The 57671-nt window shown below is 29.4% G+C and carries 47 protein-coding genes, 1 tRNA gene and 2 rRNA genes (1 of these 50 running past the window's edge); 28 read left to right on the top strand and 22 right to left on the bottom strand.

From position 1 onward, the window contains the following. Both EPJ72_RS04655 and EPJ72_RS04650 read left to right on the top strand, forming a co-directional pair. On the top strand, positions 1-2101 hold the 3' portion of the coding sequence (locus tag EPJ72_RS04655) for a chromosome segregation SMC family protein (protein WP_147731056.1). 758 nt of this gene lie to the left of the window's left edge; the window shows 2101 of its 2859 coding nt (coding positions 759-2859); its start codon lies beyond the left edge, outside the window; the stop codon is at positions 2099-2101. Between the two features lie 522 nt (positions 2102-2623). Then, on the top strand, positions 2624-4354 hold the full coding sequence (locus tag EPJ72_RS04650) for an RNB domain-containing ribonuclease (RefSeq protein ID WP_147731055.1): 1731 nt from the start codon (positions 2624-2626) through the stop codon (positions 4352-4354). Between the two features lie 467 nt (positions 4355-4821). On the opposite strand, the gene EPJ72_RS04645 is transcribed toward EPJ72_RS04650, so the two are convergent. Next, positions 4822-5676: an Rpn family recombination-promoting nuclease/putative transposase gene (locus EPJ72_RS04645; protein ID WP_147731054.1), complete on the bottom strand. Its 855-nt coding sequence runs from the start codon at positions 5674-5676 to the stop codon at positions 4822-4824. 733 nt (positions 5677-6409) lie between these two features. Here EPJ72_RS04645 and EPJ72_RS04640 point away from each other — a divergent pair. Both EPJ72_RS04640 and EPJ72_RS04635 read left to right on the top strand, forming a co-directional pair. Beyond that, the gene (locus tag EPJ72_RS04640) at positions 6410-7510 is read left to right on the top strand and encodes a cell surface protein (RefSeq protein ID WP_147731053.1); all 1101 of its coding nucleotides are present in this window, start codon (positions 6410-6412) and stop codon (positions 7508-7510) included. A gap of 291 nt (positions 7511-7801) precedes the next feature. After that, positions 7802-8392 (top strand): hypothetical protein, encoded by a 591-nt coding sequence (locus tag EPJ72_RS04635; RefSeq protein ID WP_147731052.1) that lies wholly within the window; start codon positions 7802-7804, stop codon positions 8390-8392. A gap of 645 nt (positions 8393-9037) precedes the next feature. On the opposite strand, the gene EPJ72_RS13350 is transcribed toward EPJ72_RS04635, so the two are convergent. The 6 genes from EPJ72_RS13350 to EPJ72_RS04605 form a co-directional block, all read right to left on the bottom strand. Then, positions 9038-9448: a hypothetical protein gene (locus EPJ72_RS13350; RefSeq protein ID WP_242004914.1), complete on the bottom strand. Its 411-nt coding sequence runs from the start codon at positions 9446-9448 to the stop codon at positions 9038-9040. Positions 9449-9472: 24 nt separating this feature from the next. After that, positions 9473-10429 carry an Rpn family recombination-promoting nuclease/putative transposase gene (locus tag EPJ72_RS04625; protein WP_147731051.1) on the bottom strand — a complete coding sequence of 319 codons (957 nt, stop codon included), beginning with the start codon at positions 10427-10429 and terminating at the stop codon, positions 9473-9475. A gap of 64 nt (positions 10430-10493) precedes the next feature. Next, positions 10494-11777, bottom strand: a complete 1284-nt coding sequence (locus tag EPJ72_RS04620) for an adenylosuccinate synthase (RefSeq protein WP_147731050.1) — start codon at positions 11775-11777, stop codon at positions 10494-10496. 278 nt (positions 11778-12055) lie between these two features. Continuing rightward, positions 12056-14590 carry an endopeptidase La gene (lon, locus tag EPJ72_RS04615; RefSeq protein ID WP_147731049.1) on the bottom strand — a complete coding sequence of 845 codons (2535 nt, stop codon included), beginning with the start codon at positions 14588-14590 and terminating at the stop codon, positions 12056-12058. A gap of 230 nt (positions 14591-14820) precedes the next feature. After that, a complete protein-coding gene (locus EPJ72_RS04610) occupies positions 14821-15954 on the bottom strand; it encodes a pyridoxal phosphate-dependent aminotransferase (protein WP_147731048.1) in 1134 nt (377 codons plus the stop codon). A 98-nt stretch (positions 15955-16052) separates the two neighbouring features. Next, the gene (locus tag EPJ72_RS04605) at positions 16053-18539 is read right to left on the bottom strand and encodes a Crp/Fnr family transcriptional regulator (RefSeq protein ID WP_147731047.1); all 2487 of its coding nucleotides are present in this window, start codon (positions 18537-18539) and stop codon (positions 16053-16055) included. A gap of 521 nt (positions 18540-19060) precedes the next feature. On the opposite strand from EPJ72_RS04605, the gene EPJ72_RS04600 reads away from it, so the two are divergent. From EPJ72_RS04600 to EPJ72_RS04590, 3 genes are all read left to right on the top strand, one after another. Continuing rightward, a 23S ribosomal RNA gene (locus tag EPJ72_RS04600) occupies positions 19061-22048 on the top strand. 118 nt (positions 22049-22166) lie between these two features. Further along, a 5S ribosomal RNA gene (gene rrf / locus EPJ72_RS04595) occupies positions 22167-22283 on the top strand. Positions 22284-22361: 78 nt separating this feature from the next. After that, positions 22362-22592 (top strand): hypothetical protein, encoded by a 231-nt coding sequence (locus EPJ72_RS04590; protein WP_147731046.1) that lies wholly within the window; start codon positions 22362-22364, stop codon positions 22590-22592. A 163-nt stretch (positions 22593-22755) separates the two neighbouring features. Here EPJ72_RS04590 and EPJ72_RS04585 read toward each other — a convergent pair whose 3' ends face one another. Continuing rightward, entirely contained in the window at positions 22756-23745 is a 990-nt protein-coding gene (locus EPJ72_RS04585) for a LacI family DNA-binding transcriptional regulator (protein ID WP_147731045.1), read from the bottom strand. A gap of 170 nt (positions 23746-23915) precedes the next feature. On the opposite strand from EPJ72_RS04585, the gene EPJ72_RS04580 reads away from it, so the two are divergent. From EPJ72_RS04580 to EPJ72_RS04565, 4 genes are all read left to right on the top strand, one after another. After that, the gene (locus EPJ72_RS04580; protein ID WP_147731044.1) at positions 23916-25337 is read left to right on the top strand and encodes a PTS transporter subunit EIIC; all 1422 of its coding nucleotides are present in this window, start codon (positions 23916-23918) and stop codon (positions 25335-25337) included. 180 nt (positions 25338-25517) lie between these two features. Then, entirely contained in the window at positions 25518-26987 is a 1470-nt protein-coding gene (locus EPJ72_RS04575; protein ID WP_147731043.1) for a glycoside hydrolase family 32 protein, read from the top strand. Between the two features lie 218 nt (positions 26988-27205). Next, a complete protein-coding gene (fliS, locus tag EPJ72_RS04570; RefSeq protein WP_147731042.1) occupies positions 27206-27727 on the top strand; it encodes a flagellar export chaperone FliS in 522 nt (173 codons plus the stop codon). Positions 27728-27729: 2 nt separating this feature from the next. After that, the gene (locus tag EPJ72_RS04565; RefSeq protein WP_199749264.1) at positions 27730-28470 is read left to right on the top strand and encodes a protein kinase; all 741 of its coding nucleotides are present in this window, start codon (positions 27730-27732) and stop codon (positions 28468-28470) included. Positions 28471-28697: 227 nt separating this feature from the next. Here EPJ72_RS04565 and EPJ72_RS04560 read toward each other — a convergent pair whose 3' ends face one another. The 4 genes from EPJ72_RS04560 to rpsF form a co-directional block, all read right to left on the bottom strand. After that, the gene (locus tag EPJ72_RS04560; protein ID WP_147731040.1) at positions 28698-29525 is read right to left on the bottom strand and encodes a thioredoxin fold domain-containing protein; all 828 of its coding nucleotides are present in this window, start codon (positions 29523-29525) and stop codon (positions 28698-28700) included. Between the two features lie 108 nt (positions 29526-29633). Continuing rightward, positions 29634-29960, bottom strand: a complete 327-nt coding sequence (rpsR, locus tag EPJ72_RS13610; protein WP_147731039.1) for a 30S ribosomal protein S18 — start codon at positions 29958-29960, stop codon at positions 29634-29636. Positions 29961-29984: 24 nt separating this feature from the next. Then, on the bottom strand, positions 29985-30422 hold the full coding sequence (locus tag EPJ72_RS04550) for a single-stranded DNA-binding protein (protein WP_147731038.1): 438 nt from the start codon (positions 30420-30422) through the stop codon (positions 29985-29987). Positions 30423-30445: 23 nt separating this feature from the next. Beyond that, positions 30446-30778 carry a 30S ribosomal protein S6 gene (gene rpsF, locus EPJ72_RS04545; RefSeq protein ID WP_147731037.1) on the bottom strand — a complete coding sequence of 111 codons (333 nt, stop codon included), beginning with the start codon at positions 30776-30778 and terminating at the stop codon, positions 30446-30448. A 215-nt stretch (positions 30779-30993) separates the two neighbouring features. On the opposite strand from rpsF, the gene EPJ72_RS04540 reads away from it, so the two are divergent. Both EPJ72_RS04540 and EPJ72_RS04535 read left to right on the top strand, forming a co-directional pair. Further along, positions 30994-32112, top strand: a complete 1119-nt coding sequence (locus EPJ72_RS04540) for a DegT/DnrJ/EryC1/StrS family aminotransferase (RefSeq protein WP_147731036.1) — start codon at positions 30994-30996, stop codon at positions 32110-32112. Positions 32113-32130: 18 nt separating this feature from the next. Next, the gene (locus EPJ72_RS04535) at positions 32131-32607 is read left to right on the top strand and encodes a hypothetical protein (protein WP_242004913.1); all 477 of its coding nucleotides are present in this window, start codon (positions 32131-32133) and stop codon (positions 32605-32607) included. Here the strand turns inward: EPJ72_RS04535 and EPJ72_RS13340 are convergent. The 9 genes from EPJ72_RS13340 to EPJ72_RS04500 all read right to left on the bottom strand — a co-directional run bounded on the left by EPJ72_RS13340 (position 32594) and on the right by EPJ72_RS04500 (position 39475). Then, positions 32594-33148, bottom strand: coding sequence for a carbon-nitrogen hydrolase family protein (locus EPJ72_RS13340; RefSeq protein ID WP_439897259.1), 555 nt, complete (start codon positions 33146-33148; stop codon positions 32594-32596). The two genes, EPJ72_RS04535 and EPJ72_RS13340, sit on opposite strands and share 14 nt — an antisense overlap. Further along, complete coding sequence (locus EPJ72_RS13335) at positions 33148-33312, bottom strand: hypothetical protein (RefSeq protein WP_242004912.1); 165 nt, start codon at positions 33310-33312, stop codon at positions 33148-33150. The genes EPJ72_RS13340 and EPJ72_RS13335 overlap by 1 nt, the downstream gene beginning before the upstream one ends. A gap of 123 nt (positions 33313-33435) precedes the next feature. After that, a complete protein-coding gene (ispE, locus tag EPJ72_RS04525) occupies positions 33436-34293 on the bottom strand; it encodes a 4-(cytidine 5'-diphospho)-2-C-methyl-D-erythritol kinase (protein WP_147731035.1) in 858 nt (285 codons plus the stop codon). 391 nt (positions 34294-34684) lie between these two features. After that, positions 34685-35566, bottom strand: a complete 882-nt coding sequence (locus EPJ72_RS04520; protein ID WP_147731034.1) for a cation diffusion facilitator family transporter — start codon at positions 35564-35566, stop codon at positions 34685-34687. 83 nt (positions 35567-35649) lie between these two features. Beyond that, on the bottom strand, positions 35650-36294 hold the full coding sequence (gene trmB, locus EPJ72_RS04515; protein WP_147731033.1) for a tRNA (guanosine(46)-N7)-methyltransferase TrmB: 645 nt from the start codon (positions 36292-36294) through the stop codon (positions 35650-35652). Positions 36295-36426: 132 nt separating this feature from the next. Further along, entirely contained in the window at positions 36427-37203 is a 777-nt protein-coding gene (locus EPJ72_RS04510) for a glycosyltransferase family 10 domain-containing protein (protein ID WP_242004911.1), read from the bottom strand. Continuing rightward, entirely contained in the window at positions 37190-37522 is a 333-nt protein-coding gene (locus tag EPJ72_RS13330; RefSeq protein WP_242004910.1) for a hypothetical protein, read from the bottom strand. Before EPJ72_RS13330 ends, EPJ72_RS04510 begins: the two co-directional genes overlap by 14 nt. A 4-nt stretch (positions 37523-37526) precedes the next feature. Further along, complete coding sequence (gene gmd, locus EPJ72_RS04505; protein ID WP_147731032.1) at positions 37527-38528, bottom strand: GDP-mannose 4,6-dehydratase; 1002 nt, start codon at positions 38526-38528, stop codon at positions 37527-37529. A gap of 14 nt (positions 38529-38542) precedes the next feature. Further along, entirely contained in the window at positions 38543-39475 is a 933-nt protein-coding gene (locus EPJ72_RS04500) for a GDP-L-fucose synthase family protein (protein ID WP_147731031.1), read from the bottom strand. A 477-nt stretch (positions 39476-39952) separates the two neighbouring features. On the opposite strand from EPJ72_RS04500, the gene EPJ72_RS04495 reads away from it, so the two are divergent. From EPJ72_RS04495 to EPJ72_RS04430, 14 genes are all read left to right on the top strand, one after another. Further along, positions 39953-40888, top strand: a complete 936-nt coding sequence (locus EPJ72_RS04495) for a DDE-type integrase/transposase/recombinase (protein ID WP_147731030.1) — start codon at positions 39953-39955, stop codon at positions 40886-40888. A gap of 198 nt (positions 40889-41086) precedes the next feature. After that, positions 41087-41263, top strand: coding sequence for a 50S ribosomal protein L33 (gene rpmG, locus EPJ72_RS04490; protein ID WP_147731029.1), 177 nt, complete (start codon positions 41087-41089; stop codon positions 41261-41263). Between the two features lie 14 nt (positions 41264-41277). Then, positions 41278-41350 (top strand) — tRNA-Trp (locus EPJ72_RS04485). A 41-nt stretch (positions 41351-41391) separates the two neighbouring features. Next, entirely contained in the window at positions 41392-41712 is a 321-nt protein-coding gene (gene secE, locus EPJ72_RS04480; RefSeq protein WP_147731028.1) for a preprotein translocase subunit SecE, read from the top strand. A 3-nt stretch (positions 41713-41715) separates the two neighbouring features. Next, positions 41716-42291, top strand: a complete 576-nt coding sequence (nusG, locus tag EPJ72_RS04475) for a transcription termination/antitermination protein NusG (protein ID WP_147731027.1) — start codon at positions 41716-41718, stop codon at positions 42289-42291. Between the two features lie 18 nt (positions 42292-42309). Further along, the gene (gene rplK / locus EPJ72_RS04470) at positions 42310-42732 is read left to right on the top strand and encodes a 50S ribosomal protein L11 (RefSeq protein WP_013244493.1); all 423 of its coding nucleotides are present in this window, start codon (positions 42310-42312) and stop codon (positions 42730-42732) included. 73 nt (positions 42733-42805) lie between these two features. Beyond that, the gene (rplA, locus tag EPJ72_RS04465; RefSeq protein WP_147731026.1) at positions 42806-43507 is read left to right on the top strand and encodes a 50S ribosomal protein L1; all 702 of its coding nucleotides are present in this window, start codon (positions 42806-42808) and stop codon (positions 43505-43507) included. A 101-nt stretch (positions 43508-43608) separates the two neighbouring features. Further along, positions 43609-44133 (top strand): 50S ribosomal protein L10, encoded by a 525-nt coding sequence (gene rplJ / locus EPJ72_RS04460; RefSeq protein ID WP_147731025.1) that lies wholly within the window; start codon positions 43609-43611, stop codon positions 44131-44133. 58 nt (positions 44134-44191) lie between these two features. Further along, on the top strand, positions 44192-44581 hold the full coding sequence (gene rplL / locus EPJ72_RS04455) for a 50S ribosomal protein L7/L12 (RefSeq protein WP_014932352.1): 390 nt from the start codon (positions 44192-44194) through the stop codon (positions 44579-44581). Positions 44582-44712: 131 nt separating this feature from the next. Beyond that, positions 44713-48234, top strand: coding sequence for a DNA-directed RNA polymerase subunit beta (gene rpoB, locus EPJ72_RS04450; RefSeq protein WP_147731024.1), 3522 nt, complete (start codon positions 44713-44715; stop codon positions 48232-48234). A gap of 14 nt (positions 48235-48248) precedes the next feature. Further along, the gene (gene rpoC, locus EPJ72_RS04445) at positions 48249-52451 is read left to right on the top strand and encodes a DNA-directed RNA polymerase subunit beta' (RefSeq protein ID WP_147731023.1); all 4203 of its coding nucleotides are present in this window, start codon (positions 48249-48251) and stop codon (positions 52449-52451) included. Between the two features lie 711 nt (positions 52452-53162). Beyond that, positions 53163-53594: a TM2 domain-containing protein gene (locus tag EPJ72_RS04440; protein WP_147731022.1), complete on the top strand. Its 432-nt coding sequence runs from the start codon at positions 53163-53165 to the stop codon at positions 53592-53594. 38 nt (positions 53595-53632) lie between these two features. Continuing rightward, positions 53633-54109: a hypothetical protein gene (locus tag EPJ72_RS04435; protein ID WP_147731021.1), complete on the top strand. Its 477-nt coding sequence runs from the start codon at positions 53633-53635 to the stop codon at positions 54107-54109. 112 nt (positions 54110-54221) lie between these two features. After that, positions 54222-55154, top strand: coding sequence for a hypothetical protein (locus tag EPJ72_RS04430; RefSeq protein ID WP_147731020.1), 933 nt, complete (start codon positions 54222-54224; stop codon positions 55152-55154). A gap of 122 nt (positions 55155-55276) precedes the next feature. Here the strand turns inward: EPJ72_RS04430 and aroF are convergent, their stop codons facing one another. Beyond that, a complete protein-coding gene (gene aroF, locus EPJ72_RS04425) occupies positions 55277-56320 on the bottom strand; it encodes a 3-deoxy-7-phosphoheptulonate synthase (protein ID WP_147731019.1) in 1044 nt (347 codons plus the stop codon). Positions 56321-56687: 367 nt separating this feature from the next. Between aroF and EPJ72_RS04420 the strand changes: the two genes are divergently transcribed. After that, positions 56688-57206 (top strand): transposase, encoded by a 519-nt coding sequence (locus EPJ72_RS04420; RefSeq protein ID WP_147731018.1) that lies wholly within the window; start codon positions 56688-56690, stop codon positions 57204-57206. Positions 57207-57671 lie beyond the last annotated feature (465 nt).

Genomic DNA, 57671 nt, shown 5'->3' with positions numbered 1-57671 from the left:
AGAGCTTAACAATAAAAAGCAGGAACTTGAAAAGAACCTATTAGATTTGGACAAACAAAAACAGCAGGAACTATTGAAATTTGAAGAGACGAGAACTTTATCTATAGAGCTTGATAAACAAGTGTCATTAATAGAAACAGAGCTTAGCCATATAGAAAAAATGTCTAGCCAATTAAAAATACAATTAGAAAATAAGTTTAAAGAAAAAGAAGAAACTATTAATAGAAAAAATACTTTAGCTAAAAGAATAGAAGAAGATAAAAATCAAATATTAGAATTAGATAAAGACATAAAAAATATATTAGAAAATATTGAATTAGCATTAAAAGAACAAGAGGTAGAAGAGAGCAATATTGCAAGCGAGCAAAATAAAATAGCTAGCTGTAATGATGAAATAGCAATACTCACACAAAACAATCAAAACAATACTTTAAAAATAGCCGATGCGAGAGAAAGACAGCTTGAAGTGATAAATAAAATAATTACCGAGATTGATGAAAAGAAAAAAGACATAATGGGTAATAGTTTTTATCAGAATATAGGAAAGCATGAGGCAGATATTGATATAGGTTTTAATAACTTACTTGGCTCTATTAACACCAAAATGAACACAATAAAAGAGTTTGAAGAAGATGGTGTTTTGGATAATCTTAATGAACTTAGTTTTAATTCTTTATCATCATTTGTAAGAAACTTAAAAGAGATGCTTGATACAGAGAAAAGAGATGCTTTACTTTTGCAAGATATTTTTAAAGAATACACTAAAATAAAAGACCCATTTGTTGATTTGCTGTTTGATAAAGAGGGTACTTATATGCAAAAAGAGGCTATAGATAAAGAGATAGCTTCTTTGGAATCTTCTATTCAGAGCAATATTGAAAGAATAGAAGAGCTTAATAATGAAATAAAAAAAGCAACAGAAAATATTAATTTGTCAAACTCTAATCTTACTACACTCACAATAGCAAAAGCAAAATATGAAACAAATAAAAAAGCATCTGAAGATAGAAAAGAAATGATAATAAAAAGCATTGCCATTGTAGAAGAAGAGTTTGCAACATTAAATGATAAGATACAAAAACAAGAAGAAGATTATAAATTATTAGATAAAGAGCTTAAAGACAATATAAACAATTTTAAAGAATTAGAAAAGAAAAAAACAAAAATGGAGAGTGAAGCAAGATTAAAAGCTAGTGAAATTAAAAAAGCTGAATCTGCTTTATCTAACTTTGATGTTAATCATTCTAAACATATAAAAAAGTTAAACGAAACAAATGAGAATATTACAAGAATAAGCGAGAGAATTAATCAGACAAAAGACAAGATAAATGATATATATAATAATTTCTATGAAACTAATGCCATTAATTTGAAAGAGTATGAAGCTGTTACTGAAGGATTAATTGATGAAGAAGTTTTTAGAAATAAACTAAACACTATTAATGACAAGATTAAGAATTTAGGTCATATTAATGAGATGGCACTTGATGAATATCAAGAAGCAAAAAATAGATTTGAGTTTTTAAGCAAGCAAAAAGAGGATTTAGAAAAATCAAAAGAAGAGATATTAAAAATAATCGCTGATGCCAACAAAAAGGCAGGAGAAGATTTTCTTAAAACATTTAACGAAATAAACAAAAAATTCTCTGAGACATTTAAAATCTTATTTGGCGGCGGTAATGCCGGCTTAAAAATACAAAACGAAGAAGATTTATTAAACAGTCCTATTGATATATTCGCACAGCCGCCGGGCAAGAAAATGGAAAACATAGTGTCATATTCTGGCGGTGAGCTTACTATGACAGGACTTGCTTTGGTATTTGCTATATTTTTGTATAGACCTAGTCCATTTTGTATACTCGATGAGGTGGATGCTGCTTTAGACGGTGCGAACATTATAAGATACAAGAATATGGTTAAGGGCTTATCAGATAAAACTCAATTTTTAATTATCACGCATGATGAGGTATCTGCCACTATAGCCGATGCTTATTATGGAATTACAGCTGAAGAGAAGGGCGTATCTAAGATATTTACAGTGAAGGTTGATAAAGACGGTGCTGTAAACGGCAGCGAAGAGAAGTTAGTTACAAACGAATAAATATAGTGAAATTGTAAGTTTATAATTTTTGATTGTATTTTTTATGTTAATAGGCTTACTATATTTTACTAGAAACATATAATCTATAACTATATATAAAATATAATATTATTATTTAGTATTGTTTTTTTACTCGCACTTTTTGCAACTTTTTGCTGCGGGAAAAAGTTGAATAAAATAAAAACCTATATGACAAAATATAGTTGTTTAGATATATACTAAATTCTTAAGTTTGTTAAAAGTTATATTTTGTAAATTTAAAATATTTGTGGGGACTAGCCCCCACACCCCAGTTCTTTTGCGACCGAAGGAAGTACCTTTAGGTATTGCCACAAAGAACCAAAAAGACTGCATTTTTTATGCTAAAATGCAGGTATTATTTTATAGTTAATACATATTCCAATATATAGAGTAAAATATTTGCTGATACTATCATCCGCTAATATTCAAAATTATAAAAATAATTTTTGACAAAATGCAATCACTTTAGTATAATTTATTATTATTTTTTAGAGAGTATTTATGAAAACCATAGAAGAACTTATAGCAAAATTGTCTAAAAATCAAATGGACTATAATGTATTTATAAAATTTAATGCCAAAACTCCATTAGAAAAAACTTCTCTTACTAATTTAATAAGAAAAGCAATCAGCGATGGATATATACAAAAAACTGACAGTAATTTACTTAAAGTAACTAAAGCTGGGCATTTATTCATAAACCCAAATAGTGCCAACAAAGAAGCTGTAAAAACCACAGTTCATGCCAAAAAAATAAATATTAATATAGATAATGCTAAATTAGATTCAGAGATAATAGCAGATGCTTATAATATTAAATTAAACTTTTCTGATGAATTATTGAAACTAGCAGATAATATTAATAACAATGCTAATTTTAATGATACTACTGACAGAGTTGATTTTAGAAATCTAAAAACTGTTACAATAGACTCAGAGCATTCAAAAGACTTAGATGATGCTTTTAGTATAGAGAAAACAGAAGATAATTATAAAGTGTATGTTCATATTTCTGATGTCAGCCATTTTATAGAGGCTGATTCTCCTCTTGACATAGAAGCAAAAAAAAGAGGGAACTCCACTTACTTAATAGATAAAGTATATAACATGTTTCCAGAGATTCTTTCAAATGGAATAATTTCGCTCAATGAAAAAGTTGATAGATTTACTTTGACTTTGATTTGCGTTATTGATAAAGATGGGAATATTTTGGAAAGCGATGTAGTTAAAAGCATTATAAACTCAGACAAAAAATTATCTTACAATTATACAGAAGATATTATAAACAAAAAAGCTAATGATGAAGATTGGCTTATTGAGCTTATAAACAATACTTTGGAAGTAAAAAATATATTGCATAAAAAAAGAAGCAAGGGTGTAGAATTTGAGAATGATGATATTAATATAGTATTAGATGATAATGGAGTTCCTATAGAGTTTTATGCAGAAGAGAAAAAAGAGTCTATGCTTATAATAGAGTCTTTAATGCTTTTGGCTAATAGTGAAATAGCAAAAAAGTTAAAAGATTATGAGGGTATAATATACCGCTATCATGGCGCACCTGATAATTATAGATTTAATAATTTTAAAATATTAGCACATAATAAAGGCTATGAATTAAAAAAGTTAGATGAAAATAATTATGATTTAATCGACTTTTTAGAAAATATAAAAGGAAAGTCAGAAGAGAAACTTCTTACAGGTGTTTTAATGCGTTCTATGACTCCATCATCATATAGTGTAGTTCATAAAAGTCATTTTGGTTTGGGTTTTGATTATTATACTTACTTTACTTCACCTATAAGAAGGTATGTTGATTTAATAATACATAGAATTGTAAAAGATTATATTATAGATAAAAAAACATATGCTAATGATGATAACAAATATAAGACGATAGCAGATGAATGTACTTTGCTTGACAGAACATCAAAAAAGGCAGAGAGGAATTTAAGACAAATAAAAGCGGCAAGGTATATGAAAGACAGGCTTGGAGATGAATATTACGGCTTTATTAGTTTGCTTTCAAGAAACGGCATTACAGTTGAGATAGAGGGGCTTGATATAGAAGGTTTTATTGAGGCAACTTATGTTGGTGCTAATTATAGATTTTATGAGGATATGCAAAGTATTTATATTGATAAAGTAAAGATGTATGAGCTTGGGGACAGGGTTAAGATTTTTGTTGTAAAAGCGAATATAGAAACAGGAAAGATATATTTTTCTCTTTAAATAATTATAAAAAATTAATAATGAAAAAAGAATATAGTTTCTTTCTTCATTATTAAATATTTATTAATTCTAATATTCTATTACTTTAGCACCGCCTGCTACTCCGCCGACTATTAGTATTTTTTTCATTAAATAATCTCCCATTTTTATTTTTTGTATGTACATAGTATAGGTATATTATAAATAAAGTCAAATTTATTTTTTACTTTTTATTATTTTTTTAATAAAATATTTTAGAGATTTTTAATTTTATGCTGATGTATTTTTTTAATATTATGCTGACTTTTAATTTATAAATTATATTATAAAGTTTGAGTTTCATTTTTTAGTAATAGATAGTAAAGGAAGATTATGAAAAAAATTATAAAATACTTAATATTTAGATACCTATTAATAGCATAATGTGTAAGGGTATATTCAATATCATTACCGCTATTTCCCGCATAAATTGAAATGGAATATATGTTTTATAACTTTTCTATTTCTTCTATTTCTTCTATTGTTAGCCCAGTTAACTCACTTATAAGTTCAAAATTCATTCCTTTAGATTTCATTCCTTTAGCAATTAGTATATCTCTTTTTCTCATTCCTTCATTAAAGCCAATTTCTCTTTCTCTATTCAATGTGTCTCTATGAAAGTATTCATCTGTTTCCTTTCTTCTGTAAGCATCAAGCAAAGGATTATCGGATATAAAAGACTTACATCTTTTTTCAACTTCCTCAAATATTGTGTTTTCTTTTATTAAATTAGACATGCTTTCTACCCCCGTTAGAAATTTATACCAACTATTTAAACTATTTCCAAATGTTTTATTTATATTAAACTTTGGCAATTCCAAAAAATGCAATTGACAATGATCAGTAAGTATTTTATTATGTTTTAATTCTTTAAGAACATAACAGGTATGACAATCTTCTATACCATCAAATAAAATAAAGTCTAAAATATTAATGCTTATAACAGGAGCGAGTTTATTATAACTTTCTCCTTTATTTAAAATTAAACTATATCCATTAGCCCAGTAAAATAAAACTCTATTAGTAAAAGATTCATTGCCTTGAATTTGAATCTCTATCATAACTACTTCACCCGTTTCCGTAGTGCATTTAATGTCCACTATAGACTCTTTACTATTCAAATATTTCTGTAGATTAAAAGGATTAAGTATTTCAACTTTCACAAAAGTTTTGAAGTCTAAGTCAAGCATAGTGGAATTTATAAAGTTTAATACTATATCTTCATTTCCCAAATTAGAAAATAAATAACGAACGAAACAGTCGTTTTTCTTGTTTAGAGTGTCTACGGTTATTATTTCTTTCATATTTATATTATACTAAATTCATAATTCTTTGTCAAAGTTATAATGATAATACAATAAAATAAATGAAGAAAAAACTGAGAATAGATTTTAGGTATTAATTGGTAATTATATACTAAGTACACCCAATTTGTTAATCTAATGAATATAAATTACATCATATCATAACAAGGGGCTTAAGCCCCTTGTTCCTTTGGGAAAACCCCTTATTTTTTTATATGTATTTAGTTGTTATGTATTATGTTAATTTATAAAAATCTAAAAAAATATTTTACAAAATGCATTTTTTGCTGCTGCTTTATAGACAAATCAAGAGTTTTATTTGAAATTTATCAAAAATGGTAATTATATACTAAGTACACCCAATTTGTTAATCTAATGAATATAAATTACATCATATCATAACAAACAAGGGGCTTAAGCCCCTTGTTGTTAGATATGGGAGCAACCCCCTTATTTTTTATATTTTTATATATCAATTAAATTGTTTTATATTATGTTAATTTGTGAAATTTAAAAAAATATTTTACAAAATGCATTTTTTGCTGTTACTTTATAGACAAATTGGTGGTTTTACCCTAAATTTATCAAAAATAGTATTGACATTTTAAAAAAATTCTATATATTTAAAGCTATGAGTAATTAGTTCTCTTAAGTGAGAACATTTTTATTTATTTTTTATTTAGGAGTTAATGCCCTAAAGGGTATAACTATAAAAAAATTTAGGAGAAAAAAAATGAAAAAGGTTTTATTAACCGCTATGGCTTTATTGACTATAGCAAGTACTTCAGTTTTTGGTATGTACGGCAAAGGCAATGCTTGGATTAACTTCCTTACAGATGGTAATCAATTCAGAGCAAGAATGGATCAATTAGGTTTTGTTCTTGGAAACGGTACAATTAAAGGTACATTCGGTTTTAAAGCAGACAGAGGATATTTAGGTGCTATTCTTGATGCAAATAACAATGGTACTACTACTACTACAGATTTTAAACCTACACTTTCTGCCGGTATAGGTTATACTTCTGATGTTATAGGTGTCGGTGTCGGCTATAACTTTACTTATATTAATGAAAATTTACAAGTGCATACTCCAGTATTAACTCTTAATGCTCTAAATAATAGTATAAGATTTGTTGCTCCTATACAGGTAGCTGTAACTGATAAATTAGGTGGTGCTACTGGTGCTAAATATACAGGCGTAGCTTTCAATGATATTCAATTCAGATATTATACAGGAATAGATGCTTTCAATGCTGTAAGATTATTTGTTTACTATAGAAATAATTCAAAAGAATATACAGCTACAGGTATTAAAGAAGTTTCTGAAGCTTTCGGCATACAAGCAAGATTCTTTTTCTTAAATACTCAAGTAGGCGATGTTAACATTAACCCATATATTAGAGTAGAATATCACACAGCTTTAAAAGGTGCTACTCGTAAACAATACACTGCTGAAGCTGAAGTTCTAGGTATACCAGATACTCTAAAACAATCTGATATATATGATGTAAGTCCATATGAGTTTTCAATTAGACCTGTTTTATCTTTAGCTGCTAATAGTGATTATGTCAGCTTATATTTTGAGCCTTCTTTAGGCTACACTCTAGCTGGTTCTAAAACTAAAGTTGCTGCTAACCAAGAAATGAGTCATGCATTAACTTGGGGAGCTTATGCTGAGCTTTATATCACTCCTGTTAAAGATTTGGAATGGTATTTTGAGATGGATGTAAACGGTAATGTTACTGGTCAAACTGCTGCAAAAGCTAATGAAAATTTAGCTCCAGTATATTTTGAAACTTCTACTGGTATTACTTGGTATTTACCTGCTCTATAATAGAGTGTTAAAAGCTTAAAAAAACAAGGGGGGGTTATTGCCTCCCTTTTTTATTTATTTTATAAAAGAGATAGGAATAACAAGGGGCTTCGTGTCTGCGTCCCTTTGGGAAATCCCCTTGTTCCTTTGCATCATATCATAACAAACAAGGGGCTTAAGCCCCTTGTTATTAAGCCCCTTGTTTAATATTTAGTAAATGGGTTTATTTTATATATAGATACCAAATTCCCTTGTTGCTGTATTTGAAAATTTATGTTATAACAAAAAACAAACAAAGCAGTTTAAAGATATATGGAAAATATAAAAATCTTATTTAAGACTATAATAATATTGATGATAATAGTATTGGGCGGTTGTAATGAAACTTCGCCTACAAGACCCAATAACGGCAATAATAATAAACCTATTGCATATTCTGAAGTTCAAATATATTTCAGGCTCAAAGGCAAATCTGAGAAACTAAATGAAAAAACAAATGTTTATGGTTTTGCCAGCACTGCTATAAATCTTTCTAAAATATATTATCCTCAAATTATTGAAGTACAAGTAGGAGAAGGCAGCGAAGGGATTGATAGTTATAATGGCGATTCAGATACTAGTGATAAAAATTATGATCCTATATTGGGATGGGCTTCTGATAAATTAGGCAAAGAGTTAAAACTTACGCCTTATGTAACTTTCCCTATTATGTTATCCAAAAAAAGCAGTTTTACATTTTATTTATGCTTAAGAGAGAAAAGCAGAGTAAACTTTTTTAGAAAAGATGTTACTTTAAATATACCCGATAACCCTCAAAAGAAAAAGAATGTTTATTTTACGATAGACTTGAATGTTGATGTAATCCCATATAAATATACAGCTAAGTTTGAGAAGTTTGAATAAATTTTTAAGCAATTATATGATTTATAAAAATAAATGAACATGATAATAAAGATTTTTCTATATATTTAAGAATCAAATTATCCATAATATTAGATTCTAAATTATCTAATAATTTTCTATCAACTTTTTTGTCGCGTACGAGCTGTACCACTACTCGCCTAGCTGTGCACTCCCTACGGTCGGCGGCTTGCCGCACGGTAATACTCTGTTTTAATCATAACCTTCTACGCGTGCGGAGGAATGCTTTTTTATTCACAATTATTTTTTCTCTGAAGTATTCGCCATATAAGTTTTCCGCACGGTAATGCTATGCTTCAATTATAGCTTCTTATACGTGCGGAGGAGTACCTTTTAATATACAATTAAATTATAAAATTTATAATAAAATGCAGTCCTTTTGATTCTTTTATACCAATAAAAGAAGTGGGGTGCGGGGCAAAGCCCCGCAAATAAAAAACTAAAAAAATATTTTTAATAAAATTAAAAGTTTTAAAATATGTAATAAGTCTTTTTATTCAACTTTTTCCCGCATTACGCGGTGCGGACTTCGTCAAAGTTGCAAAAAGTGCAAGTGTTCTGGCTTTATAAATGTTCTATCTTCATATATAAAAAATATCTATATTTTTAAAAACAAAAATTGATAAATCAAAGATTCTTTATTTCCTCTTCATTTAATCCTGTTAGCTCCATTATTGTGCTTGCGTCCATTCCCTTATCTTTCATCGCTTTTGCTATTATTAATGTGCTGTATTTTTTGCCTTTCTCTATGCCTTGTTCTATACCTTTCTCTATGCCTTTCTCTATGCCTTGCTCTATACCTTGTTCTATGCCTTGCTCTATACCTTGTTCTATACCTTTCTCTATGCCTTGTTCTATACCTTGTTCTATACCTTGTTCTATACCTTTTTCCCATTCTCTATGTAGTGTTTCTCTTTGGAAATATTCTTCTGCTTCTTTTATCTTATATACATCAAGAAGCGGATTTTCTGATATAAATGATTTGCATTTCTTATCTACTTCATCAAATATTGTATTTTCTTTTATTAGGTTTGACATATTTTATACAACTCTATTATATAATTAAAGGTTATTTATTTCCTCTTCATTTAAGCCTGTTAGCTCAGCTATAGTTTTTGTATCCATTCCCTTATCTTTCATCGCTTTTGCTATTATCAATGTGCTGTATTTTTTACCTTCTTCTCTGCCTTCTTCTCTGCCTTCTTCTCTGCCTTCTTCTCTGCCTTCTTCTCTGCCTTCTTCTCTGCCTTCTTCTCTGCCTTCTTCTCTGCCTTCTTCTCTGCCTTGTTCTATACCTTTCTCCCATTCTCTATGTAGTGTTTCTCTTTGAAAATATTCTTCTGCTTCCTTTATCTTATATACATCAAGAAGCGGATTTTCTGATATAAATGATTTGCATTTCTTATCTACTTCATCAAATATTGTATTTTCTTTTATTAGGTTTGACATTCTCTCTCCTCCAATAAAAAATTTGTACCAACTATTTAAATCTTTATTTAGTTGTTTATCATAATTAAATTTCGGCAATTCCAAAAAATGAAATTGACAATGATCTGTAAGTATTTTATTATGTTTTAATTCTTTTAATATATAGCAGCTGTAGCAATCTTCTATACCATCAAATAAAACAAAGTCTAAAATATTTATGCTTATCACAGGAAGAAGCTTATTATAATCATCACCTTTATTTAAATTTAAACTATAATTGCTTGCCCAATAAAATAATGTTCTTTTAATAAAAGTTTCATTGCCTTGTAATTGTATCTCTATTATAACAACTTCTCCAGTATCAGCTGTGCATTTTATATCTACTACGCTTTCTTTTGAATTAAGATATTTCTGCAAATTAAATGGGTTCAGTATCTCTAAAGTTTCAAAAGTTTTGAAGTTCAAATTATCCATAACAGCATTAATAAAATTTAATACTATTTTCTCGTTGCCGAGATTTGAAAAAAGATATCTTACAAAACAGTCATTTTTTTTATTTAATGTATCTGCAGTGATTTTAAACTCATTCATAAATATATTATAGCAAAATAGAAGCTAAAAGTCAAAAGCACTATAAAATAACTTTAATATTCAATTAAAAAATATCTTTAATAATTATAGTCTCATCTCTTCCGGCTCCAACAGACACTATAGATATTTCTGTGTCAATTACTTCGCTTAACCTTTTTAAGTATTTTTTAGCATTTTCTGGAAGCTTATCATATTCTCTAATATTTGCAGTGCTTGTTTTCCAGCCGTCAAACTCTTCGTATACAGGTTCAACTTTTGAAAGTATATCCAAGTCAGCAGGATAATCTTCTAATATTTCGCCGTTGTATCTGTAGGCAACGCATATTTTTAGTTTATCCAATTCGTCTAATATATCAAGTCTAGTAATAGCTACAGAATCAAGCCCATTAACATAAGAAGCATATTTTATCACACAAGCATCAAGCCATCCGCACCTTCTTGGCCTTCCTGTAACAGTGCCGTATTCACCGCCTTTATCTCTTATAAACTGCCCAACATCATCAAAAAGCTCTGAAGGGAAAGGTCCCTCTCCAACTCTAGTAGAATAAGCCTTAACAACCCCTATAACATTATCTATCTTTCTAGGTCCGACACCAGAACCAGTACAAGCACCGCCCGCAGCAGGGTATGATGATGTTACAAATGGGTAAGTTCCATGGTCTAAGTCAAGCATTGTAGCCTGAGCACCTTCAAATAATATATTCTTCTTTTCTTTTATTGCCTTATTTAATATTGTAGTAGTGTCGGCAACATAAGGTCTTAATCTTTCTGCATATTCTAAATACTCTTTTAATAATTCTTCATAATTAATTCCTTCGTGGTTATAAAGCTTTTTAAGAAGTTTATTTTTAAGCTCAACATTAAACTTTAATTTTTTAGCAAATGTTTCTTTATTCATTAAGTCAACTATTCTTATGCCTAAACGGCTTGCTTTATCCATATAACAAGGGCCTATTCCGTTTTTTGTAGTGCCGAGTTTATTTTCTCCCAAATCCTCTTCCTGAAGTTCATCTAATATTTTATGATAAGGCATAAGAACATGAGCTCTGTTAGATATTTTTAAATTAGACATATTAACTTTTTTCTCTATAAGGCCGTCAATCTCGCTTAAAAAAACCTTAGGCTCTATTACAACGCCATTACCTATAATGCATACTTTATCTTTATGAAGTATTCCAGAAGGAAGAAGTCTTAATTTATATTTGATATTATCAACAACAACGGTGTGTCCTGCATTACTTCCGCCCTGAGAACGAACTACATACTGAGCCTTATTAGCAAGATAATCAACAATTTTTCCCTTGCCTTCATCACCCCACTGTGTACCTACAATAATAACTGAAGCCATAAATATTTCCTCCTAGTAAAAATATCTGTAATTTTTTTTTATAAAAAACACACGAAAAACATTATATAAAAAAATTAACACAATTTCAAGCACTAAAAATCAATAAAGTTTTTATTTATTTTTTGTTTTAATTATTTTGATTTTTTTGATTTAACAGAATTTTTATTTATATGCATACTATCTATATTAATTTTTAAAATATCAATAATCCTTTAATAATAATAAAAAAGACTCAAACTTTTAAGTTTAAGCCTTTTATATTATAAATATTTTAATTATTATTTTTTTGTTTTTTTGGATTTACTTGATGCTTTATCAGTTTTTTTATTATAGTTATTTAATTTAAACATAAAGTTAAACACCTCTTCTACATCTTTTACAGGGTGGAAAATAAGAGAGCTTTTAACTTTATCAGGTATTTCATCTAAATCTCTTTTATTTTCAAAAGGTATTATAATATGCTTAATAAAACCTAATCTCTTAGCTGCTATAGTCTTTTCTTTAAGCCCTCCAATAGGAAGAACTTTTCCATTGAGAGAAAGCTCTCCTGTCATAGCAGTATCATTTCTAATAACTTTATTCATAGCAAGCGATAATAAAGCAGTAGCTAAAGTAATACCAGCAGAAGGACCGTCTTTTGGAGTAGCACCTTCTGGTATGTGCAGGTGTATTACAGCGTCATTAAAGTAATTCTCATCAACGCCGTAATTTTTAGCAACACTTTTTACATAGCTGTAGGCAATCTGCACACTCTCTGTCATCACCTCTCCAAGCTGTCCTGTTATGTTTATAGTGCCTGCATCTTTTTTCTCTTGTACTTTAATAGATTCTATAGTTAAAGTAGCTCCGCCCATAGAAGTCCAAGCTAAACCTATTGCATTTCCCGGCTTTAAATCTTTTTCTGTAAAGTCTTCTGTAAATATTGGCTTTTTTAAATACTTTTCTAAATCTTTAGAATCTATTGTTATATTATAATTTTCTTTATTGTTTGATACTACATCGGCTGCAATTTTTCTGCATATTTTCTCTATCATTCTCTCGAAGTTACGAACTCCCGCCTCTCTAGCATAACCATTAACTATATCTGCTATTGCTTTGTTTGTAAACTTAATATTTTTAGCAATTAAACCATGTGCCTTTAATTGTCTTGGTATTATATATTTCGCAGCAATTTTTAACTTCTCTTCCATGATGTAGCCTGATAGCCTAATTACTTCCATTCTATCAAGCAAAGGTCTTGGAATAGTGTCTAATGTATTTGCTGTTGTAATAAACAAAATATTAGATAAATCAAAAGGCAAATCAAGATAATGATCTCTAAAAGAAGAGTTCTGTTCTGGGTCTAACACTTCAAGTAATGCACTAGAAGGGTCGCCCTGAAAACTCGCACCCAATTTATCTATTTCATCAAGCATTAAAACAGGATTTTTAGATTTAACAATTTTTAGAGCCTCAATTATTTTACCGGGCATAGCACCAATATATGTTCTTCTGTGCCCTTTAATTTCTGCCTCATCTCTCATACCGCCTAATGAAAATCTAAAGAAAGGCCTATCTAATGCCTCTGCAATGCTTTTTCCTATAGATGTTTTACCAACTCCCGGAGGACCTACAAAACATAGTATTGAAGATTTTTTCTCTGGGTTTAGTTTTCTCACTGCCAAAAACTCATATATTCTCTCTTTTACATCTTCCAAACCATAATGATCTCTGTCTAATATTTTTTTGCTTTTTGTTATGTCTTCTCTCTCTTTATTTTCTTTGTTCCAAGGCAATGCAAATAGTGTATCAAGATAATTTTTTGAAACAGTATACTCTGGAGAATGTGTATCTATTGTTGAAATCTTTTCTATTTCTTGCTCCATTCTCTCTCTTACTTCATCTACAATTTTTAATTCTTTTAACTCTTTTTTATATTTATCTATGTCTTTTTGTTTAGGGTCTGTGTCATAGCCTAATTCTTTTTTTATCTCTTTTAACTGCTCTTTTAAGAAATAATCTCTTTGCTGTTTTTGTATTTTAGAGTTAATGCTTCCTTGAATTTTTTGCTGAAGTTTTGTTATCTCTCTCTCTTTTTGAAGAAGCAGTAAAACTTTTTCTAATCTCTCCTGCACATCAAAAGTTTCTAATATTTCTTGCTGATTAGCTCTTTCAACATTTATCATAGAAGTAACAAAATCTGCTAATTTACCAGGGTCATCAACATTCACCATAGTAAGACGCATCTCTTCTGTAAAAAGTGGATTGCTCTCACTTAATGATTTTACCTCAGAAAGTAAAGCTCTTGTATATGCTTTTATCTCTTTTGCTTCTTTATCGTTGCTTGTTGTCATTATGTCTGGTATATATAATGGCTCTGCTCTAATTACAGGGTCTGTAGAAATGTATCTAATTATTTTATATCTTTTAATTGAATTAATAAGAAGGTTAAGCCCTCCATCTGGAAGATTAAGTTTTTTAAATACTTTTACAACAACACCAACTTTATATATTTCATCTATGCTTGTTTTTTTTATGTCTCTTGGTTCATCTTGTATATACAAATTAAGCCCTAAAAAACCATCATTTTCTGCGATGGCTCTATTTACAGCATTAGCCTGAGAAGCTGGTATTGGAAATGGTGCATAAAGTCCAGGAAATAATGGCTTTCCCATCACAGGTATTATTATTAATCTTGATGGAAGTTTATCTTCAACTATTGATATTGCATTATCAGAATTTTCTTCTTGAGATGTTTCAATAGTTTTATTTTCTATATTATTTTCTGTATTTTCATTTTTTTCTATATCATTGTTTTTATTATTTTCACTCATTTTATTTTCTCCAAAATATGTTTTTACATTATAAACAAACTAATTATTTTGTCAAAATTTAATATGTTTTTATAATATATTTTTAAATATAAAAAATAATAGGCAATATAATAGTTATTTTTTAAATATATATAACCATATTTATTAATAAAAAATTAAAACACAACCCAAAAAACAAGGGGCTTTCAAAGCCCCATAATATTATTTTTTATTATTTTAAATAAAATATTTTATTTATGTAAAAAATCTTTTATTCTCTTAACAGCCTCTTTTAATACAGGTATATCCTGTGTTAAAGCTATTCTAAAATAATTTTCACTTCCAAAAGCAATACCCGGTACAACAGCAACACCAGTTTCATCTAATAATCTCATAGAAAAATCAAGCGAAGGCTCTTTAGAAAACTTACTGTATCCTACAAATAAATAAAAAGCTCCCCTAGGCTCTATTACATCAAAACCTAAATCTGTTAATTCTTTTGACATTGTGAATGCTCTATCTTTATAAATATCTCTAAAACTTTCTATCACAGGATATTTTTCTAAAGCATACTCAGCAATAGCACAAGATAAACTAACCATACTACCCACATTATTAAAACTAGCATTAACCAAATATTTTCTTACATCTTCTGGAGTGATGCTGTATCCTATTCGCCAACCAGTCATAGAATGAGATTTTGAAAACCCATTTAATATTATGACTTTATCTTTAATAGAAGGATAAGAAGCAAATGATGTAAAAGGATAAAATGATATAGCAGAATATATTTCATCGGCTATAATAAATATATCTTTTTTCTCAAAATATTTTACAAGCTCATCAATCTCTTCTTTTTTTAGCATGTATCCAGATGGGTTTCCAGGATTACTAAAAAGAATTGCTTTTGTTTTATTAGTTATAACTTTTTCTATCTTTTCAGGCTTTAATACAAGATTATCTTCTCTTGTGTCTAAAAATACTACTTTACCATAAGATAATTTAACTGCCTGTTCATATGGTGAGAAAAACGGAGTAGGTATTATAACTTCATCATCAATATTTAATATAGTTCTAAATACAGATGATATACCTTCCATAGAACCAATATGCATAGTGATGTTCTTCGCATTAACATTTGAACCATAATATTTGTTATAATGCTTAGCAACTAAATCTCTTAAATGTTCACTTCCTCCAGATTGAGTATATGGAAGAGCATGAGTTTTAGCATATTCACATCCATAATCAATTAATTCTTTTGGAGGCTGTAAATCTGGTTCTCCTATTGTAAGCATTATGCTGTCTTGTTTTTTTTCTGCTTTTTCTGTGAGTCCTCTTATTAGAGAATATGGTACTTCTAATATATTTTTATTAAGCTGCATTTTTTTTATCTCCATAAAAAATAGAAATTGAGTTTAAAATATTATTATATAGAGTAATATTATATATAAAAACTATTTTTTTGTCAATTTTATTATAGTTACATTTTCTTATAAAAATCTATATGATTTTGCAGCTCTTCAGGCAAAGGATTACCTGTTTTAGTGAATTTGAAATATCTATTTTCTAATTCAGTGGCTTTTTTATTTCTTATGTTTTTAAATCTATTAGCCATATCAGCAAACATAGGTTGTTTTTCAAGTTCATCTCTTATATTTTTAGCAAAAGGTACTTGTCTGTATAATATACCTCTTGCTACTCTGTTTAGACGCATAATACCTTTACTTTCGTATTTAAGCCATATAACATAATCTGATACAAATACTTCTCTTAAATTATTTCTGCATTTTTTTATTTGTACTTTTAATTTTTCTTTAGCATCGTCAGAGAGGTTTCTGTTTTTCTTGTAGAACTGAATATAATCGCTGTATTCTGAAGTAATAGACATTTGAGTAATATCATTCCAAGCAGGACCAAGCATAGTTTTACAAAGTTCCCATCTAAAAGCCCCCATCATAGGGAGAGTTAAACCTTCCAAATCTTCTGATGTGAATATAGGAAGTAGGAATCTAGCAGTGCTGTTTTTTTGTCTGCTTGAAAGCTCTTCCCACATCATAGCACGAGAACCGTATGTAGGCATTAATATAATGTTTGGCAACACCTCCTGCATAACAAGTTCTTTTTCTATGTTTAATTCTTTATTTTTATATAAAACTTCTCTGTAGAATGCAGAAAAATCTATTTCTAATATAGAGTTTAAAGTGTTTTCCATAGTTTCTCTTTTTATTAGAGAATCTTTAAAATCTTTAATTACCATATCCTTATGAAGAATAGGGAAGTAAACACTTATTTGACCATAACATAATCTATGAGTAGTTTCAATCATATTGTCCACTTCATATTCAAGTCTTCTAAGAGGGCTTTCCCAATGCTCTTCCAATTCTTGATCGCTAATAGTTCCTCTTTTTTTCATTTCTCTCAAAGCTTCTCTATAATCCTGACCAAAACCATTAACTGAAGGAGGCTCTTCTTTATCATAAATTTTTTGAAGCCATTCGTCTATATAATATACATTAATTCTTTTAGTAGATGTTTTATCTTTAACTTCGTATAAATCAACAATTTGATTTGGTGTAAGTAATTGATCGTCCATATATCCGAAGTTTAAGAACATAGAGAGTAATTTACTTTTTTCGTTGTTTATGATGTATTTTTTAGCTATTTCTTTATAAACTTCAAAGAATACATTTGTAACACTTCTTCTAATTTTTCTAGCATCATCTTCAGTGCTAAATTTATCTTTTAATTTTTTGAATGCATTTAAAGATTTAAAGAATGTAGAGGCTCTATCTTCAGGTATTCCTGCTATTTCTATTATTTTTTTGCTAGGTTTTTTAATCTCTTCAGGAATATCTTCCACACCCATGACTACTTGAACATTATTTTCTTCGCTAGTTTCATTATTGCTAGAGTTTATATTTTGTGTAAGTTTTTTTATAGTGCTTTCTAATTCATCTATGTCAATATTTAAATCATAGTCATATTTATTTTTAATTTTTTCGCATATATCTTTTGTAGTATTTGCTATATATCTAGAATATCTAGCCCATACTTCATAACTTTTACCCTGTTTTTCTAATTCAAAAGCCATTTTAGAATATTCACCAAATAGAGATTCTTGATTATTTGAATATAGAAAAGCTATATTTTCCATAGTGCTTATAAATTCAGATTTAAGCATATAAGCTATATCTTTTAAAGTTTCGTATAATATAGCAGTAGCCGACAAAGTCATATTAACATCATATCCAAAGAAAGAAGATTTAATTTCTTTAGGCATAGTTAAAAATATTTTTATATATTCAATTTCAAATTCTAATTTTTCATTTTTTTCAATGATTTTATTTTTATTATTATTGTATATCTCTTCATGGTCTTCTTTTATAAAATCAGAGTCAAAATCAGTAGGAAAATTAAAACCATCATTTGTAGCATATTCAAAAACTTCTTTTGTTTTTAGAAACAATTCAGATTTAATATTTCTATTTTTAGCATTTAAATTAAAATACATAACACCAAGATTTGTAGTTACTATTCTAATCTCATCATTAATTTTTTTAATTTTAATATACTCATCGTAAGTTTTCATTATAAGATAAGCAAGAGAATGGTACATATTTGTCATATATGTTTTATTGCTATTGAAGAATGTTTTTATATATTCTATATCAGGAATATTTATTGTATATATTTCATTGTCATTTTTAGATTTGAAAGAAAATATATAATTAGAATCGTATATAAATGATCCAATTCCAATCATAATATTTCTAGGTATAGAAAAAAGTTTACAGCTATATTTCATAATTTCTTCTTCATCTTCTATACCGATTAATTCTCTAGAAGATATATAAACATCAATATCACCTTTAGTGATTATAGAAATGTTTTTAATTTTTTCACCTTCATAATATATAGTAGTATTTGGTGTAAGATTTTTTATTCCGTTTTCTTCTGGCATATTCATATGAAACTCTCTAAATTTTTAAAAATAATAATATAATTATAAGTTTTTTCTCAAAAAAAAGCGAATTTTTTGGTTAATATTTTGTTTTAATTTTATTTTTGAAATTTAGGTTTAAAAATATGTATAAAATGTATAATATATAATAAATTTTAAAGAAAAAACAGAAAAAAAAGTGTATTTGAGGCGGAAAATAGTATTGCGTTTTTTTAGCTGTATGCTATACTGGTAAAACATTGATGATAAATAAAAAACATCAATGAGAAACAAAAGATGATCTTTGACAGATATATAAGAGCGTAGATTTTTATAAAGTATTTTCCAATTAAGAAGCGGAAAGTCAGCGATTATAAAAATCTTCACTTGATAAGAAAAGAAAACACAATTAGATTGTGTGTCTTAGAGTAGAAACAATTAAGCGGACGTTACTAAAGAATTAGAAGAAACAGCTTTAATTAGCTAAGAAGTCTCATTCAAGACGTATTAGACTTAAGAACTTAGAGATAAGAAGGAAAGGATAATATGGTCAAGTAAGTAAGGGCTTAAGGTGGATGCCTAGGCACTGGAAGGCGATGAAGGTCGTGACAAGCTGCGATAAGCTACGGGGAGAAGCAAATATTCTATGATCCGTAGATCACCGAATGGGAAAACCTATAGAAGCAAGCCTTCTATATCATGCACTGAATCCATAGGTGTATGAGGCGACACCCAGGGAACTGAAACATCTAAGTACCTGGAGGAAGAGTAATCAAAATTGAGATTCCCTCAGTAGTGGCGAGCGAAAGGGGAAGAGCCTAAACCGTAATAATGTCAAGTTGTAAGGCGTTGTTATTGCGGTGTTGTAGGGCGGTGAGTGGTATACTTACATATATCGACTTTGCTATATATGATAGTGGAACTGTTTTGGAAAAGCAGGCCATAGTGGGTGATAGCCCTGTACACGAAATCATATATACAAGGTTTTGCCGTTCCTGAGTAGGGCGGGGCACGTGAAACCCTGTTTGAATCTGGGTAGACCACTATCCAAGGCAAAATACTAACCAGTGACCAATAGTGTAGAGTACCGTGAGGGAAAGGTGAAAAGTCTCCCGTTGAGGGTTATTAAATAGAACCTGAAACCTTAAGCTTACAAGTAGTCAGAGGGAACCCTGCTAGCAATAGTAGAAGGCCTGATGGCGTGCCTTTTGTAGAATGAGCCTGCGACTTATAGTATGTAGCAAGATTAAGAGGTAATAGCCTTGTAGTCGTAGTGAAAGCGAGCCTTAATAGGGCGAAATTAGTTGCATGCTATACGACCCGAAGCCAAGTGATCTACCTATGAGCAGTGCGAAACTCGAGTAACATTGAGTGGAGGTGCGAACCAGTGGCCGTGAAAAGGCTTTGGATGACTTGTGGGTAGGAGTGAAAGGCTAATCAAACTTGGAGATAGCTGGTTCTCTCCGAAATGTCTTTAGGGGCAGCGTTATGTGTTTACTTGCGGGGGTAGAGCACTAAATGGACTAGGGCTCCTAACCGAGTACCAAACCCAACTAAACTCCGAATACCGTAAGTTAAGAACATGGCAGTTAGACAGCGGCGGATAAGCGTCATTGTCAAAAGGGAAACAGCCCAAATCCTCAGCTAAGGTCCCAAAATCTATGTTAAGTGGGAAAGGATGTGAGAATACTTAAACAGCCAGGAGGTTGGCTTAGAAGCAGCCATTCCTTTAAAGAGTGCGTAACAGCTCACTGGTCGAGTGTTTTTGCGCCGAAAATGTAACGGGGCTCAAACATAGTACCGAAGCTAGGGAATTATAGAGTTAATCTATGATTGGTAGGAGAGCGTTCTTTAAGCCGTTGAAGGTGTATCGTAAGGTATGCTGGAGGTATAAGAAGTGAGGATGCAGGCATGAGTAACGAGAAAACGGGTGCGAAACCCGTTCGCCGCAAACCCAAGGTTTCCTAGGTAAAGCTAATCTGCCTAGGGTTAGTCGACCCCTAAGATGAGGCTGAAAAGCGTAGTCGATGGGAAACAGGTAAATATTCCTGTACTATAGTATGTTTCGATGGAATGACACAGATTGTTTGCGTACGCGAGGTGATGGTTATCCTCGTCGAATAGCCGAGACTTGTGGCGAGTAAATGCTTGCTGCTTTAAGGTTGAGGTGGATAGTGACTGGGCTTTCGGGTTCAGGAAGTTGCGTGAATTAGGCTGTCTAGAAATAATTTCTAAGGTTAGGCATATTATAATCGTACCGCAAACCGACACAGGTGGGTGAGATGAGTATTCTAAGGCGCTCGAGATAATCTTCCCTAAGGAACTCTGCAAATTAGTCTTGTAACTTCGGAAAAAGAGACGCTTGAATCTCGGTAGCAATATCGGGAGGAGAGTCGCAGTGAAAAGGCCTGGCCGACTGTTTAACAAAAACACAGATCTCTGCAAACATGTAAATGGATGTATAGGGATTGACACCTGCCCAGTGCTGGAAGGTTAAAAGGAGAGGTTAGCGTAAGCGAAGCTTCGAATTGAAGCCCCAGTAAACGGCGGCCGTAACTATGACGGTCCTAAGGTAGCGAAATTCCTTGTCGGGTAAGTTCCGACCTGCACGAATGGTGTAACGATCCGGGCACTGTCTCGGGGAAGAACTCGGTGAAATTGAATTATCAGTGAAGATGCTGATTACCCGCAACAGGACGGAAAGACCCCGTGAACCTTTACTATAACTTGACATTGAGTTTTGTTTTGTGATGTGTAGAATAGATGGGAGGCTTTGAAGTGGGAGCGCCAGCTTTCATGGAGCCATCGTTGAAATACCATCCTTCGCAAAATGGGATTCTAACGATTAACCGTTATCCGGCAGTCGGACATTGTCAGGCGGGTAGTTTGACTGGGGCGGTCGCCTCCTAAAGAGTAACGGAGGCGTGCAAAGGTCACCTCAAACCGAATAGAAATCGGTAGTAGAGTATAAAGGCATAAGGTGGCTTAACTGCGAGAGAGACATCTCGAGCAGGTGCGAAAGCAGGTCTTAGTGATCCGGTGGTCCCGAGTGGAAGGGCCATCGCTAAACGGACAAAAGGTACTCCGGGGATAACAGGCTTATCTCCCCCAAGAGTTCATATCGACGGGGAGGTTTGGCACCTCGATGTCGGCTCATCGCATCCTGGGGCTGGAGCAGGTCCCAAGGGTTTGGCTGTTCGCCAATTAAAGCGGTACGCGAGCTGGGTTCAGAACGTCGTGAGACAGTTTGGTCCCTATCCGTTGCGGGCGTTGGAAAATTGAGAAGAGTCATTTTTAGTACGAGAGGACCGAAATGAACGCACCTCTGGTGTATCTGTTGTTCTGCCAAGAGCATCGCAGAGTAGCTATGTGCGGACGGGATAACCGCTGAAAGCATCTAAGTGGGAAGCCTCCTTCAAGATTAATTTTCCCTATGAGTTTCGTTGGAGACTACGACGTTGATAGACTGCAAGTGTAAGCAGGGAAGAAATACCTGTTCAGCTGAGCAGCACTAATCAGACCAATGGCTTGACCATATTATCGTTTTCTTCTTATAAACACACTAAAAAGAAAACATATAACAAGAATGAGACAATCTACGCTCCTATATATCTGGCAATATCATCAAATTGTTCTTTAATTTGCTAATATTATTTCGGTGACCATAGAGAAAGTGATACACCCGTTCCCATTCCGAACACGGCAGTTAAGCCTTTCATCGTCGATGGTACTGTAAGGGTAGCTTTACGGGAGAGTAGAACGTTGCCGGGTATATATTATATATTTTTATCCCAATAGATTTTTCTGTTGGGATTTTTTATATTTAAAATAATTAATAAGATTAACAAAATGAATAACAAAGAAAGAATTATAAAAACTATTAGAATTATAACATATTTATTTTCTTATATGATGGTTACTGTTGTAGCTTTTAATTATGGTTATATGTTTTATGCTATTAAATTTGACGGAGCTTCTGCTTCCCCTAATATTTCTTTTATTTTTGCTTTGCCTTTTATTATTGCTATATTAGTATGTGTTGTTTTAATAAAAATTATAGATAAAAAAATGAAAGATTAAGAATTTATTTAATAAAAAATGTTAAATGAGTAGATATATATACTTTATATAGCCATTTTTATTTAATTTAATACATAATAATTAAATGAAAACAATTTTTAAATGTTAATAATCCAAGAAAAATATAAAAAAGTAAATAAAAAAATAATTTTGCAACTTATATTTATTTCACGCTTTTGCCTTCTATAAATTTGTAATCAACATAGAATACTTGTTCTACTTTTATGTTATTAATTAAATTTATTAAAGTATTAGCAGCAGATACACCAGCATTAAATGAATCAAATTTTATAGTAGAAAGTTCAGGCTCTATTATTTCATCAATCTCATATCCACCAAAAGATATTACAGATATATCATCTGGAATTTTAAGCCCCATTTCTTTTGCAACCATATAAACACTATGAGCTTGCCTATCTGTAGAACATACTATAGCATCCAATTTTTTATTTTTTAATAAATTTTTAGCTGCAATTTTAGCACTATCATAAGAAAAGTCTGCTAATTCAATATTTATATTCTCTATTCCATATTTTTTTAAGCCGCATATAACTCCATTTTTTCTATTAACCCCAATAGCAACATCTTTTTCATCAACACTAATGAAACCTATATTATTATGATTTCTCTTAGCAATATATTCTCCTATCTCAATACCCGCATTATAATCATCATTAATGATACTTATACCATCAGCATATTCTTGCCCATAAATTACAAAAGGTATATCTAGTTTTTTTAATATTTTCTTATGCTCATCTGTAATATATGTAGCACTTAATACTATACCATCAACATTTAATCTCTTTAATTTTTCTATATATTTAACTTCTAATTCATTTTCATGATTTGTGTTCATTATTATCGGCATATAATTTTTTTCTCTAAAAGTCTTTTCTAAGCCAGTAAGTACCCTAGATGTAATTGTTGAATCTAAAGCAGGCACTATAATTCCTATTATATAGCTTTGTCTTGCTTTTAATCTAGCAAAAGTATTAGGCTCATAATTATATTTTTTTATTATTTTAGTTATTTTGTCTTTAGTTTCTTTTTTTATATATCCACCGTTAAAGTATCTTGATATTGTAGTTTTTGTTACTCCTGCAATTTCAGCTATTTCTTTCATTGTTATCTTTTTATTTTCGATTCTCATTAAACAGTCTCTTTTTATATGTTATTTTATGAGAGTATATATCTTTTATGTTAAAAATCAAATGTGGCCCTTTATTTTTTATAAAAATTTGTATAATTATGGTTGACAGAATATTAAAAGATGATAGAATAATATGTAACCGATTACATAAATATATTAGGATTTTTATTATGGCTATAAATTATAAAAAAACCGCTGAAGAAATTATTAAAACAGTAGACAAAGATAATATCACCTCGGCAACTTTCTGTGCTACAAGATTAAGATTGATAGTAAAAGACAGAGAAAGTATAAAAGACACAGATATTCAAAAGATAGAAGGGGTGAAGGGAGTATTTTTTAACTCTGGGCAGTATCAGATAATATTGGGTACTGGTGTTGTAAATAAAGTTTATGCTGAGGTTGTTAATTTAGGAGTTGAGGGGGCAGCAAAACAAAATACAGAAGAGATAAAGAAATCTGCAGAAAAAAATAGCTTTAGAAAGTTTATTCGTATATTTGCAGATGTGTTTGTTCCTATAATGCCTGCTATGATTGCAACAGGTTTATTTTTAGGGCTTAAGGGTGCTTTAATTAATGATAGTTTTTTGATCATATTTAATTTGCAAGTGTCAGACATACCAGTTTCTATTATGACATTTATGAGCGTACTTACTGAAACAACATTTGCATTTTTGCCTGCTTTGGTATGTTGGTCTACTTTTAGAGTGTTTGGAGGCTCTCCTATATTGGGTATATTACTTGGATTAATGCTTGTTTCTCCTGCCTTGCCTAATGCATATTTAGTTGCTAACCCTGACAGCGGTGTGAAACCTATAATGCTTTTTAATTTTATACCTATAGTTGGGTATCAAGGAAGCATACTTCCAGCACTTATCGCTGGTATTATAGGCTCTAAAGTGGAATTAAATTTAAGAAAAGTTATACCTAATATAATAGATATACTTGCTACTCCTTTTTTAATTTTGCTTATAATGCTTATATTATCTTTAGCTATAATTGGACCTATTTTCCATATAGTTGAACAGTGGATATTAGTAGCTATTAATTTCTCTTTATCATTGCCTTTTGGAATTGGCGGATTTATAATAGGTTTTGGAATAATATTTATAGTTGTTACTGGCGTTCATCATGTAATGAATTTAATAGAGATATCTTTTCTTGTTGCTACTACTCTAAACCCAATTAATCCTCTTTTATCTGTTGCTAATTTAGCTACGGGTGCTGCTTGTTTGGCTGTTACATTAAAAACCAGAAGAAAGAGTGTAAAAGCTATGGGGTATGGTGCTACATTATCAGCTTGGCTTGGAATAACAGAGCCTGCTATATTTGGTATTAATATAAGATATGGAATAAAGCCTATGGTTTGCGGTGCTATTGCTGCTGGTATAACAGGGTTGATTGCAAGGTTATTAAACTTACAAGCTACTGCTAATGGTGTTACTGGTATACCGGGGGCATTACTTTATATTTATGACAGTAAACAGTTAATAGGTTATATTGCTGTTGCTTTAATTACTGTTGTTTTATCTTTTACTATTACTTGGTTTTTTGGTGTGCCTAATGAGTATATGCAGGAAGATGAAGAGTAAAAATAGATAATAGTTTATATAGTTAAACATATATATTTTGTTAATTTATATATTTTTGTAAATGTATTATCAACTTTTTCCTTATCTCACATTATGTGTACTTCATAAAAGTTGTAAAAAGTGCTAAAAAACAAAATTGATAAACTTAAAAATTTTTAGCACATATTAAAGGATAATCAAATGAACTTGGTTGCTAAAGTATTTGAAGAGGCAATAAAACAAAAAGAAATTGAATATATTAATAAGGAAAATAAAAAATGGAGATTAAATTTTCATTTAATGCCTCCTGTAGGTTGGCTTAATGACCCTAATGCTTTATCTTATTTTAAAGGTGAGTATCATATATTTTTTCAATATTCACCTTTTAGTGCTAATGGCGGATTAAAGTTTTGGGGTCATTACACAACTAAAGACTTAATCAACTACAAGTATATAGGAGTTTCATTATATCCAGATCAAAAATATGATTGTCATGGAGTATATTCTGGCTCTGCTTTTATAGAAGATGATAAGATGTATATATATTATACAGGCAATGTAAAACTTTTAGGAAAGCATGATTATATTGAAAGCGGAAGAGAGGCTAATACTATGCTTATTGTTTCAAATGATGGTATTAACTTCTCTGAAAAAGAATGTTTAATGGAGATGAAAGATTATCCTAAAGGTATAACTAATCATATAAGAGACCCTAAAGTATGGAGAGAGGGGGATTCTTATTATATGGTTCAAGGTGCAAGAAAATACGGAGCTGACAGAGATAATGATATTGGAGAAGTGTTAATATTTTCTTCAAAAGATAAAAAGAATTGGAAGCACACAAGCACTATAAATACCAAAGAGAGATTTGGTTATATGTGGGAATGCCCTGATTTGTTTAATTTAGATGGTCAGAATATTTTAATTACTTGTCCGCAGGGTGTGAAGCAAATTGAGAGTGTTTACGAAAATATTTATCTTTCTGGATATTTTTTAATTAATGATGATTACAAAAATAAAAACTCTGCTGAAGCAACAAACTTTACTGTATTAGACAGAGGTTTTGATTTTTATGCTCCGCAGACATTTTTAGATGAAAATGGAAATAGAGTTATTATAGGTTGGATGGGGGTTCCTGACACTGAAAAGACTCATAAAAATTTAACAGTTAAGTATGGCTGGCAGCATTGCTTAACTGTTGCAAGAGAATTAAGTTTCAAAAATGGCAAACTCTATCAAAAGCCTCATAGAAATTTAGAAAAATTGAGAGAGAAAAAAATATTTGAAAATAAATGTTCTTATTCTTCATTATCTGATAATTTAATTTCTGATGTTAAGTCTTATGAAGTTTTAATTGATAGTATAAAATATTATAATAATTTTGAGTTACTAATTTCTGAAAATGTTTCTATTAAATATAAAGATAATAAATTTATATTAGAGTTTATAAACGATATAGGAAAACAAATCGGCGGCGGAAGAGACAAAAGAAGTGCATATTTAGAAAAGTTAGAAAATATAAGAATATTAATAGATACTTCAGCGATAGAGATATTTATAAATGATGGAGAGATGGTATTTACTACTAGGTATTATCCAGATGAATATTCTTTTAGGGTTTCAGGGGATATGAGTTTAACAATATATAAATTACAATCTTTTAGTTATTAAATAGTTTTTTATGATTTTATTATTATAATTTAATATAAGAAACATATTATATAAAAATATCAAAAAAATTAAAACTCATTTTTGACAAATTATGCTTGTTTCGGTATAATATAGTATATGTATGCATCTTTTATGAAAAATAGTAAAAAATATTTTATGCTTTTTTCTATTTTCCGATAATAATTTTATAATAAATATTAATTTATGGGGGGATTTAATTGTCTACTAATAACGGTTACCAAAAATATAAAAAAATTGATGTTAGTACAGCATCTCAAAATAGGCTAGTTATTATGCTTTATGACGGTGCTATTAAGTTTCTTGAGAATGCTTGTAATGCTATGGACAAAAAACATGGTACAGAAGAGGCTCATAATAATATAATGAAAGCTCAAGAGATTATATATGAACTTCTCTCTTCTTTAAACTATGATGCTAAAGAAATAGCTGATAGGCTTGCTTCTATTTATACTTATATGAATCAAAGATTAACAGAAGCAAATATATCTAAAACTAAGCCGCCTATATTAGAGGTTATAAAATATCTTAAAGAATTAAAAGGTGCTTGGGAAGGTGTTGAGCAAAAAATGTCTTCATCTAACATTACTGCAAATGATAAAGAAGATACTAGTTCTACTCCTAAAAATAATTCTACTCCTGCTGATAATAAAAGTTATGATAAAAATTTTGCAAAAAAAGATGATAAAGCTGTTACATCAAAATTAAATATTACGGGTTGATGATGAAAAAGATTTGTTTTTATATTTTTATATTTATAGTTTTTATAATTGCTGTATCTTGCGGCGATAAGACTCAAGAGACTATTGAACAGTATCAAGCTAGAATGCAAAATGCTCAGATACTAAAATATTATAATATACAAGAAGTAACACCTCCTAGAGTTGTAGATGACGGTATATTATTTACTTTTGCAGAAAATTATGATTCTGTGGAAGTGTCTGGAGATTTTAATAATTGGGAAGATAGTATACCTCTTATAAAAAACTCTTATGGTATATTTTATTATTTATGGCAAACTCCTCTAAAGGCTGGAGAATATTCATATAGATATAGAGTTAATGGTGTTTGGATTAATGACCCTATAAATCCAAATATAGAATACGACAACAACAATCAAGAGGTTAGCTATTTTGTATTAGCTGAAGATATTGGTTTTTATGAGAGAAATCCTATATACAATGCAGACGGTACAGTAACATTTTTCTACAGCAATGATACAGCATTAGAAGTTATGTTTACATCAGATAAATTAGGTTTTGACAGCTTAAGATATCCTATGACTTATTCTAACAATTTATGGACTATCACTTTAAGAGCAGAACAAGGCCCTTATTATTATAACTTTGTAGTTGATAGAGTATGGGAAATAGACCCTATTAATTTAAATGTTTATAAAGGAAATGACGGAAGGCTTCATTCATTTACTACTATAAATTATAATAATACAAATTTAATAAAGTAAATAATTAAAATAAAAAGTTATAAATTTTTACAATATATTGAAATAATAATTTTCTATTAATTTTTTGTTGTTATTTTACCGTCTTACACGGTGTGTACTTCGTCAAAGAACCAAAAAGTGTAAGTGTTTTAGCTTTTGCATATATGGAATATGTATTAAATAAAAAATAATATTTGTATTTTTAGATATGCTTAAGAGCTGTTTTTTTAATGCATAACATTACTTCTTCACTCTTCTCCATAATATTCAATAGCTTCTATATATTGATTTCTTAATTCATTATTTGTTATGCTATTTGTAAAGCTATTTAAGTAGTTTATTCCTTCTTCTTTATTTCCCATAATTATTTTATAAATGCCGTTAAAATATATAGCCTCATATATCTTTTGAGAATTACTATAATTGTTTAATACTTCATTGAAATATTTAATGCCTTCATCAAACTGTTCATTGTAAAATAATAATATTCCTATATCTACTAAATATGTTGGTATATCTTTTTTTTCTATTTTATTTTCTTTTATCAATACACCATACATATCTGCTGCTTCTTTATAATACTCATAGTCTATATATATTTTTAATTTCTCTACTGTTGGATTATTATTAGCAAACTCTCTATTAATATTTTCTCTTTTTATTTTTATATTTTTTATCTCTTCAAGTAAATCATTTGTATCAATATAGCCTAATATCTTTTTTATAATAAAAGCATTTGTATTTATAAAAACTGTAGTAGGGAAAGCATTAATATTGTATTGATTTGTTAGAAATTTTACATCTTCATCATTGTATTCAGCATTAATTTTTAAAGGCACAAAATTGTAGTTAATATTAGAAACTATATCTTTATCCAAATAAACATTCGTCTCCATTATCTTACAAATTGTACACCAATCAGTATAAAAATCTATCATTATAGCTTTATTTTCTTTTGCTGCCTTTTCTAATGCTGTATTATAATTAGTTTCCCAATTTATTAATTGTCTATTTTTATTATTATTACAAGATAACAAGAATAATATACTAAATGCTATAATAAAAATGTTTTTCATTTATATATCCTAATTTATTTTTTAATTCAGTATAAAAAAACAGCCATCATATATAAAATATAATGACTGTTATTATTATCAAGTTTATGAAATTTATAAAACTAATTATTAATATTTAGTTTCATAAGGAAGAAGAGCAATATTTCTAGCTCTTTTTATAGCTTTAGTAACTAATCTTTGATGTTTAGAGCAAGTACCATTTAAGCGTTTAGGTATAATTTTTCCGCTTTCTTTAACATATTTTTTTAATAATTTTATGTCTTTATAATCTAATACATCAATATTATTTTTGCAGAAATAGCATATTTTTTTCTTAAAAAATTTTTTTCTGCTAGATGCATCTTTATTAAAATGTTGTTTTTTATCAGTTTTAACTTTATTTTCTTCTTCATTATTAGAAGTATTCTCTACATTTTCTGTGTTTTCTAATTCCATTGTTTTATCTCCTCAAATATTTAATTAAAATGGCACTTCATCATCGTCAGAAAAACTACCTATATCAATACCATCAGACATACCGCCTCCAACAGAAGCTGAAGGAGTATAAGTAGTATCCATTGAGCCAGATTGACTATTAGCTCCTAGCATTTGCATGCTATTAACTATAATTCTAATTCTTGATTTTGTAGTATTTGTATCTTTATCCTGCCATCTATCCTGTCTTAAAGAGCCATTAATAGCTATTTGTTTGCCTTTAGTTAAATATTTACTTATAGTTTCTGCTGTTTTACCAAAAGCAACTACATCGAAATAGTTAACCTCATTAGCATTTTTAGTGCTTACATAATAATTATTTGCTATAGAAAACTCTACAACCGCACTTCCGCTTGGCAAATATTTAAGCATAGGATCAGCAGTAAGTCTGCCTATTAAAGTTACATTATTTACATCTGACATAATAATTTAAGCCTCTATACTAATTATGCTTCTTGACTATTAGATTCTTCTTTTTTAACTTCTTTTTTTTGCATAATTTCATCTAAACGAACTATTATAAATCTTAATATACTAAGCTCATATCTTAATTCTTTTTCAATTGTTTGTAAGCTTTTACCATCACATTTGAAATGATAGAAATAGAATTTACCCTCATTTACTTTACGAATAGGGTAGCTTAGCTTATGAATGCCATAATCTGATTCATTGAATATTTCACAGTTATAGTTTTGTAAGATAGATTTGACATGTTCTTTTGCTTTTTGATGTACAGAGTCATTTATCTCTGTAACGAAAAGAATTTCATATTCTCTCATTTGTTTAAACTCCTTGGACAAGGCTTCATGTTTTCACGAAGCGAAGTATTTAATAATATCTTATTCGTGCAATTATATATTTTTTTACTAAAAAGTCAATGAATTTTATTATAGATTTTTTTATTAAAAATAAAACTAATATATATTTATTATTGACAATAGTAATTAATTTTTATAAAATATATTCAAAATTTTTTATTTATGGAGTTATTGTAATGAAATACATGAATCTTTACAGAGGTTACGAAAAGAGAAAAGAGAGTATAGATAAAAAAATAGCTTCTATTATAGAAAGAAGTCAATTTGTATTTGGTGAAGAGTTAGACAGTTTAGAGAATGAATTAGCAAATTATACTGGGGCTAAATATGCTGTTGGTGTTTCATCTGGGCATGTTGGCTTAGTGCTTTCACTTTTGGCATTAGGATTTAATGCTGGAGATGACCATTCTAAAAAAGAAGTAATAGTTCCTGCTATGACATTTTTCTCTACTGCTGAGGCACCTTCTTTTTTGGGAATGAAGGTTGTGGTTTGCGATATTGATGAGTATTTTAATATGGATGTAAACAAGCTCGAAAGCCTTATTAATAAAAACACTGTTGCAATTATACCTGTAAACTTATTTGGACAATGTGCTAATTATGATGTTATATTAGACATAGCTAAGAAGCATAATTTGTTTGTAGTAGAAGATGCTTGTCAGTCTTTTGGTGCCAGCTATAAAAATATAAAATCTTGTTCTGGTAAGTTAGGTGATATTGCTGTTACTTCATTTTTCCCTGCTAAGTCTTTAGGTTGTTTTGGCGATGGTGGAATGGTATTTACTAATGATGAGAAATTATATAAAAACTTAAAACAGCTTCGTCATCATGGTGATGAAGGCGGAATGATACATGTTAAGCTTGGTACTACTGGAAGATTAGATAATTTACAGGCTGGCATTTTATTAGAGAAGTTTAAGGGCTTTGATGATGATATGAATCACAGAAGACTTGCTGCTAAATATTATAATGAAAACTTAAAAGATATAGTAAAGGTTCCTCAAGTGGCAGAATATACTGAAAGTGTTCATGCACAATATGTTATACAAGTAGAAGAGAATAGAGATGAAGTGAGAACTAAATTAAGTGAACTTGGCATACCTACAGCACTTTATTATCCGCACCCTATACATTTAGCACCTGTTCTTGTTAAAAGATTAGGATACAAAGAAAGGGATATGCCTGTGTCTGAATATGCTTCTAAACACAATATAGCTCTTCCTATAGATAATGATATTCTTAAAGAAGAACAAGATATGGTAATAGAAGCTTTAAAAAAAGTTATAAAAAAATAATTTTTTAAGGTTTTTATTTTGAGTATTTTAGATACAACAGAGATTGATGAAGAGCTTGTTGGAATTGTAACAGAACTTAACAAGCTCGGATTCATTACTAATCAAAGCTGTGCTGGACATAGTTATCAAAAGATAGGGTTTAATTATAATCCTTATATATCATTTTTTTATGGTATATTAGAGCGAAGAAAAAAAGAAGATTGGGATAATTTGTATCATTGTTTAATATTAGATGAGATACTTAAAAATATTAATAATGATAATGTTATAATAACTATGCGTTTTAACACAATAGATAAAAAAATGTCGTATAGAGATATTCATTTTACTAATTTAGAATACGATTTATCTTTTATGAACTTCTACAAACTTAATACAGCTAATATTACAGATACTGAAAAGGGAAGTAAATTATTTATTAGCAGATGGAAAGATATTATAAAATATTATAGAGCTAATAGAAAAGAATTAGATGAGAAGTTTATAAAGAGTTAATATAATGCCTTTTTATTTCATCATAAAAGTTTGAGCATATTATATTAGATTTTAAATTATTAATTTCTATGTTGGCATTTAATGATGTTGTTTCGTCTTTGTTTGCATTTGCTAAAAAATGTCCTTCTTTATCAACTATAAAACTTTTACCTATAAAATATGCATCAATATCTTTTGTTTTTTCTCTTCCAACTCTATTGCATAATATTATAGGAGTGAGGTTTTCAATTGCTCTTACTCTTGCTATTTTTAAAGTATTTTCTCCTCCAAAGTTTGCAAGAATGCATATTAAATTGCTTCCGTTTAATATTTGTTTTCTTGATATTTCACTAAACCACACATCAAAACAAATTTGTATAGATAATTTTTCTTTGCAAACTTCAAATATATTGTAGGATTCTTTTATATCTCCGCTGTCAAAAAACTTTTTTTCAAAATCTGATAAATGAACTTTTCTATATACGCCTTTAAAATATCCGTTTTCTGCTATTAATGCTGAATTATAAATTTTATATTTAAAATTTTCTGCAAATCCTGCTATTATAGCTTTGCTATATTTTTTGACATTTTTACTATTTCGTTTATGAATATTGATTTTTTATTTGTTTTATTTGTATCTTCTATATTTTCTATGCTTTCAGATGCTCTTAATAAATCTTCTCTCTTTTCAAATAAATATCCAGATGAAGAAAGTTCTGGAAGCACTATTAAATTAGCATCATTATTTTTAATATATTTTTCTATTATACTTATATTTTATTTTTTATCTTTTTTTACGTCAAATTGAATAAAAGATACTTTCATTTTTATTATCTCTTAAAATTATTATTAAATCAATTCTAATTTAAATACATCTAAATAAGGGAATTCCTCTTTTAATATATTATAATCATTTTCTATTTTTTTATCATCACTATCATACAAAGTAAATAAAGAAGAGCCAGAACCGCTCATCATTATTTTTTTATTTATTTTGTTTTGCATTTCTTCTTTATATTCTTTTATTTTAGGATCAAGAGTAAATACATTATTTTCAAACACATTATATAAATTATTATAAATATTATTAAAATCTAATTTTTTATTATCAAAAATAGATTTGAAAGATAAAAAGTCTGCTTTGTTAAAATCTTCTCTTTTAAAATTTGAATAAGCAATTTTTGTAGATACATGTATATTTGGGTATATGATAATTATTTTATAAGGCAATGTATAATTATAGTTAAAAATATTCTCTCCTATGCCATTAACCCAGCTCATACCTTGCTTAATAAAAAAAGGAATATCAGCTCCAAACTTTGAAAATGTTTTTATTAATGTTTCATCTTCTTTTATTTTTAAATCTTCAAGTAAAAATTTTATAAATACTCCTGCATTAGAAGAGCCGCCCCCAAGACCAGCACCATTTGGTATATTTTTTTCTATATTTATTTTATAACTTTTTTTTAAGTTCATGCTATCTTTAAAAAACAAAAATATTCTTGAAAGTATATTATCTTCATTGTCATCATTTAATCTGTATTTGCCTGTAGTTGTAACTTTAAAAGAAGTGGATTCTTCTATTGTTAGAATATCATAAAGATTAACGGTGTGAAATAAAGATTCTATTAGATGGTATCCGTCTTCTCTTTTTGATGTTATATCCAAAAACAAGTTTACTTTGCAAGGAGATTTTAATTCTATCATATAGCTGCCTTTTGAAATAATAATTTTATAAAAATATTATAGCATCAATTATAAATTAATAATATAGGATTGTTATGATTAATTAGTTATACTAAAAAATTTTAAGTTTTTCAATTTTTATTGTTTGCGGTGGCTTTACCCCACCACTGTGCGTGCTTCGCAATATCCCCACTTCTTTTACGACCGTAGGAAGTGACTTTGGTATTGGTATAAAAGAAGCAAAACAGCTGCATTTTTAGCTAAAATTTAGGTTTTATCACACATTTAATACGTATTCATAAAATATTAGCTATAGTATATGCACTTTTTGCAACTTTTTGCGGCGGGAAAAAGTTGATAAAGATTTTTTAAAAATATATAAATTGACAGAATGTAGTTGTTTAGATATATACTAACTTTTATAGCATTCTATGTGTATAGTTGACTCCATATTCATTTTATCTCTTATAGATTTTTCTAATATGCTTACTTTATTATGAGCCTCTTCTACTGTCATATCTTTTGGGAAACGCATATGAAATGTTATTTCTGTATGGTCGCCGTAGGTATGTATATGAAAATGATGAAGATTTGAATTATCATTATTGATATTAAGTTCGTTAGCAATGCTGTTAATATCTCTAATAATATCTTCAGAAGGGTATTCTCCTATTAAAGGCTCTATGCTGGATTTGATTACATCGAAAGCGGCATAAAAAATTACAAGTGAAACTAATATACTTAAAACACTATCCATCCACCATAAATTTTTTCCTACTAATATACCAACTAATATGATTATAGAAGTAATACTATCGCTTCTATGATGCCAAGCGTCTGCATACAATGACTTTGAACCAGATTTTCTATAACCCCAAAGTGAATATTGTGCCAATAGCTCTTTAACTACAATAGAAACAATCATTGCAACTATAGCTATAATTGTAAATGATGCAGTTTTTTTGTTCATAATATTTTTTATAGCCTCAGCAAAAAAACTATAACCTATAAATACAAGCATAATACCAACAATAAAACTAGTTATAAGCTCTATTCTTCCGTGCCCGAAAGGGTGCTCTTTGTCGGCTGGTTTTTTAGAAAATATTCCTCCTATAATAACTATAATGCTGCTTATGCAATCGCTTAATGAATGCCATGCATCTGCCATTATAGAAAGTGAGCCTGTGAGAATTCCTACTATATATTTAAATGCAAATAATAATACGTTTATGATTACAGATACTATTCCTTCTATTATCATATATTTAGATTTTTTTTCATTGCTTATATTCATTATTTTTTACCTTCATTCATTTATTTTTTAACTATTTAAAATATAATGAATTTAATATAAAATATCAATAATGAAATTATATGTTAAGACTTTTTATGTGCGAAAAAATATATATTATGCCCAATAGCTCTCATTTTCTCTTCATAGAGAGTAACGCCGTATCCTTCTAAACTATGAACATAATCTTCATTTAGAATATTTTTGAATTTACTATCTTCTTTGTATATAGGGTTCATTATTTCAAGTGCATAATTATCATCATCTGTAACAGAATAGAATATACCATCATCTTTTAAAAGCGGATGCATTTTACTTAAAAACTCTTTATTAAATATTCTTCTATGTGCATGTTTTTTCTTTGGCCAAGGGTCTGGAAAGTTTAAATATATTTTATCAAAATAATATTTATTTTTAATATAATTATCTATTACATTATTAGCCTCTCCGAATATAATAACAAGGTTTTTTATATCTCTTTTGTGTGCTTTGGATATTGCCTTTTTAGCAGCTTTAAAAGAATATTCTATTCCTACAAAATATTTATCTTTATTATTCATAGCAAGCTCTACTATAAATTTTCCGTTTCCGCTTCCTATTTCAAGTTCTAAATTTTTATTATTGTCTAATCTTTTTTTTAATTCTTCTATTATAATATTTTTATCTTCTGTATTAAAATCATCTATCAAATAAAAATTAAGTATTTCTTCATTTAAGTTCAAACTTCTCAAACTATCAACTCCTCATAATTTTATTTGAATAATATATTAATTAATATTTATGTCAATGATTTAATTAAATAATAAAACAATTTGTTATGCTATTAACTTATGATGATTTAAAATATGCTTCAAAATATTAAATTATTTTAATCTTTCATTAATTAGATTTTCTAATATAGTTAATATTTTTACTCTTCTCTCCCAAAGATAATCAACCATAGAATCATATATTTTTATTTGTTTTTGGAATGAATCAAATAATTTATCATTTTTATATAGTTTTTCTATTTCTTTAATGAGTTCTGCATTATCTTCATCTTTTTTAAAAAATAGTAATGCATTTTTATTAACCAAATCAAGTTCTATATTTTCATCGCCATTATAGATAGGTATGCATCCTGCTTTAAATGCATCAAAAAGTTTTTCGGTTATATATCCGTCACTGATAGTGTTCTCAGGGCATATATTAAATTTGAAATTTTTTAAATACTCTATTTTATTATCATTAAAAGCAGTCTTTAATGTATCATCGTTATGGAATAATTTACTTGGACAGCTTATATTATCTATTTTTGAAATTTTATTATACATTTGCCTTCTTATATTTGTTACATCATGGCTTGCAACTAATGAAGCGAATTTATTTTTCTTGGATTTTGCATTATTAATACTATCTACTACTTTTTTAATATCATCTTTTGTGTAATTTTTATTATCTAATAAACCATTAAAATTATAAAATATCCAAATAGGAAAACGCACATAATTTTTATTTTCATCTAATCTATCAAATCCTAAAGATAAATCAACATCATTAATACAATTATCAGAATATTTACTCCAAGTTTTATCAATAGTATTTTGTGATACACATTCACCCGTATAGAAAATTTTTATTTTAGCTTTAGAATTTTTCAAAAAGTATCTTTTTTCCAATAGGACCAAAAAACTCTATGTCTGGATTATAACTTATTTCTAAATAATTAATATAATTATTTTTTATTAAATTATAGAAATAATTATTGACAAATTCCTTTTCATTTATAGACCAATCATTTCTTACAAAAAATGTTTTTTTATCTTTTATAGTATTTTTATAATGATTATAATTTATTTTATATCCTAAATCTTTTAAATAAATAGAATTAATTCGTATACTATTTCTTGCTTTTTTAATTGGAATAGGCCATACTAAATATTCTATTAAATTCTTTTTAAATTTTAGTTTATTAGCCATATGTTTAATTTTTAAATTTATCCAAACTCATACCTACACTATTTAAATCGTATTCAAGCATTATCTTTACTAATTCTTTAAAAGTGGTTTTTGGTTTCCAGCCTAATTTTTCTCTTGCTTTAGTAGGGTCCCCTAAAAGTAAATCTACTTCAGCAGGTCTGTAGTATCTAGGGTCTATTTCAACATATTTTTTCCAGTCAAGCCCCACAAGACCAAAAGCCTCATCAAGAAATTCACGAACAGAATGTGTTTCACCAGTTGCTATAACATAATCCTCTGCCTTTTCTTGCTGCAACATAAGCCACATAGCCTCAACATAATCTTTCGCATATCCCCAGTCTCTTTTTGCATCCAAATTACCTAAATATAATTTATCCTGTTCTTTATTTAAAATTTTAGCAATTGCATGTGTAATTTTTTTAGTAACAAAAGTTTCACCTCTTCTTGGACTTTCATGATTGAATAATATACCATTGCAAGCATACATATCATAACTTTCTCTATAATTAACTGTAATCCAATATGAATATAGTTTAGCACAAGCATAAGGGCTTCTTGGATAAAAAGGTGTTTTTTCTGTTTGAGGTGTTTCTACAACTTTTCCGTATAATTCGCTTGTTGAAGCTTGATAAAATTTTGTTTTTATACGTGTTTCTTTAATAGCATCAAGTATTCTTATAGTACCTAAACCCACAACATCAGCAGTATATTCTGGCATATCAAAACTTACTCTTACATGACTTTGTGCTGCTAAGTTATATATTTCATCAGGCTGTATTTTTTCTAATAATCTTGATAAATTAGAACTATCAGACAAATCTCCATAATGCAAAAACATCTTAACATCATTAATATGCGGATCTTGATACAAGTTGTCTATTCTCTCTGTATTAAAAGAAGAGCTTCTTCTAATTATACCATGTACTTCATAACCTTTCTCTAATAAAAACTCAACTAAATAAGAACCGTCTTGTCCTGTAATTCCTGTAATAAGTGCTTTTTTCATATTATTATATCCTATTATTTATTATGATTTTTTAAAAAATCTTCATAAGCTATTTTTAAACCATCTTCAAGTTCTGTTTTATATTTCCAACCCAAAGAATTTATTTTTGAAACATCTAATAATTTTCTCATAGTACCGTCTGGTTTAGAGCTATCTAATTTTATTTCGCCTGTAAAACCAACTACTTTTTTTATTAACTCTGCTAATTCTTTTATAGTAACTTCCTTACCAGAACCTATATTAATAAATTTACCTATATCCTTAGCATCTTTATTTTCCATTAAATAAATACAAGCCTCTGCTAAATCATCTGAACACATAAACTCTCTTAAAGGAGTACCGCTTCCCCAAATAACAGTTTCTTTCAAATTATTTATTTTTGCTTCATAAAAACGTCTTATAAGCATTGGTATAACATGGGCGTTTTCAGGATGATAATTATCATTGATACCATAAAGATTGCAAGGCATAACAGATATATAATTAGTATTATATTGTCTATTATAAGCCTCACATAATTCTATACCTGTAATTTTTGCCAAAGCATAGGGTTGATTTGTGCTTTCTAAATATCCTGATAATAAATATTCTTCTTTTATTGGCTGTGGGCATTCTTTAGGATATATACAGCTTGAACCTAAAAACATTAATTTTTCAACACCATAAGTGTAAGAAGCTTCTATTATATTATTTTGTATTTGCAAGTTGTATAATAAAAAATCTACAGGATAAGTATTGTTAGCATATATTCCGCCTACTTTAGCAGCTGATAAAAATACCCATTCCGGCTTTTCTTTTTCAAAAAATTCAAATACTTTTTTTCTATCTCTTAAATCTAACTCTGAATGAGTTTTTCTTATTATATTAGAATAACCTTTTTTTGTAAGTATTCTATCTATAGCACTTCCAACTAAACCTCTATGTCCTGCCACATATACTTTCTTCATATAAAAATACCTCATTATTATTATTTAATCTTACAAATATCTAATAGTTATAAAATATATTTTTGAGATAAATATTTTATTTTTCATATATTAGTCCTTGATAAAGATAAAGTTTCTTAGAAAAGAAAGTTCTAATTTTGTAATATAATTTTTTGCAATAGAAATAGAGCAGATTAGTGTAATAAAACTTGAGAGTTTGTTTGTTTGTTTGTTTGTTTGTTTGTTTGTTTGTTTGTTTGTTTGTTTGTTTGTTTGTTTGTTTGTTTGTTTGTTTGTTTGTTTGTTTGTTTGTTTGTTTGTTTGTTTGTTTCATAATGTACCTATTTAGAAAAATTATACTTCTAATATAGTAAATAATCAAGTAATAATTATGTGTTTTTTTGTTTAGGAGTGTGAGATATTGGACATTTTTTAGTATAAAAAAAGCAGTATCCTTGTTATAATATTTTGAACAAAAAATAAATAAAGGATACTACTATGAAAAAAGATTATAGCACAGAATTTAAATTATTTATAGTGGATGAAGCATTAAAAACTAAAAATATTAAAAGATTTTTAAAGATGGAAAGAATAAATAAATCCACTTTTTATACTTGGCTTAAAAAATATAAAGACACTGGAACAGTTGCTAATTTTAGTACTAGACCAAAAACTTCTCCAAACATCTTTAATAATCAAGAAGCTATTAATTTAATTATTGAACTCTATACTAAAGAATATCGAGGTAAGCATTATATTAAAGCATATTTAAATCGTAAAGGCATTAAGATAGGGGTTACAGCTATAGAGAATGTACTAAAAAGAAATAATCTTTGGAGATACAAAATAAAAAAGAAAAAGAAGCGATATGATAAACGAAAATTTGTCTCTAAAATACAAAAAGAAGGCAAAATAGTTCAAATAGACACTAAATACATCAAATTAGGCAGAAAAACAGTTTATCAATTCACAGCTGTAGATTTAGCTACTCGTTATAGTTGGAGGCAGATCTATGAAGATAAAACACCTTCTAGTGCTTTATCTTTCTTAAAATATGTCTTAAAAACTTCACCTTTTAAGATACAATCTATACAGACCGATAATGGTATGGAATATACATACCGCTGTATTAATACTTCTAAAATCAATATTTTTGATGAATATTGTCTTAAAAATAAATTAGAACGAAGATATATTCCTATAGCAACACCAAGATACAATGGCGTAGTAGAAAGAGTACACGGTATAGACGAAAGAGAATTTTATTCACGATTAAATAAAAATATCACAGTAGAATTATTAAGAGAAAAATTAAAAGAATATACACATTTTTATAACAATCAAAGATTGATTTCTTCGTTATTGTATATTACAATCAAAGAAAGAATCAAAAATATTATAGAATATCTATGGCTCCATGACATTAACTTTTAGTATTAAAAACTATTTGCAAACATAGTAATTTTTTTTATTTAGATTAATTATAACAGTTGTTTTTTTATATTAAAAGAAGTATAATAGATTAGGATTATAGTTAAAATTGTTATAATAAAGTATTGACATAAAAGAAAAATAGTTATACAATTGAATACCACTTAAAATATAAGTAGTCTAAATTTCGGAGATATAAAAATGGCAGGTAATAAAGTAAAAACCGAACAAATACATTTGCAATGCACAGAATGTAAAAGAAAAAATTATATAACAACTAAAAATAAACAAAACGTTCAAGAAAAATTAGAGTTAAAAAAATATTGTCCTCATGATAGAAAACATACAGTTCATAGAGAATTGAAAGTTTCAAGATAATTTTTTATATATTTGGGTCAGTAGTTCAATTGGTAGAGCACCGGTCTCCAAAACCGGGTGTTGCAGGTTCGACTCCTGTCTGACCTGATTTTTTACTTAGTTTAATATTAAAATTTAAGGTATTGTATATGGCAGAGAAGAAAAAGAACAAATTATTTAATTCTTTAGAAGAAATAAAAAAAGAGCTTTTTGAAAGGAGTGTATGGCCTACTCGTCAGGAGGTTCTTAATCAGACAGTTGTTGTTGTAATTTTGCTTATTTTGTCTGCTGCTTTTTTGGGTGCTGCAGATTATATAGTAACATTTTTAACTAGAGCATTGTTAGATGGTTCTATATTGTCTTCTATAGTTTCGTCAAAAACAGCTTTGGTATTAATACTTCTTGTTGTAGTTTTATTTGTAGTTTATTTCGCTATACGATACATTAGAAAAAATAGATATAGTAGGTGATATATGTCTGAAGAAAGAGATTATAGATGGTATATAGTTCACACTCAGCATGGTTATGAAAATAAGGTTCGTGAACGTTTAGAAAAAAGAATCAAAGAAAATGGTATGTCTGATTTGGTAGTAGATATATACATACCTTCTGAAACTGTACAAAAAAATAAAAATGGTAAAAAAGTAACTAAAGAAGAGTTTTTTTACCCCGGTTATGTATTAGTTAAGATGGTGATGAATGATGCTACACAATCTATGGTAAGGAGAACACCCGGAGTTGCAGGCTTTATAGGAAGTCATGCTACAACTAAAGAAGAAGGTAATATAATTCCAACTCCATTAAGTGAGGCTGATGTTGCTCGTATATTTGAAGATAGAGAATCTAAAAACAAAAACGATATTAATGAGCTTATAGGAATGGAATTTGAAATAGGGGAGAAGGTACAGGTTATAGATGGACCTTTCAATGGCTTAAATGGTCTAATAGAGAATATTAATGCTGATAAGGGTAAGGTTACAGTAAAAATAGAGATATTTGGAAGAAGTACCCCAACAGAATTAGACTTTAATAAAGTAAAGAAATTATAATAAAAAGAGGTAGTAAAAATGGCTAAAAGAGTAGTTGGTATTGTAAAGGTTAGAATACCCGGCGGAGAGGCAACACCTGCTCCACCACTTGGACCTGCATTGGGTCAGAAACAAATACAAATAGCCGCTTTCGTTAAAGATTTTAATGCTAAAACATCTAAAATGAAAGGTCAGCTATTAAACACTTATATAACAGTGTATGAAGACAAAACTTATACATTTGTTACTAAAGGTACATCAACTTCTACTTTAATTAAGAAGAAATTGGGTATAGAAAAAGGTTCAGGCGAGCCTAACAAAACAAAAGTTGCAACAATCAATCAAAAGCAGCTTGAAGAGATAGCTCAAGAGAAAATGGCTTATATGTCAGCTAATGATATAGAAGCAGCAAAGAAAATAGTTGCGGGTACAGCTCGTGCTATGGGTATTAAAGTAGAATAATTGTTAATTAAAAAAAGGCAACACCATTTATAAACAATAAATGGAAGTACGCGTTTGAAAAAAGGAAAGAAAAATGGCAACAAAAGAAAAGAAAATAGGTGGCAAACGTTACGACGCTATAAGAAAGACAGTAGAGAAATTAGCACTCTATTCTGTAGAAGATGCTATTGATTTAGCTAAGAAAAATGCTACCTGTAAATTTGATGAAACTATTGAGGTTACAATAAACCTTAATATCCTACCAAAACACACAATAAGAGATACATTATCATTCCCTAATGCTTTCGGTAAAGAGAAAAGAGTAGTAGTATTTGCTCAAGGAGAGAAAGCAGATGAGGCAAAAAATGCTGGTGCTATGGAAGTAGGTTTTGAAGACTTAATAAGCAAAATTAAAGGCGGATATACTGACTTTGATGTTGCAATATCTACACCAGATTTGATGAAAGAAGTAGGTAAATTAGGACAGATTCTTGGTAGAAAAGGACTTATGCCTAACCCTAAAACAGGAACAGTTACACTTGATATAGCTCAGGCAGTAAAAAGCTTTAAAGCTGGAAGAATGGAATATAGAGCAGATAAATTCGGTGTTGTAAGAATGGCTATAGGTAAATCATCTATGGACGTTAATAAATTAAATGAAAACTTCAGGGCTTTTTATGATGAGATATTAAGAAAGAAACCATCAGACTTAAAAGGTGATTATATAAAAAGCGTTGGTGTAACATCAACTATGGGTGTTGGTATAAAAATAGACCATAAAAAGATAAAATTATAATTAGCTGATAAACATTTTTATAAACGAAGTCGTATTTTGTGATCCCATTATATGAATAGTTTTATAGAGATTGTTTAATATAAATAGAAGAAGGTGGATATATGCCTAATAAGAAAAATATAGAAACAGTTGCAGCTCTTAAAGAAAGTATGGGCAGTTGTGCTGGTTTAGTATTCTTCGATTATAGAGGAGTAACAGTATCACAGCTAACAGATTTAAGACGCGAATTAGCAAAAACTTCTTCTTCAATAAAAATATGCAAAAACTCATTAGTAGACATTGCTTTGAAAGATTTAGGCAGAGAAGTAAAAGATGAGATGTTTATTAACCCAACAGCAGTTGTGTTTGCAAAAGAAGATATGCCGTCAGCTGCTAAGGTGATTAGTGAAGCCGCTAAAAAGAATGATAAAATCAAAATAAAAGGCGGTTACATGGGTGAGGATTTATTAGACCCTGCTAATGTACAGGTTGTAGCTAATATACCTCCAAGAGAAGTTTTACTTTCTCATCTTGTTACAGCACTCGAATCTCCTATATCAAGTTTTGCAAACACTTTGCAAAGCGTTATATCAGAGCTTGCTTATGTGCTTGAGAGCGTTGAAGAGGAAAAAAAGAAATCAGCATAATATGTTGATATTAAATTAAAAACTAAGAAATTAAAGAAAATATTTAAGGAGAATAAAAATGGCTTTAAGTAAAGAAGAAATATTACAAGCAATAGAAGAAATGAAAGTTATCGAGCTTCATGAGTTAGTAGAAGCTATAAAAGAAAAATTTAATGTAACAGCAGCTATGCCGGTAGCAGCAGTAGCAGCAGCACCTGCAGCAGGTGGAGCAGCTCCAGCAGCTGATGAAGAAAAAAGTGATTTCGACGTTATTCTTACAGGTTTTGATGCAGCTCAAAAAATTGCTCTTATTAAAGAAGTTAGAGCAGTTAGCGGTTTAGGCTTAAAAGAAGCTAAAGACGCTGTGGAAAAAGGCGGCGAAACAATTAAATCTGGCGTTTCTAAAGATGAAGCAGCAGCTATCAAAAAACAATTAGAAGCAGCTGGTGGTAAAGTTGAAATTAAATAATATCATTAATATTTGATTATATTTAAGAAGGGTACGATATGTTTTCTACCCTTCTTATTAGCGTATCTTAAGAAAATAAAAAAAATAATAATATATAATAACTGTTATAAATATAGTGGAGATCTTTAAATATGTCTAATAACATTCAAATAGATAATAAAGTATATAAAGAACGCGGAGTAGAATTCGCAAAAAAATACAGAATGGAGAATGGCCGTGTAAACTTTTCACGTTCGGCTTCTGTGATAGAGCCTCCAGATCTCCTCGCTATACAAAAAGAATCTTATGAAAGTTTCCTTCAGAAAGATGTTCCTGAAAATAAAAGGAAAAATGAAGGCTTACAAGAGGTTTTAACTTCAATATTTCCTATAGTAGCAACTAATGAAAAAATGCAAATAGAGTTTATTTCTTATTCTATAGGTGAGCCTAAAATATCTGAAAAAGAGGCTAGAAGAAGAGATAAAACTTATGCTTATCAATTCAAAATAAAAGTACAATTAACTGTAAGAGACCCAGAAAGAATAATAGAACAAGAAATTTTTGTTGGTGAAATACCTGCTATGACAGATAGGGGTACATTCATTATTAACGGTGCTGAGAGGGTTGTTGTTTCTCAGATTCATAGGTCTCCTGGTGTTGTATTTAACCGTAGTGATAGAGATGCTATGTTTGTAGCTAAGATTATTCCAGATAAGGGTACTTGGCTTGAGTTTGAACTTGATACCAAAAAAGATATAATGTATGTAAGAATTGACAGAAAGAAAAAACTTCCTGTTACAGTATTTTTGAGGGCTATTGGTATCACAACTAATGAAGAAATTTTAAAATTATTCTATGAAATAGATAAAATATCTTTGGCTAAACTTTCTGATGAAGAGAAAAAAGCAGCACTTATAGGAAGACGTTCATATTCAACAGTGTTTGATAAAGAAAACCCAGAAGAAATCATATTAAACCCGGGCGAGCTTATTAACCAAAACTTGGCTGAAAGACTTTTAATGAGCGGCATAGATGAAATTGAAGTATTAAATATGGAAGCAATAAAAGACAATGTTACTATAATTAATACTTTAGATAAAGACACTACAAAAAATCAGAAAGAAGCTTGTACAAAGATTTATAATGTAATAAGACCAGGGGAGCCTGCTTTAATTGAGAACGTTGTTAAAACTTGTAATGATTTAGTATTTGACCCTAAATTGTATACTTTAGGTGATGTTGGACGTTACAAAATAAACAAGAGATTAAACTTTCCAGAAAGCGAGCAGGATAAGGTTTTAAGACATAAAGATATAATAGAGACAATTCGTTTTTTAATAAAAGTTTTCATAAATGAAGAGCAATTAGATGATATAGACCATTTAGGCAACAGACGTATAAGAAGCGTTGGTGAATTATTGGCTATGCAAATAAAAATAGGCTTTACAAGAATGGAGAGAGCAGCGAAAGAGAGAATGCAAATGCAAGACATGGAAGCTGTAACTCCTCAATCACTTGTAAGCATAAAAGTAATACAAGCGGTAATTAAAGAGTTTTATGGTACAAGCCAATTATCTCAGTTCATGGACCAAAACAATCCATTATCAGAGATTACGCACAAAAGAAGACTTAACGCTTTAGGTCCCGGAGGTCTTACAAGAGATAGGGCTGGTTTTGAGGTTCGTGACGTACACCATACTCACTACGGTAAAATATGTCCTATTGAAACTCCTGAAGGTCCAAACATCGGTCTTATAGTTTCACTTGCTACATACGCTAAAATAAATAAACATGGATTCTTAGAGACTCCATATAGAAAAGTTGTTAATGGTAAAGTAACTGATGAGATAGAATACTTAACAGCTCATGATGAAGAACGTTATCATATTGCTGATGCTAATGCTCCTTTAAATGAAGATGGAACATTCAAAGAAAATCTTATTTCTACAAGATATAGAAGTGAATTCCCATATTCTACACCAGATCAAGTACAGTATATGGACGTTTCACCTCAGCAGATTGTTTCACTTTCAAGCTCACTAATTCCATTCTTAGAGCATGACGACGCTAACAGAGCTTTGATGGGTTCAAACATGCAGCGTCAAAGTGTACCTCTTTTATTCCCAGAATCACCTATAGTTGGTACTGGAGTAGAAGCAAAAATCTGTCAGCCCGGCACTGGTATTGCTGTTCATGCAAAAAGAGCTGGTAAGGTTATAAAAGTAGTTCATGATGAAATAGTTATTAAACCTACAAAACAAAATAGCGATGATGATTATGATGTTTATGAACTTATAAAATATCAAAGAACTAACCAAGATACTAATTATCATCAAAGACCTGTAGTTAATGTGGGTGACACTGTTAAAGCTGGCGGGCTTTTAGCTGACGGCCCTGCTACAGACCATGGTGAATTGGCACTTGGAAGAAATGTTTTGGCAGCATTCATGATTTTTGAAGGCTACAACTTCGAGGACGCTATTCTTTTAAGCAAAAGATTAGTACAAGAAGATGTATTTACTTCAATTCACATAGAAGAGTTTTCGGTTGAAGCTCGTGAGACAAAATTAGATAAAGAAAATATTACTAGAGATATACCAAATGTACCAGATTCTGCATTCAAAAATCTCGATGAGAGAGGTATTGTAAGAATAGGTGCTAAAGTAAAAGCTGGGGATATATTAGTTGGTAAAGTAACTCCTAAAGGTGAAACAGAGGTTACTCCAGAATACAGACTTCTTCATTCAATATTTGGTGAGAAGTCAAGAGATGTAAAAGATACTTCTTTAAGAGTTCCTCATGGTAAAGACGGTACTGTTATAGATGTAAGAGTTTATAGCAGGGAAAATGGCGATGAATTAAAGCCTGGCGTTGAGGAAGTAGTAAAAGTATTCTTAGCTAAGAAACGTATAATACAAGAAGGCGACAAAATGGCTGGTCGTCACGGTAACAAAGGGGTTGTTGCTAGAATAATGCCTATAGAAGATATGCCTTATTTAGAGGATGGTACTCCTGTAGATATTTGTTTGAACCCTCTTGGTGTACCTTCTCGTATGAACATTGGTCAGGTAATTGAGATGTTACTTGGTTGGACTGGTCATAAGATGGGCTTAAAATATGCTTGTCCTGTATTTGAAGGTCCTAAGGAAGATGAGTTAAAAGAGGCTATGATATCAGCTGGTCTTAACCCTACTGGTAAAGTCAAACTCTTTGACGGCAGAACAGGTGAGCCTTTCAAAAATGATGTAGCAGTAGGATACATGTATATGCTTAAACTTAATCACTTGGTTGAAGATAAAGTTCACGCTAGAAGTACTGGTCCTTACTCACTTGTTACTCAGCAGCCTTTGGGCGGTAAATCACAATTTGGTGGTCAGCGTTTAGGAGAGATGGAAGTGTGGGCATTAGAGGCTTATGGAGCTGCAAATATGCTTCAAGAGTTCTTAACTGTTAAATCTGACGATATGACAGGTCGTGCTAGAATATATGAATCTATTGTTAAAGGTGATGTTATATCTTCTCCGGGTATACCTGAAAGCTTTAACGTATTGGTTCAAGAGCTTAGAGGTTTGGGTCTTAATATCACTATTCACGATGAAGAGGGCAATCAGCTTCCTTCTACTGAAAAAGAATTAAAGAAAAAAACTAAAAAACAAACTAAGATTTTTAAATAATTAGGAGAAGTTTAATGCAATTTACAAACTTTGACCAAATAAAAATAGGTATAGCAAGTCCTCAGGTTATGAGAGAGTGGAGTTATGGCGAAGTTAAAAAACCAGAAACTATCAACTACAGAACTTTAAGACCTGAGAGAGATGGGCTTTTTTGTGAGAAGATATTTGGAACTACTAAAGAATATGAATGTTATTGCGGTAAGTTTAAAAGCAAACGTTATAAAGGTGTTGTTTGTGATAAGTGTGGAGTTGAAGTTACACATTTTAAAGTAAGACGTGAGAGAATGGGTCATATAGAGTTAGCTGCTCCTGTTGCTCATATTTGGTATTACAGAAACGCCCCTTCTAGAATCGGACTTCTTCTAAACATGAATATATCTCATTTAAGAAGCGTACTTTATTTTGAGAGATATGTTGTTATTGATGCGGGTGATAGTGATTATTCTAAGGGCGATTTGCTTACTGAAGATGAATATAATGAAGCTTTAGATAGATATGGTGACAATATTCGTATTGGTATAGGTGCTGAAGGTATACGCGATATGCTTAAAGACCTTGACATGGACGAAGAAATCAGAAAACTTAGAGAAGAAATGATTAAAAAGGGTGAGAAATCTGACAGAAGACTTAGAAAACGTCTTGAGATTTTTGAAGATTTCAAATCATCAGGTAATGACCCTACTTGGATGATACTTGATGTTGTACCTGTTATTCCGCCAGAATTAAGACCTATGGTTCAGCTTGATGGTGGAAGATTTGCTACTTCAGATTTGAATGACCTTTATAGAAGAGTTATAAATAGAAATATTCGTTTAAGGAGATTATTAGTTTTAAGAGCTCCTGATATCATTATAAGAAACGAAAAGAGAATGCTTCAAGAGGCAGTTGATGCTTTATTTGATAACAGTAAGAGAAAAAAGGTTGTAAAAGGACCTGGAAACAGAGCTTTAAAATCTCTTTCAGATATGTTAAAGGGTAAGCAAGGTCGTTTCCGTCAAAACCTTTTGGGTAAACGTGTTGACTATTCAGGACGTTCAGTTATTGTTGCTGGTCCTATACTAAAAATGCATCAATGCGGTCTTCCTAAAAAAATGGCTGTTGAATTATTTAAGCCATTTATAATGAAAAAATTAGTTGAGATTAATTCTGCTCATAACATAAAATCTGCAAAAAGGTTTGTAGAAGAAGGCAGAGAAGAAGTTTGGGGAGTATTAGAAGAGATTGCTAAAGAGCACCCTGTACTTTTAAACCGTGCTCCGACACTTCACAGACTTGGTATACAGGCTTTTGAACCTGTGCTTGTTGAAGGAAAGGCTATTCAGCTTCACCCGCTTGTTTGTCACGCTTATAACGCTGACTTTGACGGTGACCAGATGGCAGTTCATACTCCGCTTTCTGCAGAATCACAAATTGAAGCTTGGACTTTAATGCTTGCTCCTCATAACATATTAAACCCTGCTAATGGTGAGCCTATTGTTAACCCTACTCAGGATATTGTACTTGGTATTAGTTATTTGACTAAATTAAGAAGCGGTATGAAGGGTGAAAATAAAGTATTTGCTTCTCCTGAAGATGCTTTGCTTGCTTATGACAGCAATTTAATTGAGCTTGAAGCTAGAATTAAAGTTCTTATGAAAGATAAAGATGGAGAAGAAAAATTTGTTGAAACTTCTGTTGGAAGAATTAAGTTTAATCAGGTGATACCTGAGGACTTTAGATTCCAAAACAGAGATTTCGGAAGTAAAGATTTAGCTAAATTTATTCATGAAGTATATTTAAAACATGGTACTGCTACTACTGTTAATATGCTTGATGATATTAAAGAACTTGGTTACCAAAGTGCTACAGTATTTGGTTCTACAATATCTGTATCTGACATACTTATTCCTCCAATGAAAAAGCATGAAATTGAAGAGGCTACTAAACAGGTAGAACAGCTTAGAGACCAGTACATGAACGGTATTATTACAGATGATGAGAGAAGCCAGAAGGTAAAAGACTTATGGACTGCTGTAGAGGGTAGAATCACTGACGCTATGATGGATAACTTAAGACAAGACCAAGACGGATTTAATCCTATATATATAATGGCAGAGTCTGGAGCTAGAGGTTCTAAGCAGCAGATAAGACAGCTTGCAAGTATGAGAGGACTAATGGCTAAGCCTAATGGTGATATTATAGAACTTCCTATTATTTCAAACTTCAAAGAGGGTCTTACTGTACAAGAGTACTTTATCTCTACTCACGGTGCTAGAAAAGGTCTTGCCGATACTGCATTAAAAACTTCTAGTGCTGGTTATCTTACTAGAAAATTGGTTGATGTTGCTATTGGGGTTGTTGTTTCAGAACATGACTGCGGTACTGTTAATGGTATTGAGATTGAGCCTATTAAAGAATATGATGAGATTAAAAAATCATTAAAAGAGAGAGTTGTTGGTTTCTTTAGTAATGAGTATATTTATCATCCTCAAACTAAAGAGCTTATATGTGAGGCTAATACTGAGATTACAGAAGAGATTGCTGATAGAATAGAACAGGCTGGTATAGAGAAAATTAGAATAAGACATCCGCTTACTTGTGAAAGCAGAATGGGTGTTTGTCAAAAATGTTATGGAAGAAGCTTATCTACTAATACACTTGCTTCTATTGGTGAGGCTGTGGGTGTAGTGGCAGCTCAAAGTATTGGTCAGCCGGGTACTCAGCTTACAATGAGAACTTTCCACATTGGAGGTGTTGCTACTCAGTCTGTTGAAGAAAATGAAGTTAAGCTTAATTACCCTATATATATTGAGCAGTTCTCTAATTATGTTGTACAGCCTAATGGTATAAAAATTACAGCAAGAAATGGTGAGCTTTTAATAAGACGTGTACTTAACAAATGGGAAAAAAGCTCTATAAAAGATATCTTAAAAGAAGACAATGCAAAAGTACTTATAGGTGACGTTATTGCTACTACAAAAGAGGGTGAGGATATAAAAGCTACACATAATGGTACTTTGAAAATTACTAGCGATAATAAATATCTAATGATTACAGGTGCTAAGCATAATATACCTATTAAAGTAGGTAGTGAATATAGAGTTAACGAAAATGTATTTATTGATGCTAATACAGTAATTGCTAGCTTTGATGGTTATAATGAACCTATAATATCTGAAAAAGCTGGTATAGTAAGATATCAAGACATCATTACTGGCAGAACTATGGTTGAGGCTATAGACGAGCAGACTGGTAACGTTACTAAGATTATTCAAGAGTTTAAAGATGCTAGTATGCAGCCTAAAATACTCATTGTAGATGGTGATGAAACTTTTGAAACTGATATACCTAATGGTGCTCAGCTTATGGTTGAAAATAACCAAAGAGTTGAAGTGGGTGAGGTTATAGCTAAAACTACTCGTGTACAACAGAAAAGTAATGACATTACAGGTGGTTTACCTCGTGTACAAGAGTTACTTGAGGCTCAAAAACCTAAGGATACTGCTATTATTGCTGGTATTGACGGTGAGGTCGAAATCGGCGGTTCTCATAAGGGTAAAAAGGTTGTTAAGATTAGAAACGAGTTTGATGAAACTAAACATTTAGTTCCTCATGGTAAAAAATTGTTGGTAAGAAATGGTGACTATGTTAAAACTGGTACTCAATTATGTGATGGTAAAATTAACCCTCATGATATATTGGAAACTCAGGGTGATTTGGCTTTACAAACTTATTTGCTTGAAGAGATACAGAGCGTTTATAATAAACAGGGTGTAGGCATTAATGATAAACACTTCGCTTTAATTATTAGACAGATGCTTAGAAGACTTGAGATTATTGACCCAGGTGATACTAAATATATTGTTGGTCAGTATGTTGATAAGTATGAGTTTGAAGAAGAAAACAGACGTTATGAAGAGGCTGGCGGTTCTCCTGCAAGCGGTAAGCCTGTACTTCTTGGTTTAACTAAAGCTGCTCTTAATACTGAAAGCTTTATATCTTCTGCTTCATTCCAAGAAACTACTAAAGTATTGACTAATGCTGCTATTAAAGGTAAAGTTGATAAATTGCTTGGATTAAAAGAAAACGTTATTATTGGACATCTTATACCTGCTGGTACTGGTGTTAAACTTTATAATAAATTACATGTTTACAACAAAGAAAGCGGTGATATGAGTAATGATAATGATATAGATTCTTCAGCTAAAGAAGAAGATGTAATGCAAATTACAGTTTGATAAAAAAATAATATTGATGATATAATAAGCGATAGTACGAATTGTATTATCGCTTTTTTATTGTAAAAAATTGAATTAGTTTTGTTAAAATATGGCTATATTATTTTATATTTATAAAAGTTGGAACATTTGCACTTTTTGGTTCTTTTTGCGGCGGGAAAAAGAACAATAAAAAAATTTGATTAAGATACAATTATTTTAGTATATATTTAAATAACTATATTTTGTCAAAAAAATTTAAAGTTTTTTTATTTGTGGTGGCTTTGCCCCCCCACTTCTTTTATTGGTATAAAATAAGCAAAACAACTGCATTTTTATCCAAAATATACGCGTTATCTTACATTTTATATTATTATGAAGATATAAATCTAAGGAATCAAAAAGTGCAAATATAGAATTATATTAAATATTTTAAAAACTTTTGAAATAACTCTATAAATAAAACTTGACTTATTAAATTATTTTTATATAATAAATGGTATGTGTAAATCAATTCAAATAATTATAAAAAATAACCGCACCGCACCGCACCGCACCGCACCGCACCGCACTAATATCATATTTATCTAAAAATTTATTTCATATCATATTCAACAAGATAAAAAATATTATGTTTACTCTTAAATATATAAAATCTTATAATATATTCAATTTATTAATTATGTATATAAATTTATTTTATATAAATCAAACAAATTTAAGGAGTCTAAAATGTTAGAAGAAAATAACAGCCAATTAAATCAAACACAAGAAAGTATTATTTCTTACAACAAACAATCAGATGAACAGTTTTGCAGTTCTTGCGGAAAACCAATTAAAATCAAAGCAGAATTATGTTCTTATTGCGGAGTGAGGCAAAATCAAAACTCTAATGAAAAATCTGTAAAAAGCTGGGGAACATCCTTATTACTTTGTATTTTTTTAGGTACGCTAGGAATACATAGATTTTATGCTGGTAAAATTATAAGTGCAATAGTAATATTAATAACTACATTGTTTATACTTTTTATCATACCAATAATAACACTTGGATTAGGTATAATATTTTGGTTTATACCGCCTCTTATAGAACTAATAGATATAATTATTATTGTTACTGGTAATTTTAAAGATTCTCAAGGAAAATATATAACTAAAGATTAATAATGAAAACTATAAAGATAAAAATAAAAGGCATAATCATGAAAAAAATATTTATTATATTGCTAATAATATCATATTTAATAATATCCTGTAATGAAACAGCAGAAAAAAGAACAGAAAAATGGATAGATAAAGTATCAGGAAAAGCATACAGCTGTGAAGAGAATAATACAAAATTTTGGATTGGATTTTCAGATTATAATTTTGTAATTCAGTCCTTGGAAGATGAAAATAATTTATGGGGAGCAATAGCTAATGGATTATTTTTTATAGGAACAGCTGCGACTACTCAATATTTAGAATCTCCAAAAAAAGATACAGCCTTATTTAAATTTGCAGATTCATATATGTATTTTGAAATTAAAAATGATACTATAACCAGCTATTCATCGGATACAACAAATAATATTACAAAAAGTACAAACATAATAATATTTAAATATGACGATGAAATAACAAAAAGATATGTTACAAATTTGATGGAGATAAATGATTATTTTGCAACTAATGAGTAATATATTTTTAATAAAAAATAATTCCTAAAAATCAATCATATTAAGTTAGAGCTGTATATTTTTATATGGCTCTAATTCAAAAAATATTAAATTTTATTAAGGAACAATTTATATGAAAAAACTAATAATTTTTTTTATGTTCATAATCAATTTTAATATATTTTGTTTTGATATGTATAGTGTTGATACATTTAGAACAAACTACTTTAAAAATTTTAATTATGAAGAACATGAAAATGCTAAAGCAATGTATGATAGTATATTCGGTCTGTTTGGTGGTATAATTAATAATAGAATTAGCGATAATGAACTAGTTAATAATCAAAAACAGCAATTAAAAATAGATTTTTTATATTATCTATTTGATATAAAATATAATAAAATAGATAATGATTATGATGCCTTAAGATTTAAAGATTTATCTTATGAAACAATAAAAAATATGTTCTGGATAGATGGAAGAGCTTACAATCCATTTGTATCATACCGTTTTATTAGCGGAAAACCTTATACATATTATCATATAAGAAATTTAATTAATATTGCTTTAAACGATAAAGATTTTACAGAAAAAGATATTGAGGAATTATATGGGCATAAATTACATTTAGATTATGCATATAAATATAAAGGCGTTGATAATATAGAATACTTAGTAAAAACAAATCCTACATTTAAAAAATTTTATGAGGGATCTTATAACGAAATAGAGGGTGTTTTAGGAATAACAAATTATATATATTATAATGGTAAGCTTGTGCCAGAATATAAAACAGGATTATCTGGTAATTGGACAGTGAAAGTATTAGATAAATCGTATTCTTTAAAAGAATTAGAAATAAAATATGATGGTAATCTAGAAAATTTCAAATCTGAAATTGATCCTATGTTTGGTGATTACGGCTGTTTAATAACCCCAGATAAAGAATGTATATTTAAAGATGAAATTTATCAACTATATGATATCATAACAAATGATACATACATAGCAGAAAAATATTTAAATGAAATTTTTATAATATATCAAATTTATGAAATAAAATAATAAAAACCTTACAGTATAATTAATATATAAAAATTATAATGTAAGGTTATAATTTTATTCTCAATTTGTATTTTTTAGTTTCAAATATTTGTGCAGTTTTTCCTATTATAAATCAAAATATTTTACTTTGTATAAACTCTTCCGTTGTGTTTTGCTTTTATTTTGGATACAGTTTCGCTAATCATATTAACTGCTTCCATTACGTCTGCAAATGTATCAGGTTTTATAGACTGTGCACCGTCACATAAAGCATGCTCTGGGTCATTATGTACTTCTATAATCATACCGTCAGCACCTGCGGAAATAGCAGCAAGTGTGAGCGGTAATGCCATCCACGCTCTTCCGCTTGAATGTGAAGGGTCGCCTATAACTGGTAAATGACTCATTCTTTTTATTACTGGTATGGCTGATACATCGAAAGTGTTTCTTGTGTATGTTTCAAATGTTCTTATACCCCTCTCACACAACACCACATTAGGATTGCCTTTATCTAATATATATTCTGCACTCATAAGCCATTCTTCCATAGTGTTAGCTAAACCTCTTTTTAAAAGTATTGGCTTTTTTAATTTACCAACCTCTTTTAAAAGTTCGAAGTTTTGCATGTTTCTTGCTCCTATTTGAATCATATCAACAGTATTTTCAAAATCTTCTAAGTGTCTTATAGATACAATTTCGCTTACAATAGGAATGCCCACTTCTTCTTTTGCAAGCTTTAATATTTTAAGTCCGTCAAGTGCTAAACCTTGGAATGCATAAGGGGAAGTTCTTGGTTTGAAAGCTCCTCCTCTAAGTATTGAAGCTCCTGATGCTTTTACGCTTTTTGCTATATTTATTACTTGATCTTCGCTCTCTACAGAACAAGGTCCTGCTATAATTACTGGTTTCTCTCCTCCTATTTTTACTCCGCTTACATCTACTATAGTATCTTCTTTTTTGAATGCTCTGTTTGCTCTTTTGAATGGCTCTTGTACTTTTAATACTTTATCTACTCCAGGTAATGTTGCTATTAATTCTTTATCTACTTTTGAAGTGTCCCCTACAATACCTATAACTGTGCAGTCTACACCTACTATTTTATTTGTACCTAGTCCTAAATTTGTTAATCTATCTGTTATATTATTAACTTGTTCTTCTTTGGCGTTTGGTTTCATTACAATAATCATGATTGTTTTCTCCTTAAAATATATATTTATTTTTTGATAGTAATTTATTAATAATAAGCATTATGTTTTATAATAATGTTTTTATTTTTTAATTAAATGTATATGTGTGGTTGTTTAAAAAAAGATACTCTGGCGTTTTAAACGCCAAAATAATAAAAAGACTTAAAGTAATAAGCTAGAAAATTATTTGTATTTGAAATAATATTACCTTTCATAGTAATATATTATATTATAAATAATTAAAAAGTCAATAGTTTTTATAATTATTTTGTTTAGGAGTGTGAGATATTGGACATTTTTTAGTATAAAAAAAGCAGTATCCTTGTTATAATATTTTGAACATAAAACAAATAAAAAGGATGCTACTATGAAAAAAGATTATAGCACAGAATTTAAATTATTTATAGTGGATGAAGCATTAGAAACTAAAAATATTAAAAGATTTTTAAAGATAGAAGAAATACCCAAATCTACTTTTTATGCTTGGCTTAAAAAATATAAAGACACTGGAACTGTCGCCAATTTTAGCACTAGACCGAAAACTTCTCCAAATATCTTTAATAATCAAGAAGCTATTAATTTAATTATTGAACTCTATACTAAAGAATATCGAGGTAAGCATTATATTAAAGCATATTTAAATCGTAAAGGCATTAAGATAGGTGTTACAGCTATAGAGAATGTACTAAAAAGAAATAATCTTTGGAGATACAAAATAAAAAAGAAAAAGAAGCGATATGATAAACGAAAATTTGTCTCTAAAATACAAAAAGAAGGCAAAATAGTTCAAATAGATACCTCCTTGCGTACCTTCGGTAAAATATATCAAATTAGGCAGAAAAAGAGTCTATCAATTCACTGCTGTAGATTTAGCTACTCGTTATAGTTGGAGGCAGATCTATGAAGATAAAACACCTTCTAGTGCTTTATCTTTCTTAAAATATGTCTTAAAAACTTCACCTTTTAAGATACAGGCTATACAAACTGCGACCGAAGGAAGTGCCTGTGGCAACAATGGTAGAGAATATACTTATCGCTGTATTAATACTCCTAAAATCAATATTTTTGATGAATACTGCTTAAAAAATAAATTAGAGAGGATATATATTCCTATAGCAACACCAAGATACAATGGCGTAGTAGAAAGAGTACACGGTATAGACGAAAGAGAATTTTATTCACGATTAAATAAAAATATCACAGTAGAATTATTGAGATAAAAATTAAAAGAATATACACATTTTTATAACAATCAAAGATTGATTTCTTCGTTATTGTATATTACAATCAAAGAAAGAATCAAAAATATTATAGCAAGTAAAAGTACAATATCTATGGCTCCATGACACTA

The organism is Brachyspira pilosicoli, from assembly GCF_008016535.1.
Taxonomy (GTDB): Bacteria; Spirochaetota; Brachyspiria; order Brachyspirales; family Brachyspiraceae; genus Brachyspira; species Brachyspira pilosicoli_A.
This window is presented reverse-complemented; position numbering and strand designations above follow the sequence as displayed.

What these genes read in the sequence shown, in the direction of transcription:
- EPJ72_RS04605 (WP_147731047.1), bottom strand. Translation starts at nt 18,539, where the DNA reads ATGAATATGCCAGAAGAAAACGGAATAAAAAATCTTACACCAAATACT.
- EPJ72_RS13350 (WP_242004914.1), bottom strand. Translation starts at nt 9,448, where the DNA reads ATGTCAAACCTAATAAAAGAAAATACAATATTTGATGAAGTAGATAAG.
- rplK (WP_013244493.1), top strand. Translation starts at nt 42,310, where the DNA reads ATGGCTAAAAGAGTAGTTGGTATTGTAAAGGTTAGAATACCCGGCGGA.
- rpoC (WP_147731023.1), top strand. Translation starts at nt 48,249, where the DNA reads ATGCAATTTACAAACTTTGACCAAATAAAAATAGGTATAGCAAGTCCT.
- EPJ72_RS04620 (WP_147731050.1), bottom strand. Translation starts at nt 11,777, where the DNA reads ATGGCTTCAGTTATTATTGTAGGTACACAGTGGGGTGATGAAGGCAAG.
- EPJ72_RS04430 (WP_147731020.1), top strand. Translation starts at nt 54,222, where the DNA reads ATGAAAAAACTAATAATTTTTTTTATGTTCATAATCAATTTTAATATA.
- rplL (WP_014932352.1), top strand. Translation starts at nt 44,192, where the DNA reads ATGGCTTTAAGTAAAGAAGAAATATTACAAGCAATAGAAGAAATGAAA.
- EPJ72_RS04645 (WP_147731054.1), bottom strand. Translation starts at nt 5,676, where the DNA reads ATGAAAGAAATAATAACCGTAGACACTCTAAACAAGAAAAACGACTGT.
- rplA (WP_147731026.1), top strand. Translation starts at nt 42,806, where the DNA reads ATGGCAACAAAAGAAAAGAAAATAGGTGGCAAACGTTACGACGCTATA.
- EPJ72_RS04560 (WP_147731040.1), bottom strand. Translation starts at nt 29,525, where the DNA reads ATGAAAAACATTTTTATTATAGCATTTAGTATATTATTCTTGTTATCT.
- EPJ72_RS13330 (WP_242004910.1), bottom strand. Translation starts at nt 37,522, where the DNA reads ATGGCTAATAAACTAAAATTTAAAAAGAATTTAATAGAATATTTAGTA.
- gmd (WP_147731032.1), bottom strand. Translation starts at nt 38,528, where the DNA reads ATGAAAAAAGCACTTATTACAGGAATTACAGGACAAGACGGTTCTTAT.
- rpoB (WP_147731024.1), top strand. Translation starts at nt 44,713, where the DNA reads ATGTCTAATAACATTCAAATAGATAATAAAGTATATAAAGAACGCGGA.
- EPJ72_RS04585 (WP_147731045.1), bottom strand. Translation starts at nt 23,745, where the DNA reads ATGAGAATCGAAAATAAAAAGATAACAATGAAAGAAATAGCTGAAATT.
- EPJ72_RS04565 (WP_199749264.1), top strand. Translation starts at nt 27,730, where the DNA reads ATGAAAAAGATTTGTTTTTATATTTTTATATTTATAGTTTTTATAATT.
- EPJ72_RS04580 (WP_147731044.1), top strand. Translation starts at nt 23,916, where the DNA reads ATGGCTATAAATTATAAAAAAACCGCTGAAGAAATTATTAAAACAGTA.
- EPJ72_RS04650 (WP_147731055.1), top strand. Translation starts at nt 2,624, where the DNA reads ATGAAAACCATAGAAGAACTTATAGCAAAATTGTCTAAAAATCAAATG.
- ispE (WP_147731035.1), bottom strand. Translation starts at nt 34,293, where the DNA reads ATGATAGAATTAAAATCTCCTTGCAAAGTAAACTTGTTTTTGGATATA.
- EPJ72_RS04540 (WP_147731036.1), top strand. Translation starts at nt 30,994, where the DNA reads ATGAAATACATGAATCTTTACAGAGGTTACGAAAAGAGAAAAGAGAGT.
- secE (WP_147731028.1), top strand. Translation starts at nt 41,392, where the DNA reads ATGGCAGAGAAGAAAAAGAACAAATTATTTAATTCTTTAGAAGAAATA.
- EPJ72_RS04640 (WP_147731053.1), top strand. Translation starts at nt 6,410, where the DNA reads ATGAAAAAGGTTTTATTAACCGCTATGGCTTTATTGACTATAGCAAGT.
- lon (WP_147731049.1), bottom strand. Translation starts at nt 14,590, where the DNA reads ATGAGTGAAAATAATAAAAACAATGATATAGAAAAAAATGAAAATACA.
- EPJ72_RS04500 (WP_147731031.1), bottom strand. Translation starts at nt 39,475, where the DNA reads ATGAAGAAAGTATATGTGGCAGGACATAGAGGTTTAGTTGGAAGTGCT.
- rpsF (WP_147731037.1), bottom strand. Translation starts at nt 30,778, where the DNA reads ATGAGAGAATATGAAATTCTTTTCGTTACAGAGATAAATGACTCTGTA.
- EPJ72_RS04625 (WP_147731051.1), bottom strand. Translation starts at nt 10,429, where the DNA reads ATGAATGAGTTTAAAATCACTGCAGATACATTAAATAAAAAAAATGAC.
- EPJ72_RS04550 (WP_147731038.1), bottom strand. Translation starts at nt 30,422, where the DNA reads ATGTCAGATGTAAATAATGTAACTTTAATAGGCAGACTTACTGCTGAT.
- EPJ72_RS04590 (WP_147731046.1), top strand. Translation starts at nt 22,362, where the DNA reads ATGAATAACAAAGAAAGAATTATAAAAACTATTAGAATTATAACATAT.
- EPJ72_RS04635 (WP_147731052.1), top strand. Translation starts at nt 7,802, where the DNA reads ATGGAAAATATAAAAATCTTATTTAAGACTATAATAATATTGATGATA.
- nusG (WP_147731027.1), top strand. Translation starts at nt 41,716, where the DNA reads ATGTCTGAAGAAAGAGATTATAGATGGTATATAGTTCACACTCAGCAT.
- rplJ (WP_147731025.1), top strand. Translation starts at nt 43,609, where the DNA reads ATGCCTAATAAGAAAAATATAGAAACAGTTGCAGCTCTTAAAGAAAGT.
- EPJ72_RS04495 (WP_147731030.1), top strand. Translation starts at nt 39,953, where the DNA reads ATGAAAAAAGATTATAGCACAGAATTTAAATTATTTATAGTGGATGAA.
- rpsR (WP_147731039.1), bottom strand. Translation starts at nt 29,960, where the DNA reads ATGGAATTAGAAAACACAGAAAATGTAGAGAATACTTCTAATAATGAA.
- EPJ72_RS04420 (WP_147731018.1), top strand. Translation starts at nt 56,688, where the DNA reads ATGAAAAAAGATTATAGCACAGAATTTAAATTATTTATAGTGGATGAA.
- EPJ72_RS04520 (WP_147731034.1), bottom strand. Translation starts at nt 35,566, where the DNA reads ATGAATATAAGCAATGAAAAAAAATCTAAATATATGATAATAGAAGGA.
- EPJ72_RS04440 (WP_147731022.1), top strand. Translation starts at nt 53,163, where the DNA reads ATGTTAGAAGAAAATAACAGCCAATTAAATCAAACACAAGAAAGTATT.
- EPJ72_RS04435 (WP_147731021.1), top strand. Translation starts at nt 53,633, where the DNA reads ATGAAAAAAATATTTATTATATTGCTAATAATATCATATTTAATAATA.
- EPJ72_RS04610 (WP_147731048.1), bottom strand. Translation starts at nt 15,954, where the DNA reads ATGCAGCTTAATAAAAATATATTAGAAGTACCATATTCTCTAATAAGA.
- rpmG (WP_147731029.1), top strand. Translation starts at nt 41,087, where the DNA reads ATGGCAGGTAATAAAGTAAAAACCGAACAAATACATTTGCAATGCACA.
- aroF (WP_147731019.1), bottom strand. Translation starts at nt 56,320, where the DNA reads ATGATTATTGTAATGAAACCAAACGCCAAAGAAGAACAAGTTAATAAT.
- EPJ72_RS04575 (WP_147731043.1), top strand. Translation starts at nt 25,518, where the DNA reads ATGAACTTGGTTGCTAAAGTATTTGAAGAGGCAATAAAACAAAAAGAA.